This is a genomic window from Mycobacterium sp. P4_H6 (genome assembly GCF_056400845.1).
This window is the reverse complement of the sequence record NZ_JBFUKN010000023.1, coordinates 1-57,032: the sequence shown is the minus strand read 5'-3', so window position 1 is coordinate 57,032 and position 57,032 is coordinate 1. Positions and strand designations below refer to the sequence as shown.

Here is a 57,032-nt window from a genome sequence, read left to right as displayed (position 1 = left end):
GTGCGTGCCCTGACGCTTGGCGGCCAGCTGCGCGGTCACGACCTGATGCAGCAGCGCGATGTTGGGCTCAACATCGAACAGTGCGGCAGGCAGCTCGACGGAGCCGTCCTTCTTGCCGTCCGGGGTGTGGACGTCAATCTTGAGAGTCATTACTTCTCACCTCGTTTGATCGCGGTGCGGACCACGACGAGTCCACCGTTGCGCCCGGGGACGGCGCCCTTGATCAGCAGCACACCGTTCTCGGCATCGACCTTGTGCACCTTCAGGTTCTGGGTGGTGACGCGGTCACTACCCATGCGGCCCGACATGCGGGTGCCCTTGAAGACGCGGCCCGGGGTGGCACAGCCACCGATCGAGCCGGGGCGGCGGTGCACGGCCTGGGCGCCGTGCGAGGCACCCTGACCCGAGAAACCGTGGCGCTTCATGGTGCCGGCGAAGCCCTTGCCCTTGCTGGTGCCGGTCACGTCGACGTACGCGCCGTCGGCGAAGATCTCGGCGGTCAGCTCCTGGCCGACCTCGTAATCGGCAGTGGCGGCCTCGTTTTCGAGCCGGAGCTCGGCGAGGTGACGGCGCGGGTTCACACCGGCGGCGGCGAACTGACCGGCAACCGGCTTGTTCACCTTGCGCGGGCTGATCTCGCCGTACGCCAACTGCACTGCGCTGTAGCCGTCGCGCTCCGGGGTGCGGATGCGCGTCACGACGTTCGGGCCGGCCTTGACGACCGTGACCGGGACGACCTTGTTGTTCTCGTCGAACACCTGCGTCATGCCCAGCTTGGTGCCCAAAATGCCTTTTCTAGCCATTTTTCTGGGTTCTCCTACTGGATGTTGACGTCGACGCTGGCCGGCAGATCGATGCGCATCAAGGCGTCAACGGTCTTCGGCGTCGGGTCGAGGATGTCGATAAGGCGCTTGTGGGTACGCATCTCGAAATGCTCCCGCGAGTCCTTGTACTTATGGGGGGACCGGATGACGCAGTACACGTTCTTCTCGGTCGGCAGCGGCACCGGGCCGACCACGCTTGCTCCCGTACGGGTGACCGTCTCGACGATCTTGCGCGCCGAGGCGTCAATCGCCTCGTGGTCGTAGGCCTTCAGCCTGATGCGGATCTTCTGTCCCGCCACGCTTTCCTACCTCACTATTAAGGGCTTCCGCGCTTCGGGCGCAGAAATACCTCTGGTCTTCGTGCGCTCTGTCGAACGGGGTGTTCCCCGCACGACAGCACGCTGGCTATGCCGCCGCTGTTTACCTGTCTCTGGTTCACCGACCCCCGCGCTCGGGTGTGTCGCCCTTACGCACACTCTTTTGCGTAGATAATCTGTCGCAATCGAGGTGGGGACCGGGTGCGTCCGTGTAGGACGCGGGTCGGTTGCTCTCAGCCAGGCGGACCCGGCAGAAGGCAACCCGAACAGTATGCCTCAGATCCCGGCGTCCTCCAAATCCCCATTTGAGCAGCTTGGAGCCTCGGCAGCGGCCCGGCCGGGACGTCTATCTTACTCCAGAGTAAGATAGACCGGATGACGGACAGTCCGACCTATCGCGCCTGGCAACAGCTGTCGGACAAACCACTGGGCAGCCGCTTGTTCTCGGTGGCCGCGATGGTCCGGGTCCCTTACTTCGCCTCGGTGCTCCCCCACGTGGTGCACATGGGGCCGGGCAGCGCCGAGGTGCTGGTCCCGAAGTGGTTCTACATCTACAACCACCTGCACACCGTGCATGCGATCGCCTCGTGCAACGCCGCCGAGGTCGCGATGGGCATGGCCATGGAGGCCACCGTGCCCGGCACCCATCGCTGGATCCCCAAGGGGATGACGGTGCAGTACCTGGCCAAGGCCACCACCTCGCTGCGGGCCCGGGCCGAGTTCACTCCGCCCGATTTCGCTGCCATCACCGAAGGTGCCGAGTTGGTGGTGCCGGTGAGCATCACCGACCGCCACGGCGCGGAGGTCGTGCACGCCGACATCACCACCTGGGTGACACCCGCCGGCTGAGCTCGCGCTCAGCGCGTGCGGCCGGCCCAGAAGTCGCACTGGTGGCCCTCGTCGAAGTCCGTGACGACCCGCGGGCCGTCCGGCCGCAGTGACATCCAGGGCCCGTCGCCGCTGACCGCCGGCCACTCCGGCGCCCCGTCCGCCGCGGGCACCCCGGTCCTGACGAACTCTGCCCAGTAGTCGATCATCTGGTTCGACAGCTCCTGCTGAGCCGGGTTCAGCGGCGGTGCGCCGCCGACGTCGAACAGATACCGCAGTTCCAGCGAATGACTGGCGCCCACCGGGAAGGGCAACGTGCGCATGGGTTCCGGCGCCGGCGGATTCGGATCGTTGAACTCGTAGGCGTAGACCTGGTTGGCGCCGGACAGTTCGTCGGCCATCCGGTCGGCGACACACGCGAACACACCGTCGGTGACTGCCGCCGAGTAGGCCAGCGCCGTGCTGCCGCCGTATCGGTCCAGCGGGTAGCGCGCACCGACCTCCGCCGCCTCGGGCCCGAAGGTGTTGGCGAGCAGACCGGGATACTCGCCCGGCCCGTACTGTCTGCTGCCGCGCAGATACTGCAGTGCGACGAACAAGGTGAACTCGTCATGGTTGCTGCCGATCAGCACGGGCACATCGGCCGCCCGGCCCTCGCGGAAGGCGGCCATCGGATCTTCGGGCAGGACAGCGGTCCCGTATACCGGCCCGCTGAGCGTGTCCTCACCGATCCGGTCGTACCACACCGGTTTTCGCAGTTTGTGATCCGGCAATGCGCGCAGGCAGGCCGCCGCGCCCGCCGGATCGCCGCAGCCCAGATCGCGCGCGTAGTCCTCGCTGATGCGCTCGGCCTCCGGTAGCGCCAACTGGGCCTGACACGGTCCGCTCTGGATGATCGCGGCCCGGAACAGCCCCTTGGACTCGGGCGCCACCATGTGATCGCACACCGACATCCCGCCGGCCGACTCGCCGGCGATGGTCACCTTGTCCGGGTCGCCGCCAAATGCCGCGATGTTGTCGTGCACCCAGCGCAGTGCCGCCTGCTGGTCCTGCAATCCGTAATTGCCGACGGCACCGTCCGGGCCGAGCGCCGGATGGGCCAGGAATCCGAGTGCACCGAGTCGGTAGTTCAGCGTGACGACGACGATGTCGCCGCGGTCGACGAGCCAGCGGGAGTCGTACATCCCGCCATTTCCGTTGATAAACGCGCCCCCGTGGATCCAAACCATCACCGGCCGTGGCTCTTCCGCCGGCGGCGGGGTCCAGACATTCAGGGTGAGGCAGTCCTCGTCGGTCTGCCTGCCCATCTCCAGATCGCTGCCCTCGTCCTGCAGGCAGCGCGGGCCGACCTTGGTCGCATCGCGCACGCCGGGCCAGGGCGCCACCGGCTGCGGCGGCTGCCAGCGCAGCGGCCCGACCGGCGGCGCCGCGTACGGGATCCCCGCGAAATGTCGTTTGTCGAGGGTGGCGACCCCCTGCACCAGCCCCGCGGTCGTCTTGACCACTGACGGGTCGGGAGGTAGGGACGTCGGCGCATCGGCGGTGTTGCCTGCGCAGCCGAGCGTGAGCGTGCCGATGGCCAGTAATGCCAACGCACAGCGGACGAGTCGGGACGTGGAAGGCACCGCCCGAGCCTACTGACGACGATTCCCGCATTCCGCGCGTGCGGGCTGAGACGCCCCCTTAGACTGCAACTTGACACCCGTCAAGACAGTGTGAAGGAGCCGATGGATGAGCACTCCGACCAAGGATGATCGGGCCAGCCAGTACGCCAACGTGTTCGTCGAGCCGAAGGCCTACGCCGATGACGCGCGCCTGCACGAAGCGCTGGCCTATCTGCGGACCCATGAACCGGTGGTCCGGGTCGAGTCCAGGCTCTACCGCCCGTTCTGGGCCATCACCAAACACGCCGACATCATGGCCATCGAACGCGAGAACAACCTGTTCCTCAGCGAACCCCGGCCGCTGCTGGCCACCGCCGCGGCCGACGATCTGGCCAAGGAGCAGCTGGAAGCCGGCATGGGGCTGCGCACGCTGATCCATATGGACGACCCGCACCACCGCAAGATCCGCGCCATCGGCGCCGACTGGTTCCGCCCCAAGGCCATGCGCGATCTGAAGGTCCGCGTCGACGAGCTCGCCAAACGCTATGTCGACCGGATGCGCGATATCGGCCCGGAATGCGATTTCGTCACCGAGATCGCGGTGCACTTCCCGCTCTACGTCATCATGTCGCTGCTCGGCCTGCCCGAGGACGACTACGAGCGCATGCACATGCTGACCCAGGAGATGTTCGGCGGCGACGATGACGAGTACAAGCGCGAGGGCGGATCCCTGGAGGATCAGCTCCAGGTGCTGTTGGACTTCTTCGCCTACTTCTCCCAACTCACCGCGTCCCGCCGGGAGAACCCCACCGACGATCTGGCCTCCGCGATCGCCAACGGGCGCATCGACGGCGAGCCACTGACCGATGTGGACACCGTTTCCTACTATGTGATCGTCGCCAGCGCCGGACACGACACCACCAAGGACGCGATCTCCGGCGGGCTGCTGGCGTTGATCGAGAATCCCGACCAGCTGGAGCGGCTGCGCTCGGATCCGTCGCTGATGGGCACCGCGGTCGAGGAGATGATCCGCTGGACGACACCGGTCAAGGAGTTCATGCGCACCGCCGCCGCCGATACCGAGGTACGCGGTGTGCCCATCGCGGCGGGCGAATCCGTCTATCTGGCTTATGTTTCGGGCAACCGCGACGAAGAGGTGTTCGAGGAGCCGTTCCGCTTCGATGTCGGCCGCGACCCCAACAAGCATGTCGCGTTCGGTTACGGCGTGCACTTCTGCCTCGGTGCCGCGTTGGCCCGGATGGAGATGAACAGCCTGTTCTCCGAACTGATTCCGCGTCTGGAGTCGATCGAGCTGGCCGGTGAGCCCGAGCTGTCGGCGACGACATTCGTCGGCGGGCTCAAGCACCTGCCGATCAGGTACTCGCTGCGGTAGTTCGGACCGCCTTCTGGTGGGTGGCCAGGAAGCCGTCGACCGCGGCCCTGGCGGCCGCACGGTAGTCGAAGTCGGCGAACGTACTCAACTTGCCGAGCACGATCGGGCCGAGTAGCAGCGCCACCGCCTGCACCCGATCAACGTGAACCAGCCCCGACACCGCGTCGGGACTGTCGAAGACAGCGTCGAACGGTGCTGCGTACTGATCGGCGACCCGCTCACGCAGGGTGCGCACTGCGTCGCTCTCGGCATGCGGGTCGGCCGTGCTCCACCCTGCCTGATTCAGGCCACCGCCCAGTGCCAGCCAGGAGGTCGCGGCCAGGCTCACGGGAGTCTCGGCGACCAGGTCGGCGAAGCCGTCCAGTGCCGCGATCAGCCGATCGCGCAGGGTGCCATCCGCCGGCGGTAGTGGGGCGGGCGGGATCAGCGCGTGAAAAGCCGCCGCCAGCAGGTCATTTCCACTGGGAAAGTGCCGGTACAGGGTGGCGCGCGCCACATTGGAGGCACGGATGACGGCGTCCACCGTCACCGCACTGGGACCTCCGGTGCGCAGCAGCGCCGTCGCAGCCTCCAGTAACCGGGCCCGCGACCTCGCGGGCCGCGGGTCGGTATGCGTCGCCATCGTCCAACTCCCTTCCCCACCCAGAACGAGACTGTTAGTCTCGGAACTAGACGGGCAGTATCAAAAATAACGCACTCGTCGAAAGAGGGYCAATGGTCGACACACTTGCCGAGTCGGACCGGCCTACCGATTCCTCCCTGGCCGGCCTTTCGGCCAGAGTCCGCGTGTGGACACTGCTCATCGCGTGTCTCGGTGTGCTGCTGGTCATCTCCTCGATGGTCGCGCTGAACACCGCGCTCCCCGATCTCGCCAAGGCGACGTCGGCCACCCAGACCGAACTCACCTGGATCGTCGACAGCTACACCCTGGTGCTCGCCTGCCTGCTCCTGCCCGCCGGCGCACTGGGCGACCGCTACGGTCGCCGCGGCGCCCTGCTGCTGGGTCTGGCCATCTTCGGCATCGCCTCGATCGCACCGGTGCTCTGGTCGGACCCGATGCACCTGATCATCGCGCGCGGAGTGGCGGGCGCGGGCGCCGCCTTCGTGATGCCCGCGACCCTGTCCCTGTTGACCTCCGCATACCCGAAAGATCAGCGCAACAAGGCCGTTGGCATTTGGGCGGGCACCGCAGGTTGTGGCGCCATCGTCGGCATGCTCGGCTCGGGTGGACTGCTGCACTTCTTCGGATGGCAGGCGATCTTCTGGGCCTTCGCGGGCGCCGGGGTGCTGCTGTTCGTCCTCACGCTGACCATCGCGACATCGAAGGAGACGATCGCCAAACCGCTGGACTGGCTCGGCGCCGTCGTCATCGGTGGCGGTGTCGCGGTGCTCGTGTTCGGCATCCTGGAGGCGCCCGCCCGTGGCTGGTCCGATGCACTGGTCATCGGTTGCATCGTCGTGGGCGCGCTGATGATGCTGGCGTTCGGCATCATCGAGCTTCGACGCGAACATCCACTGCTCGACGTCCGACTGTTCGCCAATCCCGCCTTCGCAACCGGCGCGGCCGCCATCACGGTGTTCTTCCTTGCCATGTTCGGCTTCTTCTACGTCGTGATGCAGCACATGCAACTGATCCTCGGCTACAGCCCGATCAAGACGGCCTTTGCCCTGACCCCGCTGATGGGGCCGGTCCTGCTGCTGTCCGCGACCTCGTTCTGGTACCTGCCGCGCGCCGGGCTTCGACCGGTCGTCTCCACCGGGCTCACGTTCATCGCCGTCGGCTTTCTGCTGCTGAGCACCATCACCATCGCGGACGGCTATGCGGCCGTCGGCTGGCCCTTGCTCGTGATGAGCATCGGCATCGGATTACTCACCGCACCAACCACTTCCGCGATCATGAACACCGCTCCCGACGACAAGCAGGGCGTGGCCTCCGCCGTCAACGACACCACCCGCGAGATCGGCGCCGCCCTGGGCATCGCACTGGCCGGCTCGCTGCTGGCCGCGCAGTACACCGCTCTGCTGGCGCCCAGGCTCCCGGCCGAGCTGCCGCCACCCGCTCGCGACGCCGCGCTCGGATCCCTGGGTCAGGCCCTGGAGGTGTCGGCGACGCTGGGACCGGCGGGCGCACGCATCGCCGAACTCGGCCGGACGGCCTTCGTCGAATCGATGAGTGCGTCGCTGCTGGGACTCGCGGTCATCGTGGGCGTCAGCGCCGTGGTCATCGGGCTGTGGGCACCCGGCCGCGACGATCAGCAGTTGCGGCTCGTGCGCCGTCTCCGCGGTGCCGGCAGGCACCGCGACTAGCCCGCGATCAGCTCCGCCGCCCGGTGCCCGATCATCGCGATGGTGGCATGGGGCCCGCGCGAGGTGGGTGCCGGCATGATCGAACCGTCGGCCACCCACAACCCGTCGACACCCAGCACCCGGCACTGCGGATCGAGCACCGCGCCCAGCGGCGCGGTACCGCAGAGGTGTTGGGTGGTGGACCAGTTCGCCTCGCGGTCAACGACTCCGGCGATCTCCCGGGCCAGGTCGGCGCCGCGCCGCAGCGCCTCGACATCCTCGGCGACGGTGTCGTAGTGATGCTCGATCACCGGAGCCACTGCGATATCCGGGGATGACACCGTCAACCGGCCACGCGCCGCGGGGCGCATGAGCGCCACGCCGATATGCGGCGGGTCCGATGGCGTTTCCCCGGTCATCTGCGCGAAACCCGATGTGTACAAGCGGATCTCCAGACCGTCCACCGACAGCGCCGCCTCGATCGGGGTGCGCCCACCGGTGGCCGGCCAGTCGACGGGCAGCACCCACTCCGGGTGATCGCTGAACCGCTCCCCCACCGGTAGATCCGCCTGCACCGGGATACCGGCGGAAACGAGTACCGCCGCGGGACCACAACCGGACACCAGCAGCAGGTGCGCGGTGCCGATGGCTCCGGCGCACAGGACGATGCGGTCGGCGGCGTAGTACACCGGCCCCGAGGGACCGAGCGCGTCCACGCCGACCGCCCGGGATCCGGAAAAGCGTATCCGCTGCGCCCTGGTGGCCGGCTGCACCAGCAGGTTCGGCCGCTGCAGAGCCGGCCCCAGGAACGCCGCGCCCGGACCGACCCGGGTGCCGTCCCGCACGTTCAGGGGCAGTGCGCCCACTCCGTCGGCGGGCCCGGCCCCGTTGAGGTCGTCGATCCAGCCGAACCCCTTCGCGAGCACCGCCTGCACGAATTTTTCGGTGCCCGTGCTGAACTCACGTGTCCTGCGCACGGGTATCGGCCCGGAGTCGCCGTGCAGCGGGCCGCTGAAGTCCAGGTCCGTCTCGATCGCCCGGAAGTGCGGCAACACCTCCTCCCAGGACCATCCGGGTGTCTTCCAGTCCGCGTAGTCCGCGGGTACGCCCCGGCAGAAGTAGCCGCCGTTGATCGCGCCGGAACCGCCGACCACCGCGCCTCGCACCAGATCGACCTCCCGGCGCGGGACATCGGTCAGGACCGCCGGGTACCGGCTTACCACCGGGCYACCGGGCCCGATCGGCACCAGGTGCGCATCGCCGGCATGCGGCGGAACGGCCTGCGGACCCGCCTCCAGGACCGTCACGGTACGCCGGGTGTCGGATGAAAGACGTTCGGCAAGAATCGAACCAGCGCTACCGGCACCGACGATCAGGACATCCGTCTGCAACGCGTCGCGCTTCAGGTTCGGATCTGCGGCTTGAGTGCGCCCATGTGGCGTTCGCGGACCACGCCGGTCCACAGCCCCAGCCCGTAGGCCACGTCGTCGAGACGTTTGAGCAGCAGGTAGCTCAGCAGGCCGACGCGATGGGTGTCCTCGGCGACGCTGTTGCGGCGGTTGGCCCAGTCGGCCAGACCGTCCACGACGGCGGCGACGAGCACCACCTGGCGGCATCGGCGGAAGAACACCGCGGCCAGCAGCGCCACCGGCCAGTAATGCCGGCAGATGGCCGAGGCCACCTGCAGGGCGGCGCCCCACAGCCCGCCGGCGGCCACCGCGGCCACGTCCTTGGGACCGGTGTCGACCGACTCCAGTGAGGCCGAGATGCGTCTGCCGAAGAACGCCGCGACCACCGCGGCGAAGAGATAGCCGTAGCCGGATCTGGTCGCCACCAGCAGCCAGAGCACCAGCATCCACCGTGACAACACCATCGGTGCCGTCTTGCCCGGATGCCGGACTGCCAGCGGGGCCGCGGACTGCCCGTAGAAAGCCTTGCGCTGGAACCATTCCCGCAGCTGGGTTCGGTGTTCGTGGCCGACCAGCGCGATGGGTTCATAACGCAACCGGGCACCGGCTTCGATGAACCTCCAGCAGAGGTCGACATCTTCCCCGGACTCCATGGTCTCGTCGAAGCCGCCCACCTCGGTCAGCGCGCTGCGCCGGCAGATGATGGCGGCGCTGGGCACGTAGGACACCGTGCCGTAGGGCACCACCGGCGCCTCCCGCATGCCCAGATCCAACGAAGAGCGCACAGCCTCGTACCGGGCGACCAGATTGTCCGGCTCGTTGAGGCTGATGATCCTGGGGGCGACCAGCGCGACAGCGGGGTCGCAGAAGTGGCCGAGCAGCGCTTCCATCCAGCCGCGGCGCGGGACCACGTCGGAGTCCAGGAACGCCACGAAGTCGGTATTGCAGGCACGCAGGCCGGTGTTGCGGGCGGCCGCCGGGCCCCGACTGCGGGCATGGCGCAGCACCCGGACCTCACAGCGCGCGCCGTGGAAATCGGTGTCGGTCAGCGGTTCGGCGGACCCGTCGTCGACCACCACCACGTTCATGCCGCGCAGCGCCCGCACCAGCCTGCTGACCCCGAACACATTGTCGCGCACCGGGATCACGACCGTCACATCGTGATGTGACGGACCGCTGGGGGGACGCGGGTGCGCGACGGTGGCGTCGAGCAGGGTGCGGGCCAGCTGCGCCGACAGCGCGTCGTGGACCTCCAGGCGGCCGTCGTCGATCATCGTCTGGGCCACCGGCGCGAGCCGCAGCAAACGGGTGGGCGAGCCGCCGAGCAACGCCGATCCGGCACCCAGCACCTTGACCCGGCGGTCCACCTGGACGGCGAATCCGTCGGGCAGGCGCGGCCCGGTCATGTCAGCATCCCGTGCCCGTTCGGCGTCCAAGTCAGGAGTTTGCGGGCACACCCGTCGACCATATCGGCAAAGTACCGTTGCCCGTCGGCCACCGTGGCGGTGGTCGGATCCCCGAGCACCCCGACCGCGCTGACCGCCGCCACACCGCCGGCACGCATGGCGGGCATCAGTTCGGCCAACGGCGCGCTGTTCCCCGGCACCACCGCATCGGTGTGTACGGCCTCGGGCGAAATATGTAGCAATACAGATGTTTCGGTGTGCCCGGCGTGCGCGTCCGCACCGGCGACCATGCACGAGCTCCAGCTGACGTCGCGACCCTCGGTACGCAACAGTCCGACCGCGCCGGCCAGCGCTTCGACATTGCCGCCGTGCCCGTTGACGAAGACCAGCCGGGAGGCCCAGTTGCAGGCGGACCGGCCGAACTCGACCAGCAACAGCCGTAGCGCCTCGGTGCCGATCGAGACCGTGCCCGCGAATCCCTCGTGCTCGCCGCTCGCGCCGTAGCTGAGCGCGGGGGCCAGCAGCCATCCGGCGCCGAGCCGGGCTGCCACCGCGCGTGCCACGGCGGTCGCAATGCGGGTGTCGGTGTCCAGCGGCAGGTGCGGGCCGTGCTGTTCGGTGGAGCCGAGCGGCACGATGAGCGCAGGCGATCCGCCGGATTGCTGGTTGCGTGGGGTACCAAGCAGTCCACTCGACGTCACACTGCCGAGCTCCCCGGGTAAAGCCACTCGGTGATGGTAGGCCGAATTCACCTGGTGTGCACCGATTGTTGGCGCATGCGCGGCAATTGATTTCCGCGCCTGTCGGCCAGTCGGCGGACAACCGGTCACGTCCGTCACGTCAGTCACGCCCGTATCAGGCTACCGGCGTGTCAGGACTGCGGCACTCCGAGCGTCCGGGTGAAGCCCTCGGGGATCAGGATGTCCTCGCGCGTCAGATCGTGGATCGAGGACTTGCCCAGACCCCGCAACGCCGAGTCGATGCCTCCGGACAAGATGTCGAGCACGTTCTCCACGCCGGCCTGTCCATTGGCCGCCAGGCCCCACAGGTAGGCCCGTCCGATCAACACCGCGCGGGCGCCGAGGGCGACAGCCTTGACGACATCGCTGCCGCGCCGGACGCCGCCGTCCAGCAAAACTTCGACCTGATCGCCGACCGCGTCGGCGATGGCCGGCAGGCAGCGGATCGCGGCCGGGGTGCCGTCCAGGTTGTTACCACCGTGGTTGGACACCGTGATGGYCGAAACACCGGCATCCACAGCACGTTTGGCGTCATCGACGCGAACCATGCCCTTCAGCAGGAACGGCCCGCCCCACTGCTCGCGCAGCCAGGCCACATCCTCCCAGGTCGGCGGCGGGGTGCCCATCCACTGACCGTAGGCCTCGAAGAACGTCGGGCCGGCTTCACCGCGGCGGCCCTGGTTGGGAACTCGCAGGTCCGGCGGTCGCAGGGTCTTGGCGAAGCTGTAGAACCAGCGCGGCTTGGTGATGACCTCCGGTGCCATCTTCACCATGGTCTTGAGGTCCATCTGCTCCGGGATCTTGGGGCTGCCCCAGTCCCGGCCGTGGCTGAAGCTCCAGTCGGTGGTCAGGATCAGACCGACCGCACCGGCCTCGCGGGCCCGCACCATGCGGGCCAGGATCTCGTCCCGGCTGCCCAGCCAGTAGATCTGGAAGAAGATCTTGCCGTTGACGGCGGTCACTTCCTCCATCGGCTTGCTCGCGAACGACGACAACCCCATCGCGGTGCCGCGGGCGGCCGCCGCCCGGGCCACGGCCACCTCGCCGTCGGGGTCGACCGCCTGCACGCCGGTCGGCGAGATGACGACGGGCATCGAGATGTCCTGTCCCATCACCGTTGTCGCCCTCTCACGCTTCTCGGTGGCACCGATGACATGCGGGGCGAAGCCGAGCTGGGAGAACGCCTCGACGTTGTCGGAGACCGATACCCCCTTCTCGCTCGCCGAGATCAGCGAGGAGTAGGCGGAGCGGGGCAGCCGTTTCTTCGCACGCTGTTGGGCGATGGCAACGGTCTCGAACCAGGTATCGCGAGCCATGATCTCTACACAGGACTTTCGTTACAGAACTTCTTGGGCGGGACGGTGAGCAGTTTGAGCGGGATCGGGCCCTTGCGCCCACCCGCTCGGGAGTGGTCGACCGAGGACTTGGGCTTGTCCCGTTCGGCGGCCAGGGCGGGTTCGCCGTACCCCTGCACGCACTCGGGGTCGGGCCCGTCCATCGGCAGACCGGTGAAGAACTTGGCCGCCATGCAACCGCCCCGGCAGGAGTCGTAATGCGCGCAGCCGCTGCAGGCCCCGGCGGACTGCGGTTCGCGCAGCTCCTGGAACAACGGAGACTTCTGCCAGACGTTCTTGAATCCGGTGCCGAAGCCGGTGTCCTGCAGGATGTTTCCAGCATGGAACTTCTCGTGGATGGCGAACGGGCAGGCGTACACGTCGCCGATCGGATCGATCAGGCACACCACCCGGCCGGCACCACACAGGTTGAGCCCGGCCAGCGCGCCCGGCTCGCCCAGACCCGACAGGTGGAAGAACGAGTCACCGGTGAGGACTCCCTCGCCATGGGCGACCAGCCATTCGTAGAGCTGCACCTGCTGCACCGGCGTGGGATGCAGGTCGTCCCACACATCGGCGCCGCGACCGGACGGCCGCAGCCGGGTGATGCGCAGGGTGGCGCCGTAGGTGTCTGCCAGCGCCTTGAAATCGTCGAGCTGGTCGACGTTCTGGCGGGTCACGACCACCGAGATCTTGGCGTCCTTGAAGCCGGCGTCCTTGAGGTTCTCCAACGCCCGGATCGCCATCGCGAACGAACCGGGACCACGCACCTCGTCGTTGACCTCGGCGGTCGCGCCGTCGAGCGAGATCTGCACGTCGACGTAGTCGCTGGCGGCGAGTTTGGCCGCCACCTCACGGTTGATGCGAACCCCGTTGGTGGAGAACTTCACTCCGACGTGATGTTCGGTGGCGTAGTCGACGAGTTCCCAGAAGTCCGACCGGACAGTGGGTTCCCCGCCGCCGATGTTCACGTAGAACACCTGCATGCGTTCGAGTTCGTCGATGATGTCCTTACACTGCTGAGTGCTCAGCTCACGGGGATCGCGCTTGCCCGACGAGGACAGGCAGTGCACGCAGGACAGGTTGCACGCGTAGGTCAGTTCCCAGGTCAGGCAGATCGGGGCATCGAGGCCGTGCTCGAACTGCTCGACCAGGCGGGGAACTTTCGTCGGTTCCGGGGCTGAAACGGGCACGAGCGCCGGGGGCAGGACGGCGGTCATCTAGATCTCCTTGGCAACGAGCATGTTGGATTTCACCAGCACACTGAGCGCATGTAGGTACGGGCCTTGGGCGTCGTCGTCGATTCCGGCGGCGCGGCAAGCGGATCGGATGTCGGGGTGCTCGTCGAGCGAGTTGACCACCGCGACGATCGTCCGGTTCTTCAGGAACGACAGCTTGCGGGTACCGAAGTGGTACAGCAGCGCCCCGAACGGCTCCGGCCGCACCGCCACCTGGTGGTGCAGCCGCCAGCCGCGATCGGGGTCGAACGCCACTGCATCAGCAGTGGGTGCGCTCACGATCAGTAAACCCCGCACATACCGTCGATCGAGACCTCTTCGACGAGGGACTCGGTGACGAGCTGCGCTTCGGTCTCAACCTGCTGATTCTGGTCCATGGGGATCGCACCTTTCTTGGCTGTGATACGTCTAGGTCATCGACAATTGTGACCTGGGTCGCAAGAATATGGCATCGAGTGCAGAAATGGAAGGGTGGGTTTCATGGCGAAGTCGTCCGGGCCCCGTGTCGGTCGCCGGCCGTCCACCACCCAGGACCACATCACCTCCGTCGCGCTGGAACTCTTCGCCAGCCACGGCTTCGACGAGGTCAGCGTCGACGATGTCGCACGGGCGGCCGGCATCGCCCGCCGCACGCTGTTCCGCTACTACCCGTCCAAGAACGCCATCCCCTGGGGCGACTTCGACGCGCACCTGAACCTCATGCGCGAACTGCTCGCCGAGGGCGATCAGCGCGGTGACATCGCCGTGGCCCTGCGCACCGCACTGCTGGCGTTCAACCGCTTCGACGATGAGGAACGCCATCGCCAGCGCATGCGGCTGATCCTGGGAACCGATGCGCTGCAGGCACATTCGATGACCATGTACGCCGGCTGGCGCACCGTGGTGGCCGAGTACGTGGCCCGCAGGCGCGGCGAGGAACCGGGCGGCCTGGTCCCCCAGACCGCCGCCTGGACACTGCTGGGTGTCGCGCTGACCGCCTACGAGCAGTGGCTGGCCGACAAGTCGGTTTCCCTGGAACACCTGCTGGGCGATTCTTTCGACGTGGTCGGCCGCGGCCTGCACACCCTCTGAGCGATTTGAGGAGTTCTTGTCGGAACCTTTCCGACAAGAACTCCACAAATCGCAGGAAAGTGGGGGTGTCGGAGTTCGGCCCCGGACGGCGAYGATAGAGGTGTGAGCGTCGAATCGGGTCACCGCGATGCCCCTCGGGAGCTACTTGAGCTCTACGACGAGGCACTGCCTGTGGTGTACGGGTACTTCACCCGGCGCTGCGGTGACCGCGCGGCCGCCGAGGATCTCACCTCGGACACCTTCCTGGCGGCCATGGATGCGGCGCGCAAACCGACACCGCCGCCAATGACGGTGCCCTGGCTGATCGGGGTGGCCCGGCACAAGTTGGCCGACCACTATCGCCGCCGGCACGACAGGTTCAGCGTGCCCGTCGCCGAACTGCCGGAAGCGGTCGATCCCGTGGACGACTGGGATGCCGAACTGGACCGCATCGTCGCCGAGGCGGTGTTGGCACGGTTGCCCGAACACCACCGCACCGTGTTGGCGCTGCGCTATCTCGACGACTGCTCGGTGCCCGAGTGCGCGGCACTGATCGGGCGCACCGTGCACGCCACCGAAACCCTGCTGGTGCGGGCCCGCCGCGCCTTCAGATCGCAATACCCGTCACCGGAAGGAGGGCCGTCGTGAACAACAACCGGGACATCAACAACCAGGATCCGCTGGCCGTGCTGCACGGCGACGAAGTCCCGGTGGCACCCGATCCGGTGTTTGCGGCCCGACTGCGCGCACGACTGGAATCGGCCCTCACCCTGCCCGCCAACGCTGAAGGAGTTGTCATGAGTGGCACCGATACCGCTATCGCAGAACTGAATTCGACCACCGCCACCGCCCCGCCGAGGCCGGCGGCCATCCCCTACCTCGCGGTGCCGGACGCCAAGGCCGCCATCGCGTGGTACGTCGCGGCGCTGGGCGCGACCGTCATCGGCGATCCGATCCTGATGAGCGACGGGCGGGTCGGCCATGCCGAACTCGCCATCGGCGACGGGGTGCTCTACCTGGCCGACGAATTCCCCGAGTTGGGTCTCAAAGCGCCTGCTCCGCAGTCTGTCTCGGTGAGCTTGATGCTGCCGGTGACCGACACCGACGCCGTCCTGCAGCGCGCCCGCGAGCACGGGGCCACCGTGCTGCGCGAGGTCTACGAGGACCACGGTGCCCGCGGCGCGACGATCATCGACCCCTCCGGACACCGGTGGATGCTGTCCGGCCCGATGACCGGCGCCCCGGTGCAGATCAAGCACGGCGACGTCGGCTACGTGTCGGTCAACACCCCCGATGCCGCCCGGGCCGCGGCGTTCTACTCGGCAGTGCTCGGCTGGTCGTTCGACGGGCACCACGTCGCCGGCTCCAGCCTGTCCATGGGCATCTTCGAGACCGCGGGGCCCAGCACGCTGTTCTGCTGCTACGCCGTCGATGATCTGGACGCCGCCCGCGAGGCCATCGTGGCCGGCGGCGGCACCGTCGGCGAACCCCAGCAGCGCGAGTTCGGCACCGTGCTGGACGCGGTCGATCCGTCCGGTGCACCGTTCGCGGTGTACCGGGACTCGGTGGGCACCCCACGGCCTGCACTCAACGGCACTGGGCCCGGCGAACTTTCGTACATCACGTACTTCGTGGAGAACTCGGCCGACTTCCGGTCGTTCTACTCCCGGGTGCTGCACTGGACCTTCGAATCCGGGCGGGTCGACGACGGTTGGGCTGTCCAGGAATCGCATCCGATGGCCGGTGCAGCCGGCGGAAACGCGCAGCCCGCGACGGTGCCGATGTGGAACGTCGAGGACATCGACGCCTCGGTCGAACGGGTCCGGGCGGCCGGCGGGACCGTCCTGGAGGAGCCCTCGACACAGTCGTACGGCAAGTCCGCGTTGTGCACCGATGACCAGGGCGCCCGGTTCTACCTAGGTGAGCACTAGGCAGGCAGCACGTCGGCGATGGCGGCACCGGAGGCRATCTTGCCGCGGGCCTTCATCACCTTGCCGGGCATCCCGCCACCGACCACGGCGGTGACGATGCCGTCGCGCTCGTAGTAGGCGAGAAACTTCCGACCGTCGTCCTCGACGATGTGCACCACGTCGTCGGCCGCGGGCTCACCCAGGCACTGGATCTTGACGTCGTACTGGTCGCTCCAGAAGTACGGCACCGAAATCGCCGCGCTGCCCGGTTCCTGACCGAGGATCGCCGGCACCAGCACCCGGGCCTGCTCGGCGACGTTGCTCCAGTGCTCGACGCGCACCTGGTGCCCCACCTCGGAACGCCAGGAGGCCACATCGCCGATGGCCCAGACGTGTTCGGCGCTGGTCCGGCCGGCGTCATCGCACACCACACCGTTGTCCACCGCGATGCCGCTGCCGTCGAGCCAGCCGGTCACCGGATGCGAACCGATGCCGACGACGACGACGTCGGCGTCCAGCTCGGTGCCATCGGAGAGCACGACCTTCTCGACCTTGTCCACACCGGACACCGAAGCCACACCCACGCCACACAGCACCTGCACACCCTCGGCCTCGTGCAGCCGGGTCACCAGCGCGCCGATCTTCTCGCCGAGCACCGAGGCCAGCGGGGTCGGCTGCGGCTCCACGATCACCACGTCGACACCGAGCTGGCGCAGGCTGGCGGCGACCTCACACCCGATGAAGCCGGCGCCGACGATGACGGCGTGCCGGGCGGTCGCGGCGTGGTCACGCAGTTCGGCACTCTCGCCGATCGAGCGCAGCACCCGGATGCCCTCCAGGTCCGGGAAGGACGGAATGCGCTTGGGTGCAAGGCCGGTCGCGATGACGAGCTCGTCATACTCGAGCGTCGAGCCATCGGCCAGGGTCAGCGCCTTCGCCGCGGTGTCCACCGACTGCGCGGCCGACCCGAGCCGCAGCGTGATGTCGGCCTCGTCGTAGAACTCCTGCGGCTTGAGCACCACGTCGTGCTCGGGGTTGCGCAGAACTTCCTTGGACAGCGGCGGCCGGTCGTACGGCAGATGCTGCTCGTCGCTGACGATGGTGATCGGTCCGGTGTATTCGGCGCGGCGCAATTGTTCGGCCGTGCGGGCTGCAGCCAGCCCACCACCGACAATGACGATGCCCCCATTGGTTGCCACGTGGTGTTTCTTACACGATGGCGCGCTTCTGTAGTCCACCACCCCGGCGGTACCGCTCAGGACCGGGTGCGCTCGATGATGTTCGACAACACCACGATGCTCTCGCTGCGCTCGATGTCGGCGCTGGCCCGGATTCGCTCCAGGGCGTCCTCGAGGTGGCGCATATCCCGTGCCAGCACATGCAGGATGGCATCCGCGGTACCCGTCACCGTGGCCGCGCTGACCACCTCCGGGATGTCCACCCAGGCCCGGTGCAACTCGCTGGGCGCGATGGTGCCGTGGCAGTAGACCTGCACATAGGCCTCGGTGGTCCAGCCGAGGGCATTGCGATCCACCACCGCGGTGAACCCGCGGATGACGCCGCTGTCGAGCATGCGGTCGACCCGCCTCTTGACCGCCGGCGCCGACAGATTCACCCGCTGCCCGATCTCGGCGAAGGTGGCGCGCGCATCGTCGGTCAGCTCGGCGAGGATGCGTTCATCGGTCTCGTCCATCGCTCATCACCCCCTGTGAACAACAGATCACCGCTCGGAGAGCTGTGACGCAATGAATCGATACTACAGACGCAATACACGGCGATTGATTGCACCAGCGATAGCTAATACCGTCATGATCATGACGGTCTCCGATCTCACCGCCACTACTACGCTCGTCCGCAAGGCCCGCACCCGCCACTTCGTGATGACGGCACCGCGCCACTTCGCCGTCGAGTACGCCATCAATCCGTGGATGGACACCAGCGTCCCCGTCGATGTGCATCTCGCCCTTCGCCAGTGGGAGACGCTGCGCGACACCTACACCCAACTCGGCCACACCGTCGACCTGGTGGAACCGGTTGCCGGGCTGCCGGACATGGTCTACGCGGCCAACGGTGGACTCGTCGTCAACGGCCGGGCGGTCGTCGCGAACTTCACCTTCCCGCAGCGTGCCGCCGAGGCCGACGCCTACGCCGCGTGGATGGCCGAGTCCGGTCATCAGCCCGCGCGCACCCGCCACCACAATGAAGGCCAGGGCGATCTGCTGGTGGCCGGGTCGATGGTGTTGGCCGGCTACGGTTTTCGCACCGACCGGCGCGCGCACGACGAGGTCGCCGCGATCACCGGACTGCCAGTGATCAGCCTGGAACTGCTCGATCCGCGGTTCTACCACCTCGACACCGCGCTCACGGTGCTCAGCGACGGACCGGATGTCACCGTCGCCTATTACCCGCCGGCGTTCTCCGAGGCCGCACAGGCCCGTCTGCGTGAACTGTTCCCCACCGCCATCGAGGTCGCCTCCGCGGACGCCTTCGTGCTCGGCCTCAACGCGGTCTCCGATGGCCGCCACGTCGTCCTGCCGATCGGTGCGACCGGATTCGCCGACCAACTGCGCGACGCCGGATTCGAACCGATCGGGGTGGATCTGTCCGAGCTGCTCAAGGGCGGCGGATCGATCAAATGTTGCACACTGGAGGTACACCCGTGACAGTCGTGGATGCCGTCAGCAGCCGGACGAGCGCGGCGATCGCACTCGACGACCGCTACGCGGCGCACAACTACTCCCCGCTGCCCGTTGTCGCGGCGTCGGCCGAGGGTGCCTGGATCACCGACGTGGACGGGCACCGTTATCTGGACTGCCTGGCCGCCTACTCGGCGGTGAACTTCGGTCACCGCAATCCGGTGATCACGGCCGCCGCGCACGCCCAGCTCGATGCCGTCACCCTGGTGAGCCGGGCATTTCACTCCGACCGGCTCGGCCCGTTCTGCGAGGCGCTGGCCAGCTTGTGCGGCAAGGACATGGTGCTGCCGATGAACAGTGGCGCCGAGGCCGTCGAGAGCGCGATCAAGGTGGCCCGCAAATGGGGTGCCGATGTCAAGGGTGTTCCGGCGGGGCAGGCCAATATCATCGTGGCCCGCAACAACTTCCATGGCCGTACCACCACCATCATCAGCTTCTCCGATGACGAGACGGCCCGCGGTGGGTTCGGCCCGTTCACCCCCGGCTTCCGTGCGGTGCCGTTCGGCGATGCCGATGCCGTGGCGGCGGCGATCGACGAGAACACCGTCGCCGTCCTGTTGGAGCCGATACAGGGCGAGGCCGGCATCATCGTGCCTCCCGCGGATTTCCTGCCTGGGGTGCGCCGGCTGTGCACCGAGCACAACGTGCTGATGATCGCCGACGAGATCCAGTCCGGCCTGGCGCGCACCGGCCGGACCTTCGCCTGTGACCACTGGGGCGTGGTGCCTGACATCTATCTGCTGGGCAAGGCACTCGGCGGCGGAGTGGTCCCCTTGTCGGCGGTGGTGGCCGACCGCGACGTGCTGGGCGTACTGCACCCCGGCGAGCACGGCTCCACCTTCGGCGGCAACCCGCTGGCCGCCGCCATCGGTTCCACCGTCATCGGCATTCTGGAGACCGGTGAATACCAGTCCCGCTCAACCGAACTGGGCGCGCACCTGCACACCCGGCTGGCCGGCGTACACGGTGTCACCGCGGTGCGCGGCATGGGATTGTGGGCGGGCGTCGACATCGACGCCCAGTTCGGCACCGGCAAACAGGTGAGCCTGCGGTTGGCCGAACGCGGCGTGCTCGTCAAGGACACCCACGGTCACACCCTGCGCTTCGCCCCACCGCTGGTCATCACCAGGGACGAGATCGACTGGGCGGTGGACCGATTCGCCGAGGCGATGATTTCCGGCAGCTGAGCTGAACCTCTAGTACTTCATCACGCCGCGGTCGACGGCAATCTGGCTGCCCGACAGGGTCGATGACGCGTCACTGGCCAGCCAGGCCACCACGTTGGCGACCTCTTCGGGCGGCATGAACGCCGCCAGGCCCTCGCTCTTGCCATCGGTCACTCGGTGATACGGCATGGGCGCGAAGCTGTGCAGGAAGCTGGGGTGCTTGCCGAACAGCGCGCCCATCGCCTCCGGTTCGATCATCGGGGTGTCGATGGAGTACGGGTGGATGGAGTTCACTCGGATGCCGAATTCACCGACCTCCAGCGCCAGCGAATTGGTCAAGGCGGTGAGTCCGTGCTTGGACGCCGCGTAGTGACCGTTCCCCGGAGTGGCTTTCACCCCGGCCGACGAGCTGACGATGATGATCGACCCGCCGTTGCCGGCTTCGATCATCGCGGGCACGGTGGCCCGGATGGTCCGCCAGGTGCCGTTGAGGTTCACGTCGATGACGGTGTCCCACTGTTCCGGCGTGAGCTCCCAGAGCCGGCCCCAGCTCAGCACACCCGCATTGGCCACCACGATGTCGAGCCGGCCGAACTGCTCGACGGCGTCGGCCACCAGCTGCTGCTGGGCTTCCAGATCGCGGATGTCGACGGCCCGGGCCAGCACCTTGCGCCCGGTCGCCTCCACCGCGCGCACCGTTTCGGCCAGGTCCTCGGCGGTGGCCGCCGGGTAGGTGACCGAGCTCGAGACCGGCGCGCAGATATCGGAGGCGATGATGTCGGCGCCCTCGTTGGCCAGCCGGATGGCATGCGCCCGTCCCTGGCCGCGAGCGGCGCCGGTGATGAAGGCCACCCGGCCTTCGAGTGGTTCGCTTGCCGCCGTCATCGCCGGTCCTTTCTTCAGCCCCGCGTCAGGCTAGCAGTAGAACTGAAACGTGTTCTAGTAAATGCGGCCGCAACTAGAAGACGACGGGATCACGGATGATGGGGCAGGTCATACAGTGTCCGCCCCCTCGCCCGCGGCCCAGTTCGGCGCCGACGATGGTGATGACCTCGACGCCGGCCTTACGCAGCAACGAGTTTGTGTGGGTGTTGCGGTCGTAGGCGAAGACCACTCCCGGTTCGACCGCGACGAGGTTGTTGCCGCTGTCCCATTGCTGGCGTTCCGAGTCGTACTGGGTGCCCCCGGTCTCGACGATGCGCAGTTCCGGCAGTCCCAGCGCGGCAGCCACCACTTCGGTGAACGGCTTGTCCTCCTCGATCACCTCGACGCCGGGTTCGGTATCGCTGGGCAGCAGCGTGAACGGGGCGATGTTGTCGACGATGTCGGGGTAGATGGTGACCACGTCGCGGTCGGCGAAGGTGAAGACCGTGTCCAGGTGCATGGCGGCACGCAGCTTGGGCATCCCGGCCACGATCACCTTCTCGGCCGCGCCGTGCGCGAACAGCTCGGCGGCCACCTGGGTGATGGCCTGACGCGAGGTCCGTTCGCTCATCCCGATGAGCACCACTCCGTTGCCCGGAATCAGCACATCGCCGCCTTCGATGGTGGCCAGTCCCCACTGCTTCTCGGGATCGCCCCACCACACCCGGGATCCCACGTAGTCGGGGTGGAACTCGTAGATCGCCTTCATCAACAGCGTCTCGTCCTGCCGGGCCGGCCAGTAGAGCGGATTGAGCGTCACCCCACCGTAGATCCAGCAGGTGGTGTCGCGGGTGTAGAGCGTGTTCGGCAACGGCGGCATCAGGTACTCGGCGACCCGGGTGTCCTCACGGGTGAGCGCGCGGTACCCGGACTGGATGTCCGACGGCAGGTCGAGGGTCGACATCCCACCGATGAGCAGTTCGGCGAGCCGACGGGGCTGCAGGGAGTCCAGGAAGCCGCGGGTGTCCTCGACGAGTCCGAGGCCCACCTCGTTGGCCGTGATCTTGCGGTCGAGTAACCAGGCCTTCGCCTCGGTGTTCTCCATGGTCTCGGTGAGCAGCTCGTGCAGTTCGACGACCTCGACGTCGCGGTCGCGCATCTTGTCCATGAAGTCGAAGTGATCGCGTCGGGCGTTCTGGACCCACAGCACATCGTCGAACAAGAGGTCATCGCAGTTGGTCGGCGTCAACCGTTCGTGAGCAAGGCCAGGCGAGCACACCAGCACCTTGCGCAGCTTGCCCACTTCGGAGTGCACTCCGTAGGCGTCGGATGGCTTGGCGGTCATACGTTCTCCTTAGCAGCTGTGGTCGAGACTAGATCTGGATGGCACCGGTGATCAGGCCGTAGATCCCACCGATCGCACCCAGCACGATGACGGCGAACAACACCGCTTCGGCGGGCTTGAACACCCGCAGTCCGCTCTGCCTGCGAGCCATCCAGTACAGCAGCGCGCCGGGGGCGTAGAGGATGCAGGACAACAGGAGGTGATCCCAACCCGCGGCGTAGACCAGGAACAGCGTATAGAAAGTTGCCACCGCGGCGATCACCATGTCCGGGACCAACGACTTGCCGTCGGAATAGGTTTCGCGGGTGATGGTCAGCTTCAACGCATAACCGGCGGCGAGCAGATACGGGATCAAGGCCAGCGCCGCAGTCAGATCGAGCATGAAGTCCAGCGCGTTGTCCGAGAACACCAGCAGGATCAGCAGCAACTGCACCAGCCCGGCGGCCATGATGAGTGCGTTGACCGGAGCCCCATTGGCGTTCTCCCGGGACAGGAATCTGGGCATGTCGTCGGATTTGGCGGGCAGGTACAGGATCTCGGCGGCCATCAACGTCCAGGCCAGGTAGGCACCCAGCACCGAGATGATGACGCCCACCCGGATGAGCACCGAACCCCACGGTCCGACAACCGATTCCAGCACTGCGGCCATCGACGGCTGAGACGCATCCGCCAGCTCGGACTGCGCCAGCACACCGTAGGAGGACAGGGTCACCAGCATGAAGACCGACAGCACCGCCAGGAAGCCGATCACGGTGGCCTTGCCGACGTCCTCCCGTTTCTTGGCGAAGCGGGAGTAGACGCTGGCGCCCTCGATGCCCATGAACACGAAGACCGTGATCAGCATCGTGCCTTTGGCCTGCTCGAAAAGCGATGACCAGGAATAGTTCCCGTCGCCACCCCAGAAGTTGCCAGTGAAGACATCGGCCTTGAAGGCGATGGCGACGATCACGATGAACATCAGGATCGGGATGATCTTGGCAAACGTCGCGATGCGGTTGATGATGGCGGCTTCCTTCACGCCACGCAGGATCAGATAGAAGAACAGCCACACCCCGATGGACGAGATGACCACCGCGATGACGGTGGAACCGTCACCGAGAGTGGGGAACAACGCCGGGAACAGCGACCCCAGGGTGGCCATGATGAGCACCCAGTACGAGGTGTTGCCCGCGCACGCCGATGCCCAGAATCCGAACGCGGAGTTGAAACCCACGTAGTCGCCGAAACCGGCCCGGGCGTAGGCGTAGATGCCGGCGTCCAGGTCGGGTTTGCGAGTGGCCAGGCGCTGGAAGACGAAGGCCAGCATCAGCATTCCGGCACCGGCGATGGTCCAGGCGATCAGGGCGCCCGCCACACCGGTCTCCACGCCGAAGCGGCGCGGCAGCAGGAACACTCCCGAACCGATCATCGACCCGATGACCATGGCGGTCAGGGTCGGCAGACTGACCTTGTTGTCTCTGACGTCGACTTCCGCTGCGGTCATGGCACCCCACCGTCCTCCCCAGGACTTGGTCGCTGAGGCGGACGCTACCGCAAGCGGACTGGTACGGCTTGCTAATGGCGCCTGTTCACAGATCGGCGATGATCTGTTGACGCTTGGCGGCGTACTCGTCCTCGGAGATCACCCCGGTCGCACGCAGGGTCTCCAGTTCCTGCAACCGTTGCGCGGTGCTGGGTTCGGGGACCGGTGGCGTGTACACCCCGACCGGTGGGGGCACATACGCGGCGGCGGGCGGGACCGGCGGCGGTGCCTGCTGGGCCGCGGCGCGGCGGACCACCGCCTGCACCTGCGCCCGCGCCCCCGGGTTGTTGCGCAGGTCGACCATGCTGTTCATGCCGATGCCGTTGGCCTTGAGTATCTGCAGGATCTCCATCAGCGGCTCAGCCTGCCCGGACAGGTCGTAGGTCCTGTTGTCCTCGGCGACCGAGAATGTCGCAGGCACCTGACCGTTGATCAAACCGCTGCGTTCCCAGTCGATCTGGAACTGGCCGGTGGCGGGATCCACCAGCACTGCCAACCGTCGGGAGGTGAGCATGGCCAACCGTGTGACGTCGGAGATCACCCGGTCCTCGACGTCGAACGTCGCGATCCCCGGTCCGGATATGCGCAGGTTGAGTTTTACCACCGGGCGGTCGTTGATCCGGGTGTTCGTCTCGGCCATCCCGATGATCTGCGCGAGCCCGAGCACGCCGTGGGCTTCCAGCTGATCGGACTTGGCCTGCGCCTTGGTCCCGTAGGCGGCGATGGCCAGGGCCGCGAGCACATCGACTGCCGTCACGAGCAGCCCCGCCCAGAACATCCACTTCAGGAAATCGTTCTGCCCTGAGCCGAAGTAGACGGCCAGAAAGATCGGCCCGACCAGCCCACCGCACAGCAGCACCCAGGCCTGCGCCTTCACATAACGCCACAACACGGCCACGCTCCTCGGGGCGACGGGATATCCAGACGCTTGGACGCGATCAGATTAGCTGTAGGGAGCCTGCACCGTCGGACGCTCGGCGGACCGGCGCCGGCCCATGTGGCAATGTCCGTCAATTGGCTGACGTTGACAATGACATTCGGTACATAATGTCCTGTGCTCGAGCGCGGCCACGACCCGGCGGTCCATGTATCCGAGCAGCAGGTGATCGCCCACGCACAGACCCTTGCCGTCATTCTGCTGAACAGCGTCACGCTGGTGGCGTCGATCAGTGCACTGTTGCTGCCGAACACCCCGGAATCGAATCTCGGACTGGCCGCGCTGGCACTGCTGGTGTGCTGGTCGGTCTACCGGTTGGCGACCAGGTCGACGTCGGCGACGTTTCAGATTCTCGACCTCTGCTATGTGCTGGTGGTGTCGGCCTCGGTTCCGGTCTTCGGTACCGACCCACAGTTGCTGTACACCAATTCGGTACCCCAGGTCATCGCGGGCGTCGCGGTGATCACCTACGCCATCGCTCAGCCCCCGAAAATGAGTTTCCTTGCGGCACTGGCGATCACAGCGGCCTACATGGCCGGGTGCGCGCAGGTCGTCGGGTGGGATCGGGTCCTGCACATCCCGATGCTCTACTACATGCTGGCCGTCGAGTGGGCCATCACCACCGTGCTGGTGCTGACCGCGCGGACCGTGGCCCGCCGCGTCGACCAGACCCGCGCCGACAACCACGATGCCGCGCTGCGCGACGCGATCGCCGCGGCCGTGCGTGATCACGAACTCGAACACATGGCGCTGGTGCACGACACCGCCGCCTCGACCCTGCACCTCGTCGGCGAAGGCGCCGAGGTCTCACCGGAACGCATCGCGGCCCAGGCCAGCCGCGACCTCGCGCTGCTGGCCGGGGAGCCGATCGGCCTCGGCGCCAAGTCGGCCACCGATGTCGCCGCCGCGATTCGCGTCGAGGTCCAGCACTGCACCACCCCCATCGGGATGACCGGGCTGGGCCGGCTGGTGCTGGACGGCCGCACCGCCAACGCCGTGGTCGCGGTGGTCCGTGAGGCGATCAACAACGCCGATCGTCACGCCCGGGCGCAGCGCATCGTCATCGACATCTCGCCGACGAAGGTGACCATCACCKACGATGGTGTCGGGTTCGACCCCATCACCACCACGCTCGGCCACGGTGTCGCCGAATCGATCGTCGGCCGGATGCGACGCGCCAACGGCACCGCATCGGTGCGCTCCTCCCCCGGAACCGGCACCGTCGTCACCGTCAACTGGCATCAACTGCAGCGCGCGACGCCGGGCGCCCCTCGCATCGACGACGTCGACCAGCTCACCGAGCGCATCCTGGTGCGCTTCGGCCTGGGCATCGTGGCGTTCGCCTTCGTCCAGTTGGCGCTTGCGGTGCCCTATGCGGCGACCACGACCGACCACCCCACGGCGCAGTTCGCATTGGGCGGGCTCGCCGCCCTGGTGGCACTCGCGGGTATCCCGCGGGTGCTGGACCACCGCCCGAATCTCACCATCCCGGCCCTGGTGCTGATGGCCGTGGTGATCTACGCGCAGGCCAGCCTGCTGCCCGACACCATGCTGGGTGGGCCGGCCCAGTGGCCCCTGCTGGCGACCACGCTGTGCGTACTGCCGCACCTGTTGCGGCTGCGGCTGGCTCCGGCCGCAGCCGTCATGATCGCGTTCTGGTTGGGTACCGCGATCCTGAACTTCGTCCACTACCCGGGCATGGATACCGCGTACAACCTGGCGCTGTACACCGCGGGCATCTTCGTGGTCCAGATCTTCGCGCTGGCGTTTCCGGTACTGCTGCGCAACGCCAATACCGTTGCCGCCGAAGAGATCCGGGCCCGGTGGGCCAACGACGCACAGCGACGGATCACCGAGGCCCTGCACGACGACTACGTGCGGCGCACCTCGAAACTGATCCGCGGGGTGTTCCCGCTCCTGCAGACGCTGAGCACCGGGGCCATGGACGCCGACATCCGGTGGCGGGCCCGCATCGAATCGCGTCGGCTGCGCCTCTACATCTTCCAGGCCCGCACCTTCGGCCATCCGCTGGTCGCCGAGTTGCGGCCGGCCATCGAGGAGGCCGACGCGCGCGGTGTGGTGGTGTCGCTGAACGCCGACAATGACCTGCCGCGACTGGACCGCGAACAGCGCCGCCGACTGCTCGAACCGATCGAGGCGGCCTTGGCCCGCGCCGTCGAACATGCCCGGTTGGGGCTGACCGTGGTCCCCGGGGAACTGATCGCCAGCATCCTCTGCGATGACGACGGCACGGGGGTCGAGCCGCGGCCGGGCACAACCGATCAGCCGCGTATCGAGGTCACCGAGATCGGCGGCACCGTGTGGATCAGCGTCCATCACCTGCTGCCGGATACCGTCATTGACGTCGAGGACTGCGCCGAAATCGCCTAAAATCTACCCCGGCGACAATTCTGTTAGCCAAGATCTCAAGTTGAGGCGTCACTACGGGTTTGCTGGAGGTACAGTCCTGTGAACTGCACCGCGCTGGGGACACGCTGATGCCCTCGTCGATGTCGGGGGAAATGCATGACTAGGACCATCGATCGCGGGGTGGACAAAACGACGGAAGCCATCACGGTCGCACTGATCGACGATCACGACGTGATCCATGCCGGCGTCCGCGCCTGGTTTGCCGGCTGCAATCCGCCCATCGATCTGGTCGCCGATTACCCGAACCCCACCTCATTCCTCGCCGACCATCCGCAGGGCGGCGAGGACATCGAGGTGGTCATGTTCGATCTGCAGTACGACCGTTTCCAGCCCGAGTTCGAAACCCTGCGGCAGGTGTGCGAAGCCGGGCACCGCGTCATCGTCTACTCGCACATGGCCACCGACGAGGTGATCCTGTCGAGCCTGGATGCCGGCGCCACCACTTTCCTGGCCAAGGGCGAGGACAAGCAGCACCTGTTCGACGCGGTGTATGCCGCGCATGCGAACACGCCGTACGTCGGTCCGCGGATGGCCAAGGCGTTGTTCAACGACCGCACGGTCGGGCGGCCCGGTCTGAGCACCCGCGAGCGCGAGGTGCTCATCGCCTGGTTCCAGACCGAGAACAAGGAGTTCGTCGCCAAGCGGCTCTTCATCGAGCCGTCGACGGTGCGCACCCATCTGCAGCGGGCCCGCGCGAAGTACGCCGCCGTCGGCAGACCGGCGCCGACCAAGGCGGCGCTGATCGCCCGTGCCGTGCAGGACGGCATCCTCAGCATCGAAGACCTCTAGCGCGAAACTCGCGTACCCGGGGTTGCGCAGGCTTTCTCAACCCCGGGTACGCGAGTTTCGCCGCAAGATGCGGACAGCAAAGCGGCGCCCACCCTTTCGGGTGAGCGCCGCTTCTTTACAGCGTTGGTGTTACTTGTTGATCTTGGTCACGCGGCCGGCGCCGACGGTACGTCCACCCTCACGGATGGCGAACCGCAGACCCTCGTCCATGGCGACGGGCTGGATCAGCTTGACGGAGATGTCGGTGTTGTCACCGGGCATCACCATCTCGGTGCCCTCGGGCAGGGTCACAACGCCGGTCACGTCCGTGGTGCGGAAGTAGAACTGCGGACGGTAGTTGTTGAAGAACGGCGTGTGGCGGCCACCCTCGTCCTTGGACAGGATGTAGACGCTGCCCTCGAACTCGGTGTGCGGGGTGGTGGTGCCGGGCTTGACGACAACCTGGCCACGCTCGACATCTTCGCGCTTGATGCCACGAACCAGCAGACCGACGTTGTCGCCGGCCTGGCCCTGGTCGAGCAGCTTGCGGAACATCTCGACACCGGTGACCGTGGTCTTGGTGGTGGTCGGCTTGATGCCGACGATCTCGACGTCCTCGTTGACGTTGATCACGCCACGCTCGACGCGACCGGTCACCACGGTGCCACGACCGGTGATGGTGAAGACGTCCTCGACGGGCATCAGGAAGGGCTTGTCGGTCTCGCGAACCGGGTCCGGGATGGACTCGTCGACGGCGGCCATCAGCTTCTGAACCGACTCGACCCACTTCGGGTCACCCTCGAGTGCCTTGAGCGCCGAGACCTGAACGACGGGGGCGTCCTCGTCGAAGTCCTGGGCGGCCAGCAGTTCGCGGACCTCGAGCTCGACGAGCTCCAGCAGTTCTTCGTCGTCGACCATGTCCGACTTGTTCAGCGCGACCAGGATGTAGGGCACGCCGACCTGGCGGGCGAGCAGCACGTGCTCACGCGTCTGCGGCATCGGGCCGTCGGTGGCGGCGACCACGAGGATGGCGCCGTCCATCTGGGCTGCACCGGTGATCATGTTCTTGATGTAGTCAGCGTGGCCGGGGGCGTCGACGTGTGCGTAGTGACGCTTCTCGGTCTGGTACTCAACATGCGAGATGTTGATGGTGATACCGCGCTGACGCTCTTCGGGCGCATTGTCGATCTGGTCGAATGCGCGCGACTCGTTCAAATCGGGGTACTGGTCGTGCAGAACCTTGGTGATCGCTGCGGTCAGCGTGGTCTTGCCGTGGTCAACGTGACCGATGGTCCCGATGTTGACGTGCGGCTTCGTCCGCTCGAACTTCGCCTTCGCCACTGTGGTGTCCTCCTGGACTTGTTGGTGCTTTTACTTAAAGCAGGTGTGTTGATGTGTTCAGTTGTGTGGTCTGCAAGGTACCGGACCACTGCCCGGTCGCCTTCGCCGTCCTGCTGGCTCGCCTCCGGATCAGCTCCGAGCCTCAGCGCTGGCGCGCTTCGATTCTCACTGACCCGTCGCCTTCGCGATGATCTCCTTCGAGACGTTCGCCGGAACTTCAGCGTACGAATCGAACACCATGGAGTAGTTGGCCCGGCCCTGGGTCTTCGACCGAAGGTCGCCGACGTAGCCGAACATCTCCGACAGCGGAACCTGCGCCTTGACGACGCGCGCACCGCTGCGCTCCTCCATGGCCTGGATCTGACCACGGCGGGAGTTCAGGTCGCCGATCACATCGCCCATGTAATCCTCGGGCGTGGTGACCTCGACGGCCATGATCGGTTCCAGGATCGCCGGCTGAGCTGCCTGCGCAGCCTTCTTCAGCGCCTGGGAACCGGCCACCTTGAAGGCCATTTCCGACGAGTCGACGTCGTGGTAGGCGCCGTCGAGCAGCGTGACCTTCACATTCACCAGCGGGTAACCGGCCAGCACGCCGTACCGCATGGCGTCCTGTGCACCGGCATCCACCGACGGGATGTACTCGCGAGGGATGCGGCCACCGGTGACCTTGTTCTCGAACTCGTAGGTCGCACCGTCCTCGCCGCTGAACGGCTCCAGGCTGATGATGACCTTGGCGAACTGGCCGGAGCCACCCGTCTGCTTCTTGTGGGTGTACTCGACCTTCTCGACCGTGCGCCGGATGGTCTCGCGGTAGGCCACCTGGGGCTTACCGACGTTGGCCTCGACCTTGAACTCGCGACGCATGCGGTCCACGAGGATGTCCAGGTGCAGCTCGCCCATGCCGCCGATGACGGTCTGGCCGGTCTCGTCGTCCTGGTGGACCTTGAAGGTCGGGTCCTCTTCGGCGAGCTTCTGGATGGCGGTGCCCAGCTTTTCCTGGTCACTCTTGGTCTTGGGCTCGATGGCAACCTCGATGACCGGATCCGGGAAGGTCATCGACTCGAGCACGATCTGGTTGTTCGGRTCGCTCAGGGTGTCACCGGTGGTGGTGTCCTTGAGCCCGATGACCGCGTAGATGTGGCCGGCACTGGCCGTCTCGACCGGGTTCTCCTTGTTGGAGTGCATCTGGAACAGCTTGCCCAGACGCTCCTTCTTGCCCTTGGTCGAGTTGATGACCTGAGCACCGGAGTCGACCTTGCCCGAGTACACCCGGACGTAGGTCAGCTTGCCGAAGAACGGGTGGGTCGCAACCTTGAAGGCCAGCCCGGAGAAGGGCTCGTCCGCCGAAGGCTTCCGAGAGATGATCTCGTCTTCCTTGTTCGGCGGGTGACCTTCGGCCGCCGCGACGTCCAGCGGGGTCGGCAGGTAGTCGATGACGGCGTCGAGCATGGGCTGCACGCCCTTGTTCTTGAACGCGCTACCGCACAGCACCGGGTAGGCCGCCGAGGACACGGTCAGCTTGCGCAGACCGGCCTTGATCTCGTCGATGGTGAGATCTTCGCCGCCCAGGTACTTCTCCATGAGGTCGTCGTCGGTCTCGGCGACGGCCTCGATCATGGCGGTGCGGTACTCGTTGGCCTTGTCCTGGAGATCCGCCGGAATGTCGATGGTCTCGTAGGTCTCGCCGAGCTTGGTCTCGCCGCGCCACACCTTGGCCTTCATCTCGACCAGGTCGACGATGCCCTCGAAGTCGCCTTCGGAGCCGATCGGCAGCTGGATCGGGATGACGTTGGCGCCGAGGCGGTCCTTCATCGTCTGCACCGAGAAGTAGAAGTCGGCGCCCAGCTTGTCCATCTTGTTGACGAAGCAGATACGCGGCACGTCGTACTTGTCGGCCTGACGCCACACCTGCTCGGACTGCGGCTCCACGCCTTCCTTGCCGTCGAAGACGGCAACGGCGCCATCGAGCACGCGCAGCGAGCGCTCCACCTCGACGGTGAAGTCGACGTGACCCGGGGTGTCGATGATGTTGATCTGGTTGTCGTTCCAGAAGCAGGTGGTGGCAGCCGAGGTGATGGTGATACCCCGCTCCTGCTCCTGCTCCATCCAGTCCATCGTGGCGGCGCCGTCGTGCACCTCACCGATCTTGTACGAGATACCGGTGTAGAAGAGGATGCGCTCRGTCGTCGTCGTCTTGCCGGCGTCGATGTGCGCCATGATGCCGATGTTGCGGACCTTCGTGAGGTCGGTCAGCACGTCCTGTGCCACGGCTAGATTCCCACTCTTTCGCTTGCTTGATTGCTGTCCGGTGTGCTACCCCGAAGGGCCGTGATCACCAGCGGTAGTGCGCGAATGCCCGGTTTGCTTCGGCCATCTTGTGCGTGTCTTCGCGACGCTTCACAGCGGCGCCGAGGCCATTGCTGGCGTCGAGGATCTCGTTGGCGAGACGCTCGACCATGGTCTTCTCGCGGCGGGCCTTGGAGAAGCTGACCAGCCAGCGCAGTGCCAGTGTGGTCGACCGCTCGGGACGGACCTCGACCGGCACCTGGTAGGTGGCGCCACCGACGCGGCGGCTACGCACCTCGAGGGCGGGCTTGACGTTGTCCAGCGCGCGCTTCAGGGTGACGACGGGATCGGTGCCGGTCTTGTCACGGGCCTGCTCGAGGGCGCCGTAGACGATGCGCTCGGCCAGTGACTTCTTGCCGTCCAGGAGCACCTTGTTGACCAGCTGGGTGACCAGCTGCGACCCGTAGACCGGATCGTTGACCAACGGGCGCTTCGGCGCGGGACCCTTGCGCGGCATTAGCTCTTCTCCTTCTTCGCGCCGTAACGGCTGCGTGCCTGCTTGCGGTTCTTGACACCCTGGGTGTCCAGCGAGCCGCGGATGATCTTGTAGCGCACACCGGGAAGGTCCTTCACACGACCGCCGCGCACCAGCACCATCGAGTGCTCCTGCAGGTTGTGGCCTTCGCCCGGGATGTAGGCGGTGACCTCAACCCCGGTGGTCAGCTTCACGCGAGCGACCTTCCGAAGCGCCGAGTTCGGCTTCTTCGGGGTGGTGGTGTACACGCGAGTGCACACGCCGCGGCGCTGCGGGCTGCCCTTGAGGGCCGCGGTCTTCACCTTCGCGACCTTGTCGCGGCGACCCTTGCGGACCAGCTGGTTGATGGTTGGCATGTACCGGCTTTCTGTGTTGCTACTTCTACTTCTGGTGGCTCAGTGCTTCTTGGGCGGTGCTACTTCAGGTCAAGCTTTAGGTCTCTGTACTGCTGTTTTCGCCTGATCGCCTACCCCGCGACCGGGCGTGTCGCACGCGCCCGGCACCGAACCTTCCGATGCATTCGGGGACACGAAGACACACGAATTCGCCCGACCTGCGAGCGTATGGGCCGTTTTCAATAGCCGCACACGCCCCTGACAGCCAGGCACGAGGCTCCACAATACCAGGGGTGGGCGTGCCGAACCAAACCCGTCTGAAAGGCCCTTATCGCAGGTCAGACGCTACAGCCGCGCTGGGGCGCATACCGACAGCGTACAGACGGGCTACCTGCGCTCCATACCGACGGCCAACCGCAGCACCATGTCGGTGAACACTGCGTCGGTGTCGACGTCGTCCATGACACCGGTCATTTCCAGCAGGACGAAGCCGTGCAGGGCGGACCAGAACTCCAGGGCCGCATAGAACGCGTTATCGCCGACCAGTCCGTAGGACGCCAGCGCCGCCAGCACCGGGCCCGCGGCCTCCCGCGCGGCCGCGGTGTATTCGGGGTCGTCGCCGCCCAGCGGCATCCGGGTGAACGCCGAGTACCGGCCCGGATGATGGTGGGCGTAGCTGCGGTAGGCGCTCGCCATGGTGACCACCGCGTCGTCCCGGGTGCGCCCCTCTCCCACCGCATTCAACATGCCGATGATGTCCCGGATGACCCGCATACGCACTGTTCGGCGCAGGTCCTCCAGGCTCTGGACGTGGTTGTAGAGCGACGGGCCCTTGGTGCCCAGCTGCATGGCAAGCGCGTTGATGGTCAGCGCGTCCCAGCCCTCCCGATCGAGGAAGGCCAGCGCGGCGTTCACGATTGCGTCGCGGCTCAGTTTGGTCGCCCGCGCTGCCATTCCCCCACCCTCCGGTTCGTCGAGATCCCCCGAAGCCGGGTTGACTAATGACTCTAGTTCACCCGGTCCTGGCTGAGTTTGGCCAGTTCATCGGTGATGGTGCAGAGCGCGGGCAGGGTCGCCGGATTCATCGTCTGGATCGACCAGGTGATGAGGTCGTTTCCCTTCGCCACGTAGATGCTGCAGGCATTGGCGTCATAGGCCTTGAAACCCTTGTTGCCGTCCATCGAGATCTCGGTGAGGGTGCGGCCGGCCTTCTTCTCCAGTTCCCGTTCGACCTCCATGTCGCTGCCCCGGTACCACCAGGTCGAAATGCCCATCCCCGCACCGAACGTGCCGATCACCGTGTTCTCCTGCCAGAAACACCCGGTGTCGTTGACCAGCACCTTGGTGAACATCTCGGCACCGGTGACCCGGGCGATATCGGCGTCGGTGATGCCGTGGCAGTCCCCGCCCTCGAAACCGCCGCCGGCGCGCTGCTGCCCGGTGGCCGGGGCCGCCCGCTCGGTCTCTGCGGCGCCGCATCCCGTCAGCGCCGGCACGGCGGCCATCACGGCGGCAAATGCGGTGATCAACACGGGGCGGCGCATGTCACATGTCCGATTTCAGCGTCGCCGACAACAGTTTCTGGGCGTCCGGGCAGGCGTCGGCGCCGGAAGTGTCGCGCACCTGTACCCACCAGCTCAGCACGCCGCCGCCGGCGGCCGCGGTGGCCGCGCAGCCCGATCCCGTGGTGTCGCGGCGGGCCAGGAACGCGACCCTGCGCTCGATCACGGTGTCGCTGACCTCGGCGCCGCGCTCCACCGCGAGCGCACGTTCGCGGTCCAGGTCGCCGGTGTCGAACCAGGCGAACGTCGCGTCGAGCATGGTGCGGTCACGCATCAGCACGTATTGGCAGACCGCACCGCTGTAGGGCCGGACCACGTCATCGGCGGCCAGCACGGACTGCACCGAGGTGTCCGTCAGCAATCCGCAGCGGTTGTCGGCGTAGCCGTAGCTGCGTTCGGCGTCGGCATCCGCCGAACGCGCCGGTTGTGCCATGCCGTCGACCTGCTGCACGCAGCCCGCAGCGGCCATGACGGTGGCTGCCACGGCAAGAGTCCGGAGAATCGTCCGGAAGCCACGCCCATACATCGATGCCTACGCTACCCAGCGGCAACGCCGTAGGCGACCGGACGGGAATCCCTGCCAAGCGGTGCCACCGGGCGGGCCCGGCACCGTACTCTGTTGTCCCATGGCGACCCTGAGTGTGAAAAGTCGGAGCCGGTCCATCGCGGCGGGCGCGCTGGTCACCCCCCTGCTGCTGGCGAGTCTGGCCGCGCCGTCCGCGCAGGCCAAGAACGGCGACACGCACATCACCGGCCAGGGCATCGTGCAGACGATCGACTGCAACAACGCCACGCTGCTCGTGAACGGGACCAGCAACACCATCAACGCCAAGGGCACCTGCTGGGCGGTGACGCTGCAGGGGTCGTCGAACATCGTGATCGCCGACAACGTCATCAACGACGTCACCGTGTACGGGTACGACCAGACGGTGATCTATCACAACGGCGCACCCGCGGTGATCGACCGCGGCCGAGAACTCGGCATGACCAACCGCGTCAACTGGGCACCGGCCTGACCCTGTGCGYCGGCTCATCGCACTGTTCGCCCTGCTCGGCGGAATAGGCGGCGCGGCAATGACTCCCGAGGTGGTCACGGTGGCGAACAGTGAGCCGTCCATCGCTCCGGTGTCGGCGGCTGCCCGCGCCGCGGGTTTCATCGACGTCCGCAGCGCGGTGCCCGACGCCGTCATCGACCTGCGCTACGCCACCGCGAACAACTTCGTCGGCACACCGCTGTATCCGCCTGCGGCCCGCTGCCTGGTGCACGAATCACTGGCGGCAGGGCTGGCCACCGCGGCGGCGCAGCTGCGCGCCCGGGGTCTGCGGCTGGTGTTCTGGGACTGCTACCGGCCCCATGACGTCCAGGTCCGGATGTTCCAGGTGGTGTCCAACCCGGCCTGGGTGGCCCAGCCGGGCCCGTACTCGAAGAGCCACGAATCGGGACGGTCGGTGGATGTCACCACCGCCGGGGCGACCAGTCTCTCCGAGATGGGCACCGGTTTCGACGATTTCACCGCCGCCTCGCACGCCTACGCCACCGACGGGGTGAGCGCCGCCGCGCAGTACAACCGGGCGGTGTTGCGCGAAGCGATGGCCGCCGGCGGGCTGACCGTCTACTCGGGCGAGTGGTGGCATTTCGACGGCCCGGGCGCCGGTGAGCGACGGCCCATCATCAACGTTCCGCTCACCTAGGCTGGAACCGACCGGCTACGAATCGAGGAAGTATGCGCACTCCCATCGCAGGAACCGTCGCCGCCGTGGCGCTCGCGCTCGGTCTGGCCGGATGCGGGTCGAGTGGGGATTCCGACGCTCCGACCGTCACCGCAGGCACCTCGGGCGCCCAGGTCGAGATCGGCAACACCATCAATTACGGGTCCTTCGGCACCACAGCCGATATCGACTGCGCACAGGGCAAGGCGATCAACGTGGGTGGATCCAACAACACCCTCACCATCAAGGGCACCTGCTCCAGCGTCAACATCGGCGGCGCCGACAACAAGGTGACGCTCGACAACGTCGAGACCGAGATCAGCGTGGTCGGCATCGACAACACCGTGGTCTACAAGGGCGGTGACCCGAAGGTCGAGGATCTCGGCAGCGGCAACAAGGTCAGCAAGGGCTAGCTGCCGGCCCCGTGCCGTCCGGCCCCGTCGACGAACCGTTGGGCGCCCGCCAGCAGCTCCGAGGACACCTTGGCCAGGCTGCCGAATTCGAAATCGATTGCCGCTTCTTCGGTTCGACCCCACTGGTGCAGCGCGGAGAGCCGGTCGGCGCGCAGACACAGCTGCGGGAGCGCGGCCAGCTGGGCGGCCAGTTCCTCGGCGGCCGCGCGGGCCTGCCCTTTCGGCACCACCCGGTTGGCCAGACCGATCTGCATGGCCTCCTGGGCGCCGACGGCCCGCCCGGTGAGGATCAGATCCATCGCCCGGCTGTGCCCGATCAGACGTGGCAGCCGCACCGTGCCGCCGTCGATCAGCGGCACACCCCAGCGCCGGCAGAACACCCCGAACTCGGCGTCCTCCTCCACCACCCGCAGGTCACACCACAGTGCGAGTTCCAGTCCCCCGGCCACGGCGTAACCACTGACGGCGGCGATCACCGGCTTGGACAGGATCATCCGCGACGGCCCCATCGGTCCCGGCCCGGTGGGCTGCACCTGATTGCCCTCCGCGGTGCCCATCGCCTTGAGATCGGCTCCGGCGCAGAAGGTTCCGTTGTCCCCACACAACACTGCGACGGACGCGGTCTCGTCCTTGTCGAACTCGTCGAAGGCCGCGTACAGCTCTGCGGCGGCCGGGCCGTTGACCGCATTGCGCGCCTCCGGCCGGTTCATGATGACCGTCGTCACCGGCCCGTCCCGTTCGATGCGGACCGAACCGATTCCCCGGGTCGCTTCGCTGCTGCCCTCCGAACCTTCACTCACAGTGCCTCCACTCGGTCGTCGCGCCGCGCGACCAGTTCGGCGGCGAAATCCCGGTAGGCCAGCCGAAGCCGTTCGCCGGGCCAGCGCGCCGGCAACAGTTCGGCCGGCAGCACCGGGTCGGTCAGCAGATGCCGCACGATGGCGGCGGCCACCACGAAACGCCCGGGCACATCGGTGGCCTCGGACATCTCGGCGAGCAACCGCTCGCCCTCGCGGGACCAGGCCCGCAGGTCCCACAATTGCCCCACCAGGCCGGCGGGGTCATCGTCGCGGCTGCGCAGGACACGCACCTTGGCCCGCACGTCATCGGGCAGCACCACCGCGAGGTTGTCCGGGCGCAACCACGCCCCTTCGCGAAGCTCGCCGAACCGGTGCTGCACCAAGGTGTTCCGCAGGTCGGCGCGGGTCCGGGCATCGGCGCCGACGCTGGTGATCAGTAGCGTCGTCCAGGTTCCGTCCCACGATCGTTCCTGCGGTTCGATGGCGCCGTCCTGGCGGCGCTGCCGGGTGAGCAGCCGGTCCGAGAGCCGGTAGCCGTCCGCGGAGCGCACCAGGTCCCCCGCACCCACCATCCTGGTCAGCGCCACCCTCAGTGTCGCCTCCCGAATACCGAAATCGGCGRTCAACAGCACGAGTTCGGCCGCCGACGCCCACGCCGGATGCGCACCGAGCAGGACGCTCAGCACCACCGACCGGGCGGTCAGTCGCACCGGTCAGACCCCGGAGGCGCGTCGGCCGTGATCACCCAGCGGTTCGTCACGGTGCCGGACCGCTTCACGGAACCCGTGCTCGACCGCGTCGGCGACGAACGCGTGCCCCTCGGGGGTGTGCCGGGCGATACCGTCGAACACGGTGCTGACCATCCGGCTGGTGGCCACACCCTGTTGCAGCAGCGCGGTGTTGCAGGCCAGCTTGGCCATGATGAGCTGGTTCACCGGCATGGCGGCGATCCGGGCGACGAGGCGTTCGGTGCGCTCGTCCAGGTCCTGGGGTTCGGGCGCCTCGACGGCCAGTCCCCATTCGGCGGCCTGGGTGCCGGTGAGGCAATCCCCGGTGAACAGAAGCCTTTTCGCGCGCTGGTCCCCCAGCCGGTGTGCCCACAACCCGGCCGCCGGGACACCCCACACCCGCATCGGCGGGTAGCCGATCTTTGCGTCTGAGGCGGTGATGACCTGATCGGCGTGCAGGGCGATGTCGGTACCGCCGGCGATGCAGTAGCCGTGGATCTTGACCACGGTGGGCTTGTCGCAGTGCATAAGGCTGGAGAAGCCGCGCACGAACCGGCTCATCATCTGGTAGTCGATCATCGGATCCCAGGGCTGGCCGGGCAGATGGTTGACCGCCTGGGTGCGGCCGTCGAGCACGGTGCCGCGGTGATCGGAGCCGGCCGAGGAGCTGCCGTCGGCGTAGGCCCCGAGGTCGAAGCCCGCGCAGAAGCCTTCTCCGGCACCGGAAACCAGGATGACGTGGACATTCGGATCCAGATCGGCGCGCTCTACCAGTTCCGCCAGTTCCACCGGGGTGTCGGCGATGATGGCGTTGCCCTTGTCCGGGCGGTTGAAGGTGATCCGGGCGATGCGGCCGGTCACCTCATAGGTCATGGTCTTCAGCGTGTCCACGGGCTCCCCTCCTGCCGCAGGGAGCTCATCCCTTGACCAGCGTGCGCTCGATGATCGGCGCCAGGTCCAGGCCGGTTGGCAGGGTGCCGAACGCGCCGCCCCACTGCCCGCCCAGGCGGCTGGCCAGGAAGGCCTCGGCGACGGCGGGATGTCCGTGTCGCACCAGCAGCGAACCCTGCAAGGCCAGTGAGATGTCCTCGGCGACCTGCCGTCCGCGGTACTCGATATCGCCGAGGCTGCTCAGTGACGTCTTCAGCGCGGCGACGTGCGCGTCCAGACGCGGGTCCTGGGCCAGCGCGAGTTCCTCGAAGAGCACGTCGACGCATTCCGGCCGGGTTGCCATGGCGCGCAACGTGTCCAGCGCGCTGACATTGCCCGACCCTTCCCAGATGCCCATCAACGGCGCCTCCCGGTACAGCCGCGGCATCCCCGAGTCCTCGACGTAGCCGTTGCCGCCCAGGCATTCCATCGCCTCGGCGGCGTGCGGTGTCGCCCGCTTGCACACCCAGTATTTGGCGGCGGCGAGGCCGATCCGGCGCAACAGCGACTCGCGCTCGTCACCGCGCACCGCGCGATCGGTGGCGCCTGCCATCCGCATGGCCAGCATGGTCGCGGCCTCGGCTTCGATCGCGAGGTCGGCCAGCACGTTGCGCATCAGCGGTTGGTCGATCAGATAGGCGCCGAACGCTTTTCGGTGCTGGGCATGGTGCACTGCGCGGCTCAGCCCGGTGCGCATGCTGGTCGCGCTGCCCAGCGTGCAGTCCAGCCTGGTCAGGTTGACCATCTCGATGATGGTCTTCACCCCGCGGCCCTCCTCACCGACCAGCCAGGCCGTCGCCCCGTCGTATTCGACCTCGCTGGAAGCGTTGGCGTGGTTGCCGAGCTTGTCCTTGAGGCGCTGCAGGAACATCCGATTGCGGGTGCCGTCGGGCAGCACCCGGGGCAGGAAGAAGCAGGACACTCCTCCGGGCGCCTGAGCGAGTACCAGGAACACATCGCACATCGGCGCCGAGGTGAACCACTTGTGTCCGGTCAGCGTGTAGGTGCCGTCGCCATTGGCGACCGCTTCGGTGGTGCCGGCTCGGACGTCGGAGCCGCCCTGCTTCTCGGTCATCGACATACCCGCGGTGAGACCGGCTTTGGTGGTGGGCACTTTCAGCTCGGGGTCATAGACCCGGCTGGTGAGCAGCGGTTCGTAGGCCGCGGCCAGTTCGGGGTTGAAACGCAACGCGGGCACCACGGCGTAGGTCATCGAGATCGGGCAGATGTGTCCCGGCTCGGGCGTCCACACCGAGGTCTTGGCGGCCCGGACCACATGAGATCCGGTGCGGTCATCGGCCCACGGGGAGCCGTGCAGTCCGTGCGTCACGGCCACATTCATCAGCTCGTGATAGGCCGGGTCGAATTCGACCTCGTCGACGCGGTGGCCATAGCGATCGTGGGTGTGCAGCACCGGACGGTTGCGGTCGGCCAGTTCGCCCCAGCGCTGGGCCTGGGCCGATCCGCTCAGCGCGCCGAGTTCGGTGATCTCGTCGGCGCCCCATCCGCCACCCTCGCGGACCAGCGCCTCCATGAGCACCGGCGAGGCAGCCGGATTGTGGTCGAGCATCGGCGGGACCTGATTGGTGACGACGTGAGTGGCCATACTTCTACTGTTACATTTTCTCGACAGCTGCACAAGATACGTAACACAGTGCATACTCGTGCGGTGCAGCCGAATACCGTCATCCGCGCCGCCGCACTGGCACTCACCCACGAGCCGGTACCGGCCGATCAGTCCGTGGCAGGCGACCCGAGCACCGCGGCGTCGACGCTCACCGAGTTCGGCGATCTGGAGATCGGCGTCTGGGAGATGTCGGTGGGCACCATGACCGATGTCGAGGCCGACGAGGTGTTCGTCGTGCTCTCCGGGGCCGCCACCGTCGAGTTCGCCGACGGCAGTGTGGCGCTGCAGTTGCGCGCCGGCGATATCGGGCGCCTGGCCGCCGGCGCCGAGACCACCTGGACGGTCACCGAGACCCTGCGCAAGATCTACCTGACCTGAGCATGCCGTACGTCGAAGCGTCCGTCCGCAGCCGGCAATTCGTGGCCGCCGCCCGGCAGGTCATGTCGCGCCAGGGCGTCGCGAGCACTTCGTTGCGTGCCGTCGCCGCCGAGGCCGAGGTGCCGTTGGGCACGTTGCAATACGTCTTCCCGTCCAAGGAACAGTTGTTGCGCGCCGTCATCGAGGACGTCATCAATGAGATCGCCACCGTCCTCACCGGCGCGGTCGAGACCAATTCCGGACTGGCGCACGCCATCCGGCAGGGCTTGACGGTCTTCTGGACAGCGCTCGTCGTCGACCAGATCAACCTGCAGCTGATGCAGTTCGAACTGCTCAACTACGCGCTGCGCCAACCCGGCCTGGAACACCTGGCGCAGTGGCAGTACGAGCGCTACGCCGAGGCCATCGCGACCTGGTGTGAGGCCGCGGCCACCAATGCCGGTGAGCAGAGCGCGGTGCCCTACGACCGACTCGCCCGGATCATTCTGGCCGGGGTGGACGGCCTGACGATGCAGTACGCCTGCGATCCCGACAACCAGCGCGCCCGCGCGGATCTCGACACGGTGGCCGAGATGGTCATCGCGCTGGCGCAGGTCTGACGGACCTAGGTCGTCGACGCCCTGCGCCGCGACTCGTAGGCGTGCCCGGCGTAGATCACCGCGGCAGCCAGCGCCCAGCCCAGCAGGATGTCGATGACGTAATGCTCGGCGGTGTACACCAGCGTGAACGCCATGACGAGCGGGTAGGCCACCAGCACCGGGCGCCACCGGTGGTTCAACCGGTTCCACAGGAACGCGGCCAACGCTGCCGACATCCCCGCGTGCAGTGACGGGATCGCGGCCACCAGGTTGACGCTGGCCTGTCCCTGGTCCAGCAGGGCGGTCGCGGTGTGCAGGTTGAGGTTGCCCCAACCCCGCGTCACGATGCGCTCGATCCAGCCGTTGGCGCCGTCCTGCACGTTCTCCATGGCGCCGAGGACACCGCCGTCGGGGACGCCGCGCGCGGACTTGAACATGCACTGCGGGCCCGACGGACCACCTGCGACGTCATCGGCGGTGCAGCGGGCGGCCGCCCACGGCGGCGCGGCGGGCACCAGCGTGTAGATGATCAGCCCGGCGAAGTTCAAGCCGACGAACAGCTTGACGAACCGCTTCCACTCGTCGCGGTCGCGCAGCCACAGCACCCCGGCGATCACGTATGGGAGCACGAAGAACGACATGTAGACGGTGCTGATCCCGACTTCCCACCACGGCGGCTGTGGCAGTTTCAGGCGTTCCTGCAGCCATACCGTCGGCATGGTGCCACCGAACAGCCAGCGGTCGGCGTCGGCCTGCCAGTGCCACAACGTCGGGCGGCCGACGAAATCGGCCGCTCCCCGGCTGAGGTCGTAGGCGATCAACAACACCGCGAAGGGCAGCCAGTCGCGGAGCACGTAGAACATCCGCCGGCCCTGGCCGATGCTGGCCGCGAGCAGTCCGGTGCTGATGTAGAGCAGCACGAGTTCCCGGTTGAAGGCGAATCCGTCGGTGATGGTGCGCCACAGGACGACGGCCGCCCAGACGGTGATCGCGGTGTAGCGCAGATAGCGCAGCCGCTGGGCGCGACGCCCAGGGGCGAGCTGTCCGTCCGCGACGATTGACTGTTCCTCGTCAATCGTGGCCACGAGAGGTGAGCCTAGTTCACCTTCCGGTCACTCACCGTTTGCCGACAGTCCGAAATGCGTCAGATGTTGTCACGCAGGAAGGCGATGTCATCCTTGCGGCCCTCTTCGGAGGTCTCGCAGATCACCGGGGCATCGGCGGCCTTGACCACGGCCACCAGCAGTTGCGGGTCGATCTGCCCGGTGCCGAAGTTGGCGTGCCGGTCCGCACCGGAGCCCGCGGCGTCCCGGGAGTCGTTGCAGTGCACGAGGTCGATGCGGCCGGTGATGGACTTGATCCGCTCGACGGCGTCGATCAGTGCCTCGCCGGCGGCCCAGGCGTGGCAGGTATCCAGGCAGAAGCCGATTCCCTTGTCGCCGATGTGATCCCAGAGCCGGGCGATGGTGTCGAAATGCCGCGCCATCGCGTGGTCGCCGCCCGCGGTGTTCTCCAGGTACACCGGCACGTCGGTCTCCAGGTAGTCCAGCGCCTTCACCCAGCGCTCGAAACCGGCGTCCATATCGTTGTCGTCGGCGTGCCCGCCGTGCACGATGACGGCGGTGGCGCCGATCTCGGCGGCCGCATCGCAGGTGTCCTGCAGGATCTTCCGCGACGGGATGCGCACCCGGTTGTTCGCCGAGGCGACATTGATCAGGTACGGCGCATGCACGTACAGCGGGACGCTGGAGGCCTTGAGCACCTCGGCATCCTCACGCGGCTTGGGTTTCTTCCAGCTCTGCGGATTTCCGAGGAAGAACTGGACCACGTCAGCGCCTTCGGCGGTGGCCGCGGCGATCGGGTCTTCGGGATTGACATGCGAACCGATGAGCACGAGGCCAGTCTAGGCACCGGCTGTGACGGCCCGGCTAGGGTGCAGAGTGGACAATCAAGATCGGTGAGAGGCAAGTAGTGGAACCCCAGGAAAAACCGACTTTCGGTCAGAAGGTCAAGATGGGCGGGCAGGCTGCGGTCGCCCTGGCACGCAATCCCAAGGCACTGGTTGCGCTGGTGAAGTATCAACGCGAAACGCGTAAACAGCGTCGTCAGGCCGACCGGACAAACTGATTTTCACGCGGCCGCCGCGGTCTCCCTCACCGGGAGTCGCGGCGGCCGTGCGCTTTCCGAATCAGCTCTGGGTGACCAGCAGAAACGTCAGGTACCCGACATACGCGGCAACCATCGCACCGCCCTCGCCGCGGCTCACCCGGCGGCCCGTGACGAAGATCGGGATGCAGGCCAGCGCGACGGCCACCATGATCGGGATGTCGATGCGCACCAGGCTGGCCGGCATCACCAGCCCGTCGGCGGCAACCAGGCAGGTGGCGCCGAGGATCAGCAGGATGTTGTAGATGCTGCTGCCCAGCAGGTTGCCGATGGCGATATCGCGGTTGCCGCGCAACGTGGAGACCACCGTCGTCACCAGCTCCGGCGCGGAGGTGCCGATCGCGACGACGGTCAGCCCGATCAGGGCGTCGGAGACCCCGAAGCTGCGCGCCATTCCCACCGCGCCGTCGACGAGCCAGTCCGCGCCGATCACCACGACCGCGATACCGGCCAGCATCATGCCGATATAGAGCGCGGTGGGCCGGGTTTTCACGACGAGGTCGCCGGGCTGCTCCGGGGCGTAGGCCTCGCCGTATTCGCCGACGACGGCGCGCGACTCGCGGCGGGTCATCTGGATGAGCGCCGCCGTGTAGACCACCGCCCCGGTCACCAGGATGATGCCGTCGACCCGGGACAAGGTGCCGTCCAGCGCGAGTACCAGCACCAGCACCGCCGCTCCGGCCATCACCGGGAGCTCGAAACGCAGCGTCCGCGTGGCCATCGTGAGCGGCAGAATCAGCGCGCTCAGGCCCAGGATGAGCAGCAGATTGACGACGTTGGTACCGGCGATGTTGCCGACCGCCAGCGCGCCGCTGCCCTCACTCGCCGCGACCACGCCGACGGCCAGTTCGGGCAGGCTGGTGCCGATCGACACCACGGTCAAGCCGATGACGATCGGGCTGATGCCGAGCCTTGCCGCGACCTCCGCGCCGCCACGGACCATCACCTCGGCCCCGAGAACCAGTGCGGCCAGGCCCAACAGGAACCAGCCCGCATCACTCCACATCGCGAAGAGCCTAGTGGACCCGCCGGTGTGTGAATCCTCGTCGGGGAAACGGCTCCGATGCCGACGGGTACGCACACAATCCGCCGCAAAGTCTCAGAGGTTCCACACACTGCCCGACGTGAGACTTGTTGAATGCAAGGTCCGTTCATCGACTGGGGCGCCGTCGCTGCCGGGACACTCACCGGGCACGCGCTCCGCACTCGGTATCGCCCCGTCTACCCGAGCATCCATCTGTGCCGGGATATCGAGCTCACCGCGGCGCTTCGGGCCGAGGCTGCGTGGCTGTGGTCGAAGAGGCGGGCAGTCATCGCGGGCAACTCAGCCGCCGCGCTGCACCGTGCGAAGTGGGTCGACGCGCGCAGTCCGGCCGAGCTGATCCATCACAACCGTCGACCGCCTGTTGGTATTCGCGTCTGGTCCGACGATATCGATGACGACGAGATCATCGATATTCGCGGTATGCGCGTGTGCAGGCCCGCCCGAGCCGCCTTCGATCTGGCCCGTCGGTATCCGTTGGACCGCGCGGTGGCCGCCATCGACGCTCTGGTCAATGCCACTCGACTCGACGTGCTCGACGTCGAGAAGCTGATGGCCGCTCACCCCGGCCGGCGGGGTATCCCGACGGCACGAAAGGCCCTGACACTTGTGGACGGCGGCTCGGAGTCCCCCCGCGAGACCTGGCTGCGCCTGCTCGTCGGTCGGGCCGGATACCCGCGCCCACAGACCCAGATTCGCGTTCGCGATCAGCACCACTACGAATTCGCGCGCATCGACCTGGGCTGGGAGGACCGGAAGATCGGTCTGGAGTACGAGGGAAAACACCACCAGACCGACCGATTCACCTATGAGCGCGATATCCGGCGGCTGGATGAGCTGTCGCGACTGGGCTGGATCATCATCCGCGTGACGGCCGCGGACACCGAAGACAGTGTCCTGATCCGTCTCGGCGACGCGTGGAGCCGCCGAGTGTGAATCCTCGTCGGGGAAACGGCTCCGATGCCGACGGGGACGCACACTCGATGAGATTTCGGGCCCGCGCGGGTCTACCCGGCATGAGCAATGACATCTGGCCGCTCGTGCACACCGAGCGCCACGCCCTCATCGCCGACCTGGAGGGCCTCACCGAGGAACAGTGGGCGCAGCCGTCGCTGTGCCCGGGGTGGACCGTGCACGATGTGGCCGCGCACCTCGTGGACGTCGCCGAGTCCACCCGCCTCGGCTTCGCGCGCGACATGGCCAGGGCGGGCTTCGATTTCGACCGGCAGAACGACCGCGGTATCGCACGCGCCAAAGGTGCGACGCCCGCCCAGACCCTGCAGCGGCTGAGGCAAGCCGCCCCGAGGACCACCACGCCGCTCGCCCCGAAGGGCACCCGCATCGTCGAGGAAGTCGTGCACGGTGAGGACATCCGCCGCGCGCTGGGTCTGCACCGTGCCTATCCGCCCGAAGCGCTCGAATGGTCGCTGCGCCAGCAGATCCGCACCTCGACGAAGTTCGGAGGGGCCAAGGAACTCGCCGCCGGCCTCAGCCTAACAGCGACGGACCAAGACCTGAGGATCGGCACCGGCCGCGAGATACGCGGCACAGCAGTCGAATTGCTGCTGGCTTGCTCGGGCCGCAACAACCTGCTCGTGCGCTGACACGAAAAAGCCCCCGGGATGAATCCCGGGGGCTTTTCTCGAACTGAAGACTATCGGTAGGTCTTACCGGTAGTCCGAGTATCCGTAATCGTCCAGCGGCACCGCAGCACCGGTGCTTTGGCCGAAGTCCGGGCTGTAGTACTGATCCTCGTAGGACGGGATCGTGTACGCCGCAGCGCGCGCCTCTTCGGTCGGCTGCACCTGGATGTCCCGGTAACGGGCGATGCCGGTACCGGCCGGGATCAGCTTGCCGATGATCACGTTCTCCTTCAGACCCATCAGCTTGTCGCTGCGGCAGTTGATCGCCGCATCGGTCAGCACGCGAGTGGTCTCCTGGAACGACGCCGCCGACAGCCACGAATCCGTGGCCAGCGATGCCTTGGTGATACCCATCAGCACCGGACGGCCGGCCGCGGGCTCCAGGCCCTCGGCCACCACCCGACGGTTGGCGGTCTCGAACTCGGCACGCTCCGTCAGCGATCCGGGCAGGAACTCCGTGGCACCGGAATCGATGATCGTCACGCGGCGCAGCATCTGCCGCACGATGACCTCGATGTGCTTGTCGTGGATCGACACACCCTGAGCCCGGTAGACCTCCTGGACCTCCCGGACAAGGTGGATCTGCACCTCACGCGGGCCCTGCACACGCAGCACCTCGTGCGGATCGGCAGCACCTTCCATGAGCTGCTGACCCACGGTGACATGGTCACCGTCGGAGAGCAGACGCTCGGAACCGTCATCGTGCTTGAACACCTTCAGGCGCTGGCGACGGGTCAGCTTGTCGTAGACGACTTCCTCGCCACCATCGTCGGGAACGATGGTGATCTTGTAGAACTTGTCGGTCTCCTCCAGCTGCACCCGGCCGGTGACATCGGCGATCGGGGCACGGTTCTTCGGCACGCGGGCCTCGAACAGTTCCTGAACACGCGGCAGACCACCGACGATGTCGGCACCACCGGTGACACCACCCTGGTGGAAGGTACGCATGGTCAGCTGCGTGCCGGGCTCACCGATGGACTGCGCGGCGACGATACCGACGGCCTCGCCGATGTCGACGAGCTTGCCGGTGGCCATCGAACGGCCGTAGCACATCGCGCAGACGCCGGTGCCCGTGGTGCAGGTCAGCACGGAGCGGACCTTCACCTCGGTGATGCCGGCTGCCAGCAGCGCGTCGATGGCCGGGTCACCCAGGTCATGTCCACGCGCGACGACGACGTTGCCGCTTGCGTCCACCGCGTCGGTGGCCAGCGTGCGGGCGTATGCCGACGTCTCGATGTGCTGATCGCGGACCAGGCTGCCGTCGTCCTGCTTCTCAGCCAGGGTGACGTTGATACCGCGCTCGGTCTCACAGTCGGTCTCACGCACGATGACGTCCTGCGAGACGTCCACCAGACGACGGGTCAGGTAACCCGAGTCGGCGGTACGCAGCGCGGTGTCGGCCAGACCCTTACGGGCACCGTGGGTGTTGATGAAGTACTCCAGCACGGTCAGGCCCTCGCGGAACGAGGACTTGATCGGACGCGGGATGTACTCGCCCTTCGGGTTGGTCACCAGACCCTTCATGCCCGCGAGCGTGCGAGTCTGGGTCAGGTTGCCCGTGGCGCCGGACTTCACGATCGTGATGATCGGGTTGTCCTCGGGGTAGTACGACTCCAAGGCCTTACCGACCTCTTCGGTGGCCTGCTGCCAGATCTTCACCAGTTCGCCGTTGCGCTCGACATGGTTGAGCTTGCCGCGCTGGTACTGCTTCTCGATCGAGTCGGCTTCGCTCTCGTAGCGCTCCAGGATCTCCGCCTTCTGCGGCGGAACGAGCACGTCGGCCATCGAGACCGTCACACCCGAACGCGTCGCCCAGTGGAAACCGGCGTCCTTGAGCTTGTCCACCGTCTGCGCGACGACGATCATCGGGTAACGCTCGGCGAGATCGTTGATGATCGCGGCCTGCGCCTTCTTGAACATCTGCGCGTTGACGAACGGGTAGCCCTTGGGCAGCAGCTCGTTGAAGAGCACGCGACCCAGCGTGGTGTCGGCGATCCAGGCGTCTCCGTGGTGCCAGCCCTCGGGGAACAGCTGTGCCTCGACGTCGGCGGGCGGACGCTGGTTGGTCAGCCGCACCTTGATCTTGGCGCGCACGGACAGCACGCCACGGTCAAGGGCCATGATGGCCTCGGCCGGGGTGCTGTACACACCGGTCTCCGGGGTGTCCTTCGCCGGCGCCGTGTACTCGCCTGTGTCACCGGGGATTTCGGTGGTCAGGAAGTACAGGCCCGTCACCATGTCCAGACGCGGCATGGCCAGCGGGCGGCCCGACGCAGGAGACAGGATGTTGTTCGACGACAGCATCAGGATGCGTGCCTCGGCCTGCGCCTCCGCGGACAGCGGAAGGTGCACGGCCATCTGGTCACCGTCGAAGTCGGCGTTGAAGGCCTCACACACCAGCGGGTGCAGCTGGATGGCCTTGCCCTCGACCAGCTGCGGCTCGAAGGCCTGGATACCGAGGCGGTGCAGCGTGGGTGCACGGTTCAGCAGCACCGGGTGCTCGGCGATGACCTCTTCGAGGACATCCCACACCTGGGGACGCTGGCGTTCCACCATGCGCTTGGCGCTCTTGATGTTCTGCGCGTGGTTCAGGTCGACGAGACGCTTCATCACGAACGGCTTGAACAGCTCGAGTGCCATCAGCTTGGGCAGACCGCACTGGTGCAGCTTGAGCTGCGGGCCGACCACGATGACCGAACGGCCCGAGTAGTCGACGCGCTTACCGAGCAGGTTCTGACGGAACCGGCCCTGCTTGCCCTTGAGCAGATCGGACAGCGACTTGAGCGGACGGTTGCCCGGCCCGGTCACCGGACGTCCACGACGGCCGTTGTCGAACAGCGCGTCCACCGACTCCTGAAGCATGCGCTTCTCGTTGTTGACGATGATCTCGGGCGCGCCCAGATCGATCAGTCGCTTGAGGCGGTTGTTGCGGTTGATGACACGGCGGTACAGGTCGTTGAGGTCGGAGGTCGCGAAGCGGCCACCGTCCAGCTGCACCATCGGGCGAAGCTCCGGCGGGATCACCGGCACGGCGTCGAGCACCATGCCCATCGGCGAGTTGCGGTTCATCTGGAACGCCGCGACCACCTTCAGCCGCTTCAGCGCACGCAGCTTCTTCTGGCCCTTGCCGTTCTTGATGGTGTCGCGCAGGCTCTCGGCCTCGGCGTCGATGTCGAAGGTCTCGATGAGCTTCTTGATCGACTCCGCGCCCATGGCGCCCTGGAAGTACTCGCCGTAGCGGTCGATGAGCTCGCGGTAGAGCACCTCGTCCACGATGAGCTGCTTGGGCGCCAGCTTGGTGAAGGTGGTCCAGATCTCGTCGAGACGCTCCAGCTCACGGCCGGCACGGTCACGCAGCTGGCGCATTTCGCGCTCGCCGCCGTCACGCACCTTGCGGCGCACGTCGGACTTGGCGCCGTCGCGCTCCAGCTCGGCCAGGTCGGCTTCGAGCTTCTGGGCCCGGGCCTCCAGGTCCGCGTCRCGCTGATCCTCGACGGCCTTCTTCTCGACGACCATCTCGGCCTCGAGGGTCGAGAGCTCGTTGTGACGCATCTCGGTGTCGACCGCGGTGATGACGTAGGCCGCGAAGTAGATGATCTTTTCCAGATCCTTCGGGGCCAGGTCCAGCAGGTAGCCCAAGCGCGACGGAACGCCCTTGAAGTACCAGATGTGCGTGACGGGTGCGGCCAGTTCGATATGGCCCATCCGCTCACGGCGCACCTTGGCACGGGTCACCTCGACGCCGCAGCGCTCACAGATGATGCCCTTGAAGCGCACGCGCTTGTACTTGCCGCAGTAGCACTCCCAGTCGCGAGTAGGTCCGAAGATCTTCTCGCAGAACAGGCCGTCCTTCTCGGGCTTGAGCGTGCGGTAGTTGATGGTCTCCGGCTTCTTGACCTCGCCGAAGGACCAGTTGCGGATGTCGTCCGCGGTCGCGAGACCGATGCGGAGTTCATCGAAGAAGTTGACGTCTAGCACGTAACTCCCTTTCCCCTTGCGGGACTAGATAACTATCAGTTCAAACGGCGGAGGTTTAAGCGAGATCCTCGACAGAAGCAGATTCGTTGCGCGACAAGTTGATTCCCAGGTTCGCGGCAGCGCGCTCCAGGTCCTCATCGTCACCGTCACGCATCTCGATCGCCGCACCGTCCGAGGACAGCACCTCGACGTTCAGGCAGAGCGACTGCAGCTCCTTGAGAAGCACCTTGAACGACTCCGGGATACCCGGCTCGGGGATGTTCTCGCCCTTGACGATGGCCTCGTACACCTTGACGCGACCGACGGTGTCGTCGGACTTGATCGTCAGCAGCTCCTGCAGCGTGTAGGCGGCGCCGTAGGCCTGCATGGCCCAGCACTCCATCTCGCCGAACCGCTGACCACCGAACTGCGCCTTACCACCGAGCGGCTGCTGGGTGATCATCGAGTACGGACCGGTCGAGCGGGCGTGGATCTTGTCGTCCACCAGGTGGTGCAGCTTCAGGATGYACATGTAGCCGACCGTGACCGGGTACGGGAACGGTTCACCGGAACGCCCGTCGAACAGCTCTGCCTTACCCTGCGCGTTGACCATGACGTCGCCGTCGCGGTTGGGCAGCGTCGAGCCCAGCAGGCCCTCCAGCTCCCCTTCCTGGGCACCGTCGAACACCGGGGTGGCCACGATGCTGTCGGCCGGAGCGGACAGCATGCCCTCGGGCAGTTTGCCTGCCCACTCGGGTGAGCCCTCGATGTTCCAGCCGGCCTTGGCCACCCACCCGAGGTGGGTTTCCAGGATCTGGCCGATGTTCATACGACGCGGCACACCGTGGGTGTTCAGGATGATGTCCACCGGGGTGCCATCAGGCATGAACGGCATGTCCTCGATCGGCAGGATCTTGCCGATGACGCCCTTGTTGCCGTGGCGTCCGGCGAGCTTGTCGCCGTCGGAGATCTTGCGCTTCTGGGCCACGTAGACGCGGACCAGTTCGTTGACGCCGGCGGGCAGCTCGTCGTCATCCTCGCGAGAGAACACGCGGATGCCGATGACCTTGCCCGACTCACCGTGGGGCACCTTGAGCGACGTGTCGCGGACCTCGCGGGCCTTCTCACCGAAGATGGCACGCAGCAGACGCTCTTCGGGGGTCAGCTCGGTCTCACCCTTGGGGGTGACCTTGCCGACCAGGATGTCGCCGTCGCGGACCTCGGCGCCGATGCGGATGATGCCGCGCTCGTCGAGATCGGCCAGCACCTCATCGGAGACGTTCGGGATGTCCCGGGTGATCTCCTCGGCGCCCAGCTTGGTGTCGCGGGCATCGATCTCGTGCTCCTCGATGTGGATCGAGGTGAGCACGTCCTCTTCGACCAGACGGCTGGAGAGGATGATCGCGTCTTCGTAGTTGTGACCCTCCCACGGCATGACGGCGACGAGCAGGTTCTTGCCCAGCGCCATCTCACCGTTCTCGGTGCACGGCCCGTCGGCGAGAACCTGGCCGGCCTCGACACGCTGTCCGGTGTCCACGATCGGGCGCTGGTTGGCGCACGTGCCGTGGTTGGACCGGGCGAACTTGCGCATCCGGTAGGTCTGGCGCGAACCGTCGTCGGCCATCACGGTGATGTAGTCGGCCGAAACCTCTTCGATCACACCGGTCTTGTCGGCGACAACCACGTCACCGGCATCGATGGCGGCACGCAGTTCCATACCGGTACCGACCAACGGGGCCTCGCTGCGGACCAGCGGAACCGCCTGGCGCTGCATGTTGGCACCCATCAGGGCACGGTTGGCGTCGTCGTGCTCGAGGAACGGGATCATCGCCGTCGCGACCGACACCATCTGGCGCGGGGAGACGTCCATGTAGTCCACGTCCACGGCCGAGACGAACTCGACCTCGCCGCCCTTACGGCGGACCAGGATCTTCTCTTCGGTGAACCGGCCGTCGCCATCCAGCGGCGAGTTGGCCTGCGCCACGATGTGGCGGTCCTCCTCGTCGGCGGTCAGGTAGTCGATCTGGTCGGTGACCTGGCCGTCGACAACCTTGCGGTACGGCGTTTCGATGAAACCGAACGGGTTGACCCGTGCGTACACCGACAGCGAGCCGATCAGGCCGATGTTCGGGCCCTCAGGGGTCTCGATCGGGCACATCCGGCCGTAGTGGCTGGAGTGCACGTCGCGGACCTCAAGGCCGGCGCGCTCACGGGACAGACCACCGGGGCCCAGCGCCGACAGGCGGCGCTTGTGGGTCAGACCCGACAGCGGGTTGTTCTGGTCCATGAACTGCGACAGCTGGCTGGTTCCGAAGAACTCCTTGATCGCCGCCACGACGGGACGGATGTTGATCAGGGTCTGCGGGGTGATCGCCTCGACGTCCTGGGTGGTCATGCGCTCACGCACGACACGCTCCATACGCGACAGGCCGACCCGGATCTGGTTCTGGATCAGCTCGCCGACGGTACGCAGACGACGGTTACCGAAATGGTCGATGTCGTCGACCTCGACGGGTACCTCGACGCCACCGGGAGYGGTCATCGAGGTCTGGCCCTCGTGCAGACGCACCAGGTACTCGATCGTCGCGACGACGTCCTCTTCGGTCAGCGTCGAGTTGGTGATCGGCTGGCCGGCGTTCAGGCCCAGCTTCTTGTTGACCTTGTAGCGGCCGACGCGAGCCAGGTCGTAGCGCTTCTCCTTGAAGAACAGGTTCTCCAGCAGGGTCTGCGCGGACTCCTTGGTCGGCGGCTCGCCCGGGCGCAGCTTCCGGTAGATGTCCAGCAGCGCCTCATCGGTTCCGGCGGTGTTGTCCTTCTCCAGCGTGCCCATCATGATCTCGGAGAAGCCGAAGCGCTCCACGATCTGCTCGTTGGTCCAGCCGAGGGCCTTCAGCAGCACGGTGACCGGCTGGCGGCGCTTGCGGTCGATACGGACGCCGACGGTGTCGCGCTTGTCGACGTCGAACTCCAGCCATGCACCGCGGCCCGGGATGACCTTGACGCTGTGCAGGTCCTTCTCGGTGGCCTTGTCGATGGACGAATCGAAGTACACGCCCGGCGAACGGACCAGCTGGGACACCACGACACGCTCGGTGCCGTTGATGATGAAGGTGCCCTTTTCGGTCATCATCGGGAAGTCACCCATGAAGACCGTCTGGCTCTTGATCTCACCGGTGTTGTTGTTGATGAACTCGGCCGTGACGAACAGCGGAGCTGCGTACGTCATGTCCTTGTCTTTGCACTCGTCCACCGGCGCCTTGACTTCGTCGAAGCGCGGATCGGAGAAGCTCAACGACATCGAGCCGGAGAAGTCCTCGATCGGGGACAGTTCGGCAAGTACCTCTTCCAGGCCGCCGACCGGGTTCACGTCCCCGCGATCGACTGCCTTCGTACGCCACCGGTCCGAACCGACCAGCCACTCAAAAGAGTCGGTCTGAACGTCAAGTAGCCCCGGAACCTCAAGAGGCTCACGGAGCTTGGCGAAGGAAATTCGGTTCGGCGCTCCCGGAACGGAACTATTAGTGGAATCTGACTTGCTCTGGCTCGAGACTGCCAAGATGCACCCTTCCAGCTATATCTGCATCGGTTTGGCTGGCTCTCAAGCCCGAATCTTCGCCGGAACCATGGCACGCGTCTAGATCGCTGAGCAGGGCTCAGGCTAGGTCACGATGTCAGGTGCAGTGAAGGGTGGGCAGGATGCAGCCAGCGCAACGTCCAACAATAGCGCAAGACGGCGCATTCCTCAACCACCGCATGTAGGGGGCGAACCGGGCGCTGGCTGGCGACTCGATCTTGTTCAACCCCTCCTACATTGCTGCAAAACAGACTGGCCCGTTTGCCGCCCTTCGTCAAGAGATAGAGCCGTGTCGCCTGTGGAGTTTCTGCTCAGGAGCAGCGATTCAGCGCCATTCGGGGTCACTGCAGGGTCCGCGGCGCAGTTACCGCTGAATTGAGCGAGGAATTCCGTCGACTCGATCATCGCCTTCAGAATCCGGTCGAAGAAGGTCAGCCGCGGCGCCGGCCCGGGGATGACGTACGCCTGCGCCGGCCCCGCCGGGGTGGCGATGGTGATGGTCTCGCCCCGTTCGCCGTAATAGGCATCCGTGTGGGTGCCGTTGAACCAATCGGCGATCCAGGCCWGCGCCAGCTCCTGGACGGCGTCGACGTTGCGAGCCTTCGAGAAACCGCCGAGGAGACCGCCGACGAATTCGGCCAGCCCGTTGCTGGATCGCCACGCGTCGCTGTGGGTGCCACCGATCAGCTGCACGCCGACAAAACCCGGTCGGAGCTGGGCCAGCACCAAGTTCACGTCACCGTAGGTGTTCAGCGGCGCCGGGGCCCCGGCGATGAGGTGCACGGGGATGTCGAGCGGAACTCTGGCAATCCCACGTTCCACCGCACCGCCGACCGAGGAGGTGTCCAGTAGCAGCACACCGGCCAGGTTGTACACCTCGTCGGCGGGCGCCCGGACCGCGTAATAGCCGGCCGCGCCCGCCGCCAGCTGACCGCCGCCGGAGTGCCCGGCGATCACGAACCGCCGCGGCAGCGGTGCGGTCCAGCCCGCCGCGAGCGCGCTGGCAACAAGTGCGTTCCGGTCGCCGATGAACAGGTCTGCGACGGCGGCGTGCATCTGATCGTTTCCGAGCGCGCACCCGTCGCAGGCGAAGAAGTTCGTGGTGATCGAGGGCGCCACGACGATGGCGTTGTTGCGCACCGCCAGATCGGCCGCGGTGACGTTGTACAGCCCGGCACGGGCGAAGGCGCCGTGCTGCAGGTAGATGATCTTGTCCGGCTCGGTCTCGGTCGGGAAGTACCAGTCCGCGTCGACGGTGTAGCCGTTGCCGCAGTCGAGCTCAAGAGGTGTGCGGGCCAGTCGCACCGCTCGGCCGGGCGGGACCGCCGGCGGCCCCTCGAACAGTCGCACGAACCTGTCGAAAAGGCTGAAGAAGAAGGTGCCGACGATGTTGATCAGGGTCGGGCGGCCCGTCGCGGCGACCGCGGTGGGTGCCGGCTGCGCGGCTGCGGTTGCAGCCTCGGGTGCCTCGGCCACGGTGACTCGCGATGTCGCGGCGGACACCTGCGCGACCGCGGTGCGCGCCACCCGACGCTCGACCGGTCGGCTGGTCGCCGCGATGCGCTCCGGTTCCGCGGCCTCCTCGACCGGCTCGTCCTCCTCAGCCACTTGGTCGGCGAGACCGCCGGGAGTGGGCGCGTGATCGCGCACGCGTTCCACCGTCCGCAAGGTGGGTTTCGTGACGTCACTGTCGGGTTCGGCCTCGGGTTCCTCGGCGGGCTCGTCGTCCGGGGCCGTTGCCTCGTCGTCGGGCTCTGCCGGGTCGGGGCTCTCCGACTCCTGCGGTCCGGCTGAGTCCGGCGGTGCCGGCTTGCCTGCCTCGGAATCGGCTTCGGTGTCGGCGTACGCCACGCCGGCTGAGCTGATGAATGCCGTCGGCGCGATCACCACCCCGAATGCCAGTAACCCCGCGCCGATCCACCGTGAAATCGAAATCCCCATGACGACCTCCCCCGGTGCCAGATGTTAGCCCTGAGCACCGGGTACGACCGCGGTTTCGACGAATTGCCGGCCACCAAGGGCGTGACAGTGCATCCAGATCGTGTAAACCGCGCCATCGGCGCTCTGGACGCACCCTCGCCCCCGCGGGCAACAAAAAACCGCCCGGGCCGAGGCTCGGGCGGTTTTCTGCGTGCTGGACGTTCTACTGATTGGTGACCGGGATGGACGTCGTCGGGGCGTCGTCCTCGTGGTGGTGCGGGCGGGCCGGGACGTGACCGGGCTCGTGCGCCTGGTACTGGTGCGTGCCCTCCAGATCGTCGCGGATGGCTTCCTGGGCGGCCGGGGGCAGGGTGTGCAGGATCTCGCGCACCCGCGCCTGACGACGACCCACCGCCTTACGCTCAGGCATACCGGGAGTGGCCATCAGCTGCGGCGGCACACCCTCGATCTCCTCGACACCACCGTCATGCTGACCGGCCTCCATCATCGCCTGCTCGGCCGCTGCGGTGGCCTCGTCCTTCTCCTCCGACATACCGATCGGACCGATACGGCGACCGTTGAGGAACTGCTTGACCACCGGCTCCTCCGAGGTCAACAGCACCTCACGCGGGCCGAACATGACCAGCTTCTTGCGGAACAGCATGCCGATGTTGTCCGGCACGGTGCGGGCGATGTTGATGTTGTGCGTCACGATCAGCACGGTCGCATCGATCTGGGCGTTGATATCGATCAACAGCTGCGACAGATACGCGGTACGCACCGGATCCAGACCGGAGTCCGGCTCGTCGCACAGAATGATCTTCGGGTCCAAGACGAGAGCGCGGGCCAGGCCGGCGCGCTTGCGCATACCGCCGGAGATCTCACCGGGGAACTTGTGCCCGTCATTGGGCATACCGACGAGCTCGAGCTTTTCCATCACGATGTTGCGGATCTCGGACTCGGACTTCTTGGTGTGCTCGCGCAGCGGGAAGGCCGTGTTGTCATAGATGTTCATCGACCCGAACAGGGCGCCGTCCTGGAACAGCACACCGAACAGGGTGCGGATCTCGTAGAGCTCCTTGGCCGAGCACTCCAGGATGTTGGTGCCATCGATGACGATCGAGCCGCGCTCAGGCCGCAACAGGCCGATCAGCGACTTCAGAAACACCGACTTACCGGTACCGGACGGGCCCAGCAGCACGCTGACTTCACCCTCGGGAACCGTCAATGTGACGTCTTCCCAGATCTTCGACGACCCGAACGATTTACTCAGTCCAGTCACGTCGATTTGGACGCCCATACAGGTTCCTTCCGCTCACAGCCCCGCCGTGCCACCTGCTACACCCGCCTGTGGCTTGAGTCACTGTAACCTACACAGTTTTTCAGCAACGACGAACCGCACACTGAACAGCCCTGTAGACGACTGTGGGCCGGGTCGAA

Annotated in this window: 54 protein-coding genes (1 of these 54 running past the window's edge); 18 read left to right on the top strand and 36 right to left on the bottom strand. The window is 66.7% G+C overall.

All coding sequences use genetic code 11. The annotated features are described in order from the left end of the window. The 3 genes in view from rplD to rpsJ are tightly spaced (at most 14 nt apart) and all read right to left on the bottom strand, a layout consistent with a single transcriptional unit that may run on beyond the window. Window positions 1-150, bottom strand: partial view of a 50S ribosomal protein L4 gene (rplD, locus tag AC1DTF_RS12190; RefSeq protein ID WP_057167017.1) — the 5' end (the start) only. Its footprint begins 507 nt before the window's first position; the window shows 150 of its 657 coding nt (coding positions 1-150); its start codon is at window positions 148-150; its stop codon lies off the left edge, out of view. Beyond that, on the bottom strand, window positions 150-803 hold the full coding sequence (gene rplC / locus AC1DTF_RS12185) for a 50S ribosomal protein L3 (RefSeq protein ID WP_057167016.1): 654 nt from the start codon (window positions 801-803) through the stop codon (window positions 150-152). The genes rplD and rplC overlap by 1 nt, the downstream gene beginning before the upstream one ends. Window positions 804-817: 14 nt before the next feature. Beyond that, a complete protein-coding gene (rpsJ, locus tag AC1DTF_RS12180; RefSeq protein WP_003883485.1) occupies window positions 818-1,123 on the bottom strand; it encodes a 30S ribosomal protein S10 in 306 nt (101 codons plus the stop codon). 393 nt (window positions 1,124-1,516) lie between these two features. Here rpsJ and AC1DTF_RS12175 point away from each other — a divergent pair, with 393 nt between their 5' ends. Beyond that, window positions 1,517-1,990: a hotdog fold domain-containing protein gene (locus tag AC1DTF_RS12175; protein ID WP_477474231.1), complete on the top strand. Its 474-nt coding sequence runs from the start codon at window positions 1,517-1,519 to the stop codon at window positions 1,988-1,990. Between the two features lie 8 nt (window positions 1,991-1,998). Here AC1DTF_RS12175 and AC1DTF_RS12170 read toward each other — a convergent pair whose 3' ends face one another. Further along, a complete protein-coding gene (locus AC1DTF_RS12170) occupies window positions 1,999-3,594 on the bottom strand; it encodes a carboxylesterase/lipase family protein (protein ID WP_477474230.1) in 1,596 nt (531 codons plus the stop codon). Between the two features lie 106 nt (window positions 3,595-3,700). Here AC1DTF_RS12170 and AC1DTF_RS12165 point away from each other — a divergent pair, with 106 nt between their 5' ends. Continuing rightward, on the top strand, window positions 3,701-4,966 hold the full coding sequence (locus AC1DTF_RS12165) for a cytochrome P450 (RefSeq protein WP_477474229.1): 1,266 nt from the start codon (window positions 3,701-3,703) through the stop codon (window positions 4,964-4,966). Here AC1DTF_RS12165 and AC1DTF_RS12160 read toward each other — a convergent pair. Continuing rightward, window positions 4,947-5,588, bottom strand: coding sequence for a TetR/AcrR family transcriptional regulator (locus AC1DTF_RS12160; protein WP_477474228.1), 642 nt, complete (start codon window positions 5,586-5,588; stop codon window positions 4,947-4,949). The genes AC1DTF_RS12165 and AC1DTF_RS12160 overlap by 20 nt on opposite strands. A gap of 92 nt (window positions 5,589-5,680) precedes the next feature. Here AC1DTF_RS12160 and AC1DTF_RS12155 point away from each other — a divergent pair, with 92 nt between their 5' ends. Next, entirely contained in the window at window positions 5,681-7,273 is a 1,593-nt protein-coding gene (locus tag AC1DTF_RS12155) for an MFS transporter (RefSeq protein ID WP_477474227.1), read from the top strand. Here AC1DTF_RS12155 and mftG read toward each other — a convergent pair. From mftG to mftA, 7 genes are all read right to left on the bottom strand, one after another. Then, window positions 7,270-8,643 carry a mycofactocin dehydrogenase MftG gene (gene mftG, locus AC1DTF_RS12150; RefSeq protein WP_477474226.1) on the bottom strand — a complete coding sequence of 458 codons (1,374 nt, stop codon included), beginning with the start codon at window positions 8,641-8,643 and terminating at the stop codon, window positions 7,270-7,272. The genes AC1DTF_RS12155 and mftG overlap by 4 nt on opposite strands. A gap of 11 nt (window positions 8,644-8,654) precedes the next feature. Continuing rightward, window positions 8,655-10,067 (bottom strand): mycofactocin biosynthesis glycosyltransferase MftF, encoded by a 1,413-nt coding sequence (gene mftF / locus AC1DTF_RS12145; protein WP_477474225.1) that lies wholly within the window; start codon window positions 10,065-10,067, stop codon window positions 8,655-8,657. Further along, on the bottom strand, window positions 10,064-10,819 hold the full coding sequence (gene mftE / locus AC1DTF_RS12140; RefSeq protein WP_477474224.1) for a mycofactocin biosynthesis peptidyl-dipeptidase MftE: 756 nt from the start codon (window positions 10,817-10,819) through the stop codon (window positions 10,064-10,066). The genes mftF and mftE overlap by 4 nt, the downstream gene beginning before the upstream one ends. A 119-nt stretch (window positions 10,820-10,938) precedes the next feature. Then, the gene (gene mftD, locus AC1DTF_RS12135; RefSeq protein ID WP_477474223.1) at window positions 10,939-12,123 is read right to left on the bottom strand and encodes a pre-mycofactocin synthase MftD; all 1,185 of its coding nucleotides are present in this window, start codon (window positions 12,121-12,123) and stop codon (window positions 10,939-10,941) included. Between the two features lie 5 nt (window positions 12,124-12,128). Beyond that, on the bottom strand, window positions 12,129-13,361 hold the full coding sequence (gene mftC, locus AC1DTF_RS12130) for a mycofactocin radical SAM maturase (protein WP_057167006.1): 1,233 nt from the start codon (window positions 13,359-13,361) through the stop codon (window positions 12,129-12,131). Continuing rightward, on the bottom strand, window positions 13,362-13,676 hold the full coding sequence (gene mftB / locus AC1DTF_RS12125) for a mycofactocin biosynthesis chaperone MftB (RefSeq protein WP_057167005.1): 315 nt from the start codon (window positions 13,674-13,676) through the stop codon (window positions 13,362-13,364). It abuts the gene before it with no gap. Continuing rightward, the gene (gene mftA, locus AC1DTF_RS12120) at window positions 13,661-13,756 is read right to left on the bottom strand and encodes a mycofactocin precursor MftA (RefSeq protein ID WP_073856536.1); all 96 of its coding nucleotides are present in this window, start codon (window positions 13,754-13,756) and stop codon (window positions 13,661-13,663) included. Before mftA ends, mftB begins: the two co-directional genes overlap by 16 nt. Before the next feature lie 103 nt (window positions 13,757-13,859). Between mftA and mftR the strand changes: the two genes are divergently transcribed. The 3 genes from mftR to AC1DTF_RS12105 all read left to right on the top strand — a co-directional run bounded on the left by mftR (window position 13,860) and on the right by AC1DTF_RS12105 (window position 16,360). Continuing rightward, window positions 13,860-14,450 carry a mycofactocin system transcriptional regulator gene (gene mftR / locus AC1DTF_RS12115; RefSeq protein WP_477474222.1) on the top strand — a complete coding sequence of 197 codons (591 nt, stop codon included), beginning with the start codon at window positions 13,860-13,862 and terminating at the stop codon, window positions 14,448-14,450. A gap of 102 nt (window positions 14,451-14,552) precedes the next feature. After that, window positions 14,553-15,077: an RNA polymerase sigma factor gene (locus AC1DTF_RS12110; protein WP_477474221.1), complete on the top strand. Its 525-nt coding sequence runs from the start codon at window positions 14,553-14,555 to the stop codon at window positions 15,075-15,077. Continuing rightward, window positions 15,074-16,360, top strand: coding sequence for a VOC family protein (locus tag AC1DTF_RS12105; protein ID WP_477474220.1), 1,287 nt, complete (start codon window positions 15,074-15,076; stop codon window positions 16,358-16,360). Before AC1DTF_RS12110 ends, AC1DTF_RS12105 begins: the two co-directional genes overlap by 4 nt. On the opposite strand, the gene AC1DTF_RS12100 is transcribed toward AC1DTF_RS12105, so the two are convergent. Then, entirely contained in the window at window positions 16,357-17,538 is a 1,182-nt protein-coding gene (locus AC1DTF_RS12100) for an NAD(P)/FAD-dependent oxidoreductase (protein WP_477474219.1), read from the bottom strand. The two genes, AC1DTF_RS12105 and AC1DTF_RS12100, sit on opposite strands and share 4 nt — an antisense overlap. Before the next feature lie 56 nt (window positions 17,539-17,594). Beyond that, a complete protein-coding gene (locus AC1DTF_RS12095; RefSeq protein WP_057167002.1) occupies window positions 17,595-18,032 on the bottom strand; it encodes an Rv2324 family transcriptional regulator in 438 nt (145 codons plus the stop codon). A 121-nt stretch (window positions 18,033-18,153) separates the two neighbouring features. On the opposite strand from AC1DTF_RS12095, the gene ddaH reads away from it, so the two are divergent. Continuing rightward, window positions 18,154-19,002, top strand: coding sequence for a dimethylargininase (gene ddaH, locus AC1DTF_RS12090; RefSeq protein ID WP_477474218.1), 849 nt, complete (start codon window positions 18,154-18,156; stop codon window positions 19,000-19,002). Beyond that, window positions 18,975-20,222: an ornithine--oxo-acid transaminase gene (gene rocD / locus AC1DTF_RS12085; protein WP_477474217.1), complete on the top strand. Its 1,248-nt coding sequence runs from the start codon at window positions 18,975-18,977 to the stop codon at window positions 20,220-20,222. The genes ddaH and rocD overlap by 28 nt, the downstream gene beginning before the upstream one ends. A gap of 9 nt (window positions 20,223-20,231) precedes the next feature. On the opposite strand, the gene AC1DTF_RS12080 is transcribed toward rocD, so the two are convergent. From AC1DTF_RS12080 to AC1DTF_RS12065, 4 genes are all read right to left on the bottom strand, one after another. After that, window positions 20,232-21,086, bottom strand: a complete 855-nt coding sequence (locus AC1DTF_RS12080) for a mycofactocin-coupled SDR family oxidoreductase (RefSeq protein WP_057167000.1) — start codon at window positions 21,084-21,086, stop codon at window positions 20,232-20,234. Between the two features lie 73 nt (window positions 21,087-21,159). Next, entirely contained in the window at window positions 21,160-22,410 is a 1,251-nt protein-coding gene (gene arcA / locus AC1DTF_RS12075) for an arginine deiminase (protein WP_057166999.1), read from the bottom strand. A gap of 28 nt (window positions 22,411-22,438) precedes the next feature. Continuing rightward, window positions 22,439-23,893, bottom strand: a complete 1,455-nt coding sequence (locus AC1DTF_RS12070) for a basic amino acid/polyamine antiporter (RefSeq protein WP_477474216.1) — start codon at window positions 23,891-23,893, stop codon at window positions 22,439-22,441. 85 nt (window positions 23,894-23,978) lie between these two features. After that, the gene (locus AC1DTF_RS12065) at window positions 23,979-24,830 is read right to left on the bottom strand and encodes an SHOCT domain-containing protein (RefSeq protein ID WP_477474215.1); all 852 of its coding nucleotides are present in this window, start codon (window positions 24,828-24,830) and stop codon (window positions 23,979-23,981) included. A gap of 156 nt (window positions 24,831-24,986) precedes the next feature. Here AC1DTF_RS12065 and AC1DTF_RS12060 point away from each other — a divergent pair, with 156 nt between their 5' ends. Both AC1DTF_RS12060 and AC1DTF_RS12055 read left to right on the top strand, forming a co-directional pair. After that, window positions 24,987-27,260 (top strand): sensor histidine kinase, encoded by a 2,274-nt coding sequence (locus tag AC1DTF_RS12060; RefSeq protein ID WP_477474214.1) that lies wholly within the window; start codon window positions 24,987-24,989, stop codon window positions 27,258-27,260. A gap of 135 nt (window positions 27,261-27,395) precedes the next feature. After that, window positions 27,396-28,088: a response regulator transcription factor gene (locus AC1DTF_RS12055; protein ID WP_057166995.1), complete on the top strand. Its 693-nt coding sequence runs from the start codon at window positions 27,396-27,398 to the stop codon at window positions 28,086-28,088. A 129-nt stretch (window positions 28,089-28,217) separates the two neighbouring features. Here the strand turns inward: AC1DTF_RS12055 and tuf are convergent, their stop codons facing one another. From tuf to AC1DTF_RS12020, 7 genes are all read right to left on the bottom strand, one after another. Next, the gene (tuf, locus tag AC1DTF_RS12050) at window positions 28,218-29,408 is read right to left on the bottom strand and encodes an elongation factor Tu (RefSeq protein WP_057166994.1); all 1,191 of its coding nucleotides are present in this window, start codon (window positions 29,406-29,408) and stop codon (window positions 28,218-28,220) included. A gap of 165 nt (window positions 29,409-29,573) precedes the next feature. Next, the gene (gene fusA / locus AC1DTF_RS12045; protein WP_057166993.1) at window positions 29,574-31,676 is read right to left on the bottom strand and encodes an elongation factor G; all 2,103 of its coding nucleotides are present in this window, start codon (window positions 31,674-31,676) and stop codon (window positions 29,574-29,576) included. A gap of 64 nt (window positions 31,677-31,740) precedes the next feature. Continuing rightward, window positions 31,741-32,211 (bottom strand): 30S ribosomal protein S7, encoded by a 471-nt coding sequence (rpsG, locus tag AC1DTF_RS12040; RefSeq protein ID WP_057166992.1) that lies wholly within the window; start codon window positions 32,209-32,211, stop codon window positions 31,741-31,743. Beyond that, complete coding sequence (gene rpsL / locus AC1DTF_RS12035) at window positions 32,211-32,585, bottom strand: 30S ribosomal protein S12 (protein WP_057166991.1); 375 nt, start codon at window positions 32,583-32,585, stop codon at window positions 32,211-32,213. The genes rpsG and rpsL overlap by 1 nt, the downstream gene beginning before the upstream one ends. A gap of 366 nt (window positions 32,586-32,951) precedes the next feature. Further along, window positions 32,952-33,518, bottom strand: a complete 567-nt coding sequence (locus AC1DTF_RS12030; protein ID WP_057166990.1) for a TetR/AcrR family transcriptional regulator — start codon at window positions 33,516-33,518, stop codon at window positions 32,952-32,954. A 53-nt stretch (window positions 33,519-33,571) separates the two neighbouring features. Beyond that, window positions 33,572-34,108, bottom strand: a complete 537-nt coding sequence (locus tag AC1DTF_RS12025) for a DUF3558 domain-containing protein (protein ID WP_057166989.1) — start codon at window positions 34,106-34,108, stop codon at window positions 33,572-33,574. Window position 34,109: 1 nt separating this feature from the next. Further along, entirely contained in the window at window positions 34,110-34,652 is a 543-nt protein-coding gene (locus tag AC1DTF_RS12020) for a DUF3558 domain-containing protein (protein WP_057166988.1), read from the bottom strand. A 100-nt stretch (window positions 34,653-34,752) separates the two neighbouring features. Between AC1DTF_RS12020 and AC1DTF_RS12015 the strand changes: the two genes are divergently transcribed. The 3 genes from AC1DTF_RS12015 to AC1DTF_RS12005 are packed head-to-tail and all read left to right on the top strand — an operon-like array spanning window position 34,753 to window position 36,249. Next, window positions 34,753-35,142: a DUF3060 domain-containing protein gene (locus AC1DTF_RS12015; protein WP_057166987.1), complete on the top strand. Its 390-nt coding sequence runs from the start codon at window positions 34,753-34,755 to the stop codon at window positions 35,140-35,142. Between the two features lie 58 nt (window positions 35,143-35,200). Next, on the top strand, window positions 35,201-35,818 hold the full coding sequence (locus tag AC1DTF_RS12010; protein ID WP_477474242.1) for a M15 family metallopeptidase: 618 nt from the start codon (window positions 35,201-35,203) through the stop codon (window positions 35,816-35,818). A gap of 32 nt (window positions 35,819-35,850) precedes the next feature. Next, entirely contained in the window at window positions 35,851-36,249 is a 399-nt protein-coding gene (locus AC1DTF_RS12005; RefSeq protein WP_057166985.1) for a DUF3060 domain-containing protein, read from the top strand. Here AC1DTF_RS12005 and AC1DTF_RS12000 read toward each other — a convergent pair. From AC1DTF_RS12000 to AC1DTF_RS11985, 4 genes are read right to left on the bottom strand one after another with little or no spacing between them, the layout of a single operon-like run. Beyond that, window positions 36,246-37,007: a crotonase/enoyl-CoA hydratase family protein gene (locus AC1DTF_RS12000; protein ID WP_268766290.1), complete on the bottom strand. Its 762-nt coding sequence runs from the start codon at window positions 37,005-37,007 to the stop codon at window positions 36,246-36,248. The two genes, AC1DTF_RS12005 and AC1DTF_RS12000, sit on opposite strands and share 4 nt — an antisense overlap. A gap of 38 nt (window positions 37,008-37,045) precedes the next feature. After that, window positions 37,046-37,759 (bottom strand): PaaX family transcriptional regulator C-terminal domain-containing protein, encoded by a 714-nt coding sequence (locus AC1DTF_RS11995; protein WP_477474213.1) that lies wholly within the window; start codon window positions 37,757-37,759, stop codon window positions 37,046-37,048. A gap of 3 nt (window positions 37,760-37,762) precedes the next feature. Continuing rightward, entirely contained in the window at window positions 37,763-38,668 is a 906-nt protein-coding gene (locus AC1DTF_RS11990; protein ID WP_477474212.1) for a crotonase/enoyl-CoA hydratase family protein, read from the bottom strand. Window positions 38,669-38,693: 25 nt separating this feature from the next. Next, window positions 38,694-40,313 (bottom strand): acyl-CoA dehydrogenase family protein, encoded by a 1,620-nt coding sequence (locus AC1DTF_RS11985; protein ID WP_477474211.1) that lies wholly within the window; start codon window positions 40,311-40,313, stop codon window positions 38,694-38,696. Between the two features lie 63 nt (window positions 40,314-40,376). Between AC1DTF_RS11985 and AC1DTF_RS11980 the strand changes: the two genes are divergently transcribed. Both AC1DTF_RS11980 and AC1DTF_RS11975 read left to right on the top strand, forming a co-directional pair. After that, window positions 40,377-40,712 (top strand): cupin domain-containing protein, encoded by a 336-nt coding sequence (locus tag AC1DTF_RS11980; protein WP_477474210.1) that lies wholly within the window; start codon window positions 40,377-40,379, stop codon window positions 40,710-40,712. Between the two features lie 2 nt (window positions 40,713-40,714). Then, the gene (locus AC1DTF_RS11975) at window positions 40,715-41,311 is read left to right on the top strand and encodes a TetR/AcrR family transcriptional regulator (RefSeq protein ID WP_477474209.1); all 597 of its coding nucleotides are present in this window, start codon (window positions 40,715-40,717) and stop codon (window positions 41,309-41,311) included. Window positions 41,312-41,316: 5 nt separating this feature from the next. Here AC1DTF_RS11975 and AC1DTF_RS11970 read toward each other — a convergent pair whose 3' ends face one another. After that, on the bottom strand, window positions 41,317-42,375 hold the full coding sequence (locus tag AC1DTF_RS11970; protein ID WP_057166980.1) for a phosphatase PAP2 family protein: 1,059 nt from the start codon (window positions 42,373-42,375) through the stop codon (window positions 41,317-41,319). 59 nt (window positions 42,376-42,434) lie between these two features. Beyond that, on the bottom strand, window positions 42,435-43,184 hold the full coding sequence (locus tag AC1DTF_RS11965; protein WP_057166979.1) for a deoxyribonuclease IV: 750 nt from the start codon (window positions 43,182-43,184) through the stop codon (window positions 42,435-42,437). Between the two features lie 77 nt (window positions 43,185-43,261). Here AC1DTF_RS11965 and AC1DTF_RS11960 point away from each other — a divergent pair, with 77 nt between their 5' ends. Further along, complete coding sequence (locus AC1DTF_RS11960; RefSeq protein ID WP_477474208.1) at window positions 43,262-43,417, top strand: hypothetical protein; 156 nt, start codon at window positions 43,262-43,264, stop codon at window positions 43,415-43,417. Between the two features lie 61 nt (window positions 43,418-43,478). Here the strand turns inward: AC1DTF_RS11960 and AC1DTF_RS11955 are convergent, their stop codons facing one another. Then, window positions 43,479-44,462, bottom strand: coding sequence for a calcium/sodium antiporter (locus AC1DTF_RS11955; RefSeq protein ID WP_477474207.1), 984 nt, complete (start codon window positions 44,460-44,462; stop codon window positions 43,479-43,481). A gap of 132 nt (window positions 44,463-44,594) precedes the next feature. On the opposite strand from AC1DTF_RS11955, the gene AC1DTF_RS11950 reads away from it, so the two are divergent. Next, on the top strand, window positions 44,595-45,434 hold the full coding sequence (locus AC1DTF_RS11950) for a hypothetical protein (protein ID WP_057166977.1): 840 nt from the start codon (window positions 44,595-44,597) through the stop codon (window positions 45,432-45,434). Between the two features lie 80 nt (window positions 45,435-45,514). Continuing rightward, entirely contained in the window at window positions 45,515-46,102 is a 588-nt protein-coding gene (locus AC1DTF_RS11945; protein WP_477474206.1) for a maleylpyruvate isomerase family mycothiol-dependent enzyme, read from the top strand. A gap of 63 nt (window positions 46,103-46,165) precedes the next feature. Here AC1DTF_RS11945 and AC1DTF_RS11940 read toward each other — a convergent pair whose 3' ends face one another. The 4 genes from AC1DTF_RS11940 to AC1DTF_RS11925 all read right to left on the bottom strand — a co-directional run bounded on the left by AC1DTF_RS11940 (window position 46,166) and on the right by AC1DTF_RS11925 (window position 56,892). Then, window positions 46,166-50,119 (bottom strand): DNA-directed RNA polymerase subunit beta', encoded by a 3,954-nt coding sequence (locus tag AC1DTF_RS11940; protein WP_477474205.1) that lies wholly within the window; start codon window positions 50,117-50,119, stop codon window positions 46,166-46,168. Window positions 50,120-50,174: 55 nt separating this feature from the next. Further along, window positions 50,175-53,669, bottom strand: a complete 3,495-nt coding sequence (rpoB, locus tag AC1DTF_RS11935; protein ID WP_477474241.1) for a DNA-directed RNA polymerase subunit beta — start codon at window positions 53,667-53,669, stop codon at window positions 50,175-50,177. A gap of 225 nt (window positions 53,670-53,894) precedes the next feature. Further along, window positions 53,895-55,613, bottom strand: a complete 1,719-nt coding sequence (locus tag AC1DTF_RS11930) for a hypothetical protein (RefSeq protein ID WP_477474203.1) — start codon at window positions 55,611-55,613, stop codon at window positions 53,895-53,897. Between the two features lie 202 nt (window positions 55,614-55,815). Beyond that, the gene (locus AC1DTF_RS11925; RefSeq protein ID WP_057166972.1) at window positions 55,816-56,892 is read right to left on the bottom strand and encodes an ABC transporter ATP-binding protein; all 1,077 of its coding nucleotides are present in this window, start codon (window positions 56,890-56,892) and stop codon (window positions 55,816-55,818) included. Window positions 56,893-57,032 lie beyond the last annotated feature (140 nt).

What these genes read in the sequence shown, in the direction of transcription:
- rplC (WP_057167016.1), bottom strand. Translation starts at nt 803, where the DNA reads ATGGCTAGAAAAGGCATTTTGGGCACCAAGCTGGGCATGACGCAGGTG.
- AC1DTF_RS12175 (WP_477474231.1), top strand. Translation starts at nt 1,517, where the DNA reads ATGACGGACAGTCCGACCTATCGCGCCTGGCAACAGCTGTCGGACAAA.
- AC1DTF_RS12165 (WP_477474229.1), top strand. Translation starts at nt 3,701, where the DNA reads ATGAGCACTCCGACCAAGGATGATCGGGCCAGCCAGTACGCCAACGTG.
- AC1DTF_RS12160 (WP_477474228.1), bottom strand. Translation starts at nt 5,588, where the DNA reads ATGGCGACGCATACCGACCCGCGGCCCGCGAGGTCGCGGGCCCGGTTA.
- AC1DTF_RS12155 (WP_477474227.1), top strand. Translation starts at nt 5,681, where the DNA reads ATGGTCGACACACTTGCCGAGTCGGACCGGCCTACCGATTCCTCCCTG.
- mftF (WP_477474225.1), bottom strand. Translation starts at nt 10,067, where the DNA reads ATGACCGGGCCGCGCCTGCCCGACGGATTCGCCGTCCAGGTGGACCGC.
- mftC (WP_057167006.1), bottom strand. Translation starts at nt 13,361, where the DNA reads ATGACCGCCGTCCTGCCCCCGGCGCTCGTGCCCGTTTCAGCCCCGGAA.
- mftA (WP_073856536.1), bottom strand. Translation starts at nt 13,756, where the DNA reads ATGGACCAGAATCAGCAGGTTGAGACCGAAGCGCAGCTCGTCACCGAG.
- mftR (WP_477474222.1), top strand. Translation starts at nt 13,860, where the DNA reads ATGGCGAAGTCGTCCGGGCCCCGTGTCGGTCGCCGGCCGTCCACCACC.
- AC1DTF_RS12095 (WP_057167002.1), bottom strand. Translation starts at nt 18,032, where the DNA reads ATGGACGAGACCGATGAACGCATCCTCGCCGAGCTGACCGACGATGCG.
- ddaH (WP_477474218.1), top strand. Translation starts at nt 18,154, where the DNA reads ATGACGGTCTCCGATCTCACCGCCACTACTACGCTCGTCCGCAAGGCC.
- rocD (WP_477474217.1), top strand. Translation starts at nt 18,975, where the DNA reads ATGTTGCACACTGGAGGTACACCCGTGACAGTCGTGGATGCCGTCAGC.
- AC1DTF_RS12080 (WP_057167000.1), bottom strand. Translation starts at nt 21,086, where the DNA reads ATGACGGCGGCAAGCGAACCACTCGAAGGCCGGGTGGCCTTCATCACC.
- arcA (WP_057166999.1), bottom strand. Translation starts at nt 22,410, where the DNA reads ATGACCGCCAAGCCATCCGACGCCTACGGAGTGCACTCCGAAGTGGGC.
- AC1DTF_RS12070 (WP_477474216.1), bottom strand. Translation starts at nt 23,893, where the DNA reads ATGACCGCAGCGGAAGTCGACGTCAGAGACAACAAGGTCAGTCTGCCG.
- AC1DTF_RS12055 (WP_057166995.1), top strand. Translation starts at nt 27,396, where the DNA reads ATGACTAGGACCATCGATCGCGGGGTGGACAAAACGACGGAAGCCATC.
- rpsG (WP_057166992.1), bottom strand. Translation starts at nt 32,211, where the DNA reads ATGCCGCGCAAGGGTCCCGCGCCGAAGCGCCCGTTGGTCAACGATCCG.
- rpsL (WP_057166991.1), bottom strand. Translation starts at nt 32,585, where the DNA reads ATGCCAACCATCAACCAGCTGGTCCGCAAGGGTCGCCGCGACAAGGTC.
- AC1DTF_RS12030 (WP_057166990.1), bottom strand. Translation starts at nt 33,518, where the DNA reads ATGGCAGCGCGGGCGACCAAACTGAGCCGCGACGCAATCGTGAACGCC.
- AC1DTF_RS12025 (WP_057166989.1), bottom strand. Translation starts at nt 34,108, where the DNA reads ATGCGCCGCCCCGTGTTGATCACCGCATTTGCCGCCGTGATGGCCGCC.
- AC1DTF_RS12020 (WP_057166988.1), bottom strand. Translation starts at nt 34,652, where the DNA reads ATGTATGGGCGTGGCTTCCGGACGATTCTCCGGACTCTTGCCGTGGCA.
- AC1DTF_RS12015 (WP_057166987.1), top strand. Translation starts at nt 34,753, where the DNA reads ATGGCGACCCTGAGTGTGAAAAGTCGGAGCCGGTCCATCGCGGCGGGC.
- AC1DTF_RS12010 (WP_477474242.1), top strand. Translation starts at nt 35,201, where the DNA reads ATGACTCCCGAGGTGGTCACGGTGGCGAACAGTGAGCCGTCCATCGCT.
- AC1DTF_RS12005 (WP_057166985.1), top strand. Translation starts at nt 35,851, where the DNA reads ATGCGCACTCCCATCGCAGGAACCGTCGCCGCCGTGGCGCTCGCGCTC.
- AC1DTF_RS11985 (WP_477474211.1), bottom strand. Translation starts at nt 40,313, where the DNA reads ATGGCCACTCACGTCGTCACCAATCAGGTCCCGCCGATGCTCGACCAC.
- AC1DTF_RS11975 (WP_477474209.1), top strand. Translation starts at nt 40,715, where the DNA reads ATGCCGTACGTCGAAGCGTCCGTCCGCAGCCGGCAATTCGTGGCCGCC.
- AC1DTF_RS11955 (WP_477474207.1), bottom strand. Translation starts at nt 44,462, where the DNA reads ATGTGGAGTGATGCGGGCTGGTTCCTGTTGGGCCTGGCCGCACTGGTT.
- AC1DTF_RS11950 (WP_057166977.1), top strand. Translation starts at nt 44,595, where the DNA reads ATGCAAGGTCCGTTCATCGACTGGGGCGCCGTCGCTGCCGGGACACTC.
- AC1DTF_RS11945 (WP_477474206.1), top strand. Translation starts at nt 45,515, where the DNA reads ATGAGCAATGACATCTGGCCGCTCGTGCACACCGAGCGCCACGCCCTC.
- AC1DTF_RS11925 (WP_057166972.1), bottom strand. Translation starts at nt 56,892, where the DNA reads ATGGGCGTCCAAATCGACGTGACTGGACTGAGTAAATCGTTCGGGTCG.